Annotated in this window: 35 protein-coding genes; 10 read left to right on the top strand and 25 right to left on the bottom strand. The window is 62.1% G+C overall.

The features are described 5' to 3' along the window. Positions 1-148 precede the first annotated feature (148 nt). From ispD to rpsB, 23 genes are all read right to left on the bottom strand, one after another. Positions 149-856 carry a 2-C-methyl-D-erythritol 4-phosphate cytidylyltransferase gene (ispD, locus tag ACF8RA_RS17285; protein WP_176682770.1) on the bottom strand — a complete coding sequence of 236 codons (708 nt, stop codon included), beginning with the start codon at positions 854-856 and terminating at the stop codon, positions 149-151. Next, complete coding sequence (ftsB, locus tag ACF8RA_RS17280) at positions 853-1,134, bottom strand: cell division protein FtsB (RefSeq protein ID WP_004576849.1); 282 nt, start codon at positions 1,132-1,134, stop codon at positions 853-855. Before ftsB ends, ispD begins: the two co-directional genes overlap by 4 nt. 168 nt (positions 1,135-1,302) lie before the next feature. After that, complete coding sequence (eno, locus tag ACF8RA_RS17275) at positions 1,303-2,592, bottom strand: phosphopyruvate hydratase (RefSeq protein ID WP_176682769.1); 1,290 nt, start codon at positions 2,590-2,592, stop codon at positions 1,303-1,305. Positions 2,593-2,746: 154 nt separating this feature from the next. Then, complete coding sequence (kdsA, locus tag ACF8RA_RS17270; protein ID WP_176682768.1) at positions 2,747-3,592, bottom strand: 3-deoxy-8-phosphooctulonate synthase; 846 nt, start codon at positions 3,590-3,592, stop codon at positions 2,747-2,749. Positions 3,593-3,595: 3 nt separating this feature from the next. Further along, positions 3,596-5,224, bottom strand: a complete 1,629-nt coding sequence (locus ACF8RA_RS17265) for a CTP synthase (RefSeq protein ID WP_003252329.1) — start codon at positions 5,222-5,224, stop codon at positions 3,596-3,598. A 267-nt stretch (positions 5,225-5,491) separates the two neighbouring features. After that, the gene (gene tilS, locus ACF8RA_RS17260; RefSeq protein WP_392519383.1) at positions 5,492-6,775 is read right to left on the bottom strand and encodes a tRNA lysidine(34) synthetase TilS; all 1,284 of its coding nucleotides are present in this window, start codon (positions 6,773-6,775) and stop codon (positions 5,492-5,494) included. Positions 6,776-6,947: 172 nt separating this feature from the next. Continuing rightward, positions 6,948-7,895 carry an acetyl-CoA carboxylase carboxyltransferase subunit alpha gene (locus tag ACF8RA_RS17255; RefSeq protein ID WP_014754274.1) on the bottom strand — a complete coding sequence of 316 codons (948 nt, stop codon included), beginning with the start codon at positions 7,893-7,895 and terminating at the stop codon, positions 6,948-6,950. A 106-nt stretch (positions 7,896-8,001) separates the two neighbouring features. Next, positions 8,002-11,526, bottom strand: coding sequence for a DNA polymerase III subunit alpha (gene dnaE / locus ACF8RA_RS17250; RefSeq protein WP_392519382.1), 3,525 nt, complete (start codon positions 11,524-11,526; stop codon positions 8,002-8,004). Between the two features lie 186 nt (positions 11,527-11,712). Continuing rightward, entirely contained in the window at positions 11,713-12,336 is a 624-nt protein-coding gene (gene rnhB, locus ACF8RA_RS17245) for a ribonuclease HII (protein ID WP_176682765.1), read from the bottom strand. A 1-nt stretch (position 12,337) separates the two neighbouring features. Next, the gene (lpxB, locus tag ACF8RA_RS17240) at positions 12,338-13,465 is read right to left on the bottom strand and encodes a lipid-A-disaccharide synthase (RefSeq protein ID WP_176682764.1); all 1,128 of its coding nucleotides are present in this window, start codon (positions 13,463-13,465) and stop codon (positions 12,338-12,340) included. A gap of 1 nt (position 13,466) precedes the next feature. Beyond that, on the bottom strand, positions 13,467-14,243 hold the full coding sequence (gene lpxA, locus ACF8RA_RS17235) for an acyl-ACP--UDP-N-acetylglucosamine O-acyltransferase (RefSeq protein WP_176682763.1): 777 nt from the start codon (positions 14,241-14,243) through the stop codon (positions 13,467-13,469). Beyond that, positions 14,240-14,680, bottom strand: coding sequence for a 3-hydroxyacyl-ACP dehydratase FabZ (gene fabZ, locus ACF8RA_RS17230; protein WP_003252314.1), 441 nt, complete (start codon positions 14,678-14,680; stop codon positions 14,240-14,242). The genes lpxA and fabZ overlap by 4 nt, the downstream gene beginning before the upstream one ends. A 114-nt stretch (positions 14,681-14,794) precedes the next feature. Further along, positions 14,795-15,850 (bottom strand): UDP-3-O-(3-hydroxymyristoyl)glucosamine N-acyltransferase, encoded by a 1,056-nt coding sequence (gene lpxD / locus ACF8RA_RS17225; RefSeq protein WP_176682762.1) that lies wholly within the window; start codon positions 15,848-15,850, stop codon positions 14,795-14,797. A 1-nt stretch (position 15,851) separates the two neighbouring features. Continuing rightward, positions 15,852-16,337, bottom strand: coding sequence for an OmpH family outer membrane protein (locus ACF8RA_RS17220; RefSeq protein ID WP_218115276.1), 486 nt, complete (start codon positions 16,335-16,337; stop codon positions 15,852-15,854). Between the two features lie 62 nt (positions 16,338-16,399). Further along, positions 16,400-18,760 carry an outer membrane protein assembly factor BamA gene (gene bamA / locus ACF8RA_RS17215; protein WP_176682760.1) on the bottom strand — a complete coding sequence of 787 codons (2,361 nt, stop codon included), beginning with the start codon at positions 18,758-18,760 and terminating at the stop codon, positions 16,400-16,402. A gap of 72 nt (positions 18,761-18,832) precedes the next feature. Next, a complete protein-coding gene (gene rseP / locus ACF8RA_RS17210) occupies positions 18,833-20,185 on the bottom strand; it encodes an RIP metalloprotease RseP (protein ID WP_392519381.1) in 1,353 nt (450 codons plus the stop codon). 68 nt (positions 20,186-20,253) lie between these two features. After that, positions 20,254-21,444, bottom strand: coding sequence for a 1-deoxy-D-xylulose-5-phosphate reductoisomerase (gene ispC, locus ACF8RA_RS17205; protein WP_176682758.1), 1,191 nt, complete (start codon positions 21,442-21,444; stop codon positions 20,254-20,256). Then, the gene (locus ACF8RA_RS17200) at positions 21,441-22,256 is read right to left on the bottom strand and encodes a phosphatidate cytidylyltransferase (RefSeq protein WP_176682757.1); all 816 of its coding nucleotides are present in this window, start codon (positions 22,254-22,256) and stop codon (positions 21,441-21,443) included. The genes ispC and ACF8RA_RS17200 overlap by 4 nt, the downstream gene beginning before the upstream one ends. Next, entirely contained in the window at positions 22,256-23,011 is a 756-nt protein-coding gene (uppS, locus tag ACF8RA_RS17195; RefSeq protein ID WP_003252299.1) for a polyprenyl diphosphate synthase, read from the bottom strand. Before uppS ends, ACF8RA_RS17200 begins: the two co-directional genes overlap by 1 nt. A gap of 15 nt (positions 23,012-23,026) precedes the next feature. Next, on the bottom strand, positions 23,027-23,584 hold the full coding sequence (gene frr, locus ACF8RA_RS17190) for a ribosome recycling factor (protein WP_003252296.1): 558 nt from the start codon (positions 23,582-23,584) through the stop codon (positions 23,027-23,029). Further along, complete coding sequence (pyrH, locus tag ACF8RA_RS17185; protein WP_003252294.1) at positions 23,581-24,324, bottom strand: UMP kinase; 744 nt, start codon at positions 24,322-24,324, stop codon at positions 23,581-23,583. Before pyrH ends, frr begins: the two co-directional genes overlap by 4 nt. Before the next feature lie 181 nt (positions 24,325-24,505). Next, positions 24,506-25,369 (bottom strand): translation elongation factor Ts, encoded by an 864-nt coding sequence (gene tsf, locus ACF8RA_RS17180; protein WP_003252290.1) that lies wholly within the window; start codon positions 25,367-25,369, stop codon positions 24,506-24,508. A gap of 185 nt (positions 25,370-25,554) precedes the next feature. Beyond that, positions 25,555-26,292 carry a 30S ribosomal protein S2 gene (rpsB, locus tag ACF8RA_RS17175; RefSeq protein WP_003252287.1) on the bottom strand — a complete coding sequence of 246 codons (738 nt, stop codon included), beginning with the start codon at positions 26,290-26,292 and terminating at the stop codon, positions 25,555-25,557. Positions 26,293-26,638: 346 nt separating this feature from the next. Between rpsB and map the strand changes: the two genes are divergently transcribed. The 3 genes from map to dapC are packed head-to-tail and all read left to right on the top strand — an operon-like array spanning position 26,639 to position 31,392. After that, entirely contained in the window at positions 26,639-27,421 is a 783-nt protein-coding gene (gene map, locus ACF8RA_RS17170) for a type I methionyl aminopeptidase (RefSeq protein ID WP_003252286.1), read from the top strand. Between the two features lie 41 nt (positions 27,422-27,462). After that, a complete protein-coding gene (locus tag ACF8RA_RS17165) occupies positions 27,463-30,165 on the top strand; it encodes a [protein-PII] uridylyltransferase (RefSeq protein ID WP_392513987.1) in 2,703 nt (900 codons plus the stop codon). Positions 30,166-30,195: 30 nt separating this feature from the next. Beyond that, positions 30,196-31,392, top strand: a complete 1,197-nt coding sequence (gene dapC / locus ACF8RA_RS17160) for a succinyldiaminopimelate transaminase (protein ID WP_392488425.1) — start codon at positions 30,196-30,198, stop codon at positions 31,390-31,392. 105 nt (positions 31,393-31,497) lie between these two features. Here the strand turns inward: dapC and ACF8RA_RS17155 are convergent, their stop codons facing one another. Beyond that, entirely contained in the window at positions 31,498-33,144 is a 1,647-nt protein-coding gene (locus ACF8RA_RS17155) for a Na+/H+ antiporter (RefSeq protein ID WP_176682754.1), read from the bottom strand. A 252-nt stretch (positions 33,145-33,396) separates the two neighbouring features. Between ACF8RA_RS17155 and graT the strand changes: the two genes are divergently transcribed. The 6 genes from graT to ACF8RA_RS17125 all read left to right on the top strand — a co-directional run bounded on the left by graT (position 33,397) and on the right by ACF8RA_RS17125 (position 37,215). Then, a complete protein-coding gene (graT, locus tag ACF8RA_RS17150) occupies positions 33,397-33,675 on the top strand; it encodes a type II toxin-antitoxin system toxin GraT (protein WP_176682753.1) in 279 nt (92 codons plus the stop codon). A gap of 8 nt (positions 33,676-33,683) precedes the next feature. Further along, positions 33,684-33,983, top strand: a complete 300-nt coding sequence (graA, locus tag ACF8RA_RS17145; protein ID WP_003252274.1) for a type II toxin-antitoxin system antitoxin GraA — start codon at positions 33,684-33,686, stop codon at positions 33,981-33,983. 124 nt (positions 33,984-34,107) lie between these two features. Further along, the gene (locus tag ACF8RA_RS17140) at positions 34,108-34,455 is read left to right on the top strand and encodes an ArsC family reductase (RefSeq protein WP_003252272.1); all 348 of its coding nucleotides are present in this window, start codon (positions 34,108-34,110) and stop codon (positions 34,453-34,455) included. Positions 34,456-34,486: 31 nt separating this feature from the next. Beyond that, a complete protein-coding gene (gene dapD / locus ACF8RA_RS17135) occupies positions 34,487-35,521 on the top strand; it encodes a 2,3,4,5-tetrahydropyridine-2,6-dicarboxylate N-succinyltransferase (RefSeq protein ID WP_019437665.1) in 1,035 nt (344 codons plus the stop codon). Positions 35,522-35,602: 81 nt separating this feature from the next. Further along, positions 35,603-36,808 carry a cysteine desulfurase gene (locus ACF8RA_RS17130; protein ID WP_176682751.1) on the top strand — a complete coding sequence of 402 codons (1,206 nt, stop codon included), beginning with the start codon at positions 35,603-35,605 and terminating at the stop codon, positions 36,806-36,808. Next, entirely contained in the window at positions 36,805-37,215 is a 411-nt protein-coding gene (locus ACF8RA_RS17125) for a SufE family protein (protein WP_176682750.1), read from the top strand. The genes ACF8RA_RS17130 and ACF8RA_RS17125 overlap by 4 nt, the downstream gene beginning before the upstream one ends. Positions 37,216-37,322: 107 nt before the next feature. On the opposite strand, the gene tcdA is transcribed toward ACF8RA_RS17125, so the two are convergent. Next, complete coding sequence (gene tcdA, locus ACF8RA_RS17120) at positions 37,323-38,132, bottom strand: tRNA cyclic N6-threonylcarbamoyladenosine(37) synthase TcdA (RefSeq protein WP_176682749.1); 810 nt, start codon at positions 38,130-38,132, stop codon at positions 37,323-37,325. A gap of 119 nt (positions 38,133-38,251) precedes the next feature. Here tcdA and ACF8RA_RS17115 point away from each other — a divergent pair, with 119 nt between their 5' ends. Further along, positions 38,252-40,843, top strand: a complete 2,592-nt coding sequence (locus tag ACF8RA_RS17115) for a glycosyltransferase (protein WP_392519380.1) — start codon at positions 38,252-38,254, stop codon at positions 40,841-40,843. Positions 40,844-40,909 lie beyond the last annotated feature (66 nt).

The following is a 40,909-nucleotide window of genomic DNA, read 5'->3' as shown; positions in this document are numbered from 1 at the left end:
GGTGAACGGCGGGTGGAGATTGGCCAGCAGACCCGGCCCTTTCGCGGGTAAACCCGCTCCTACGGCGGCCTGTGTCCAACCCCCGATGTGTGTCCACCACCGTGGTAGGAGCGGGTTCACCCGCGAAGAGACCGGCACAGGCGAACGCTCAGCGTTTACCCGCCCAGCGCTGGCGCAACCATTCGAGATCTTCGGGCCGGGTCACCTTTATGTTGTCACTGCGCCCTTCCACCAGCCGCGGCGCCTGACCGGACCATTCGATGGCAGAAGCCTCGTCGGTCACCACCACATCCGACACCAGGCACTCGGCCAGCGCCCGGTGCAACGCCCCAAGGCGAAACATCTGTGGTGTGTACGCCTGCCAGATCGTGCTGCGGTCCACGGTAGCACTCACCCGGCCATGGCTGTCGGCGCGCTTGAGGGTATCGCGCGCCGGCACCGCCAGCAGTCCACCCACCGGGTCGTCCGCCAGCTCCGACAACAGCTTGTCCAGGTCGCCGCGCGCCAGGTTCGGCCGCGCGGCATCATGCACCAGTACCCAGTCGCTTTCAGCCGCCCCCTGGGCATGCAGCATCAGCAAGGCGTTAAGCACCGAGTCAGCTCGTTCACGCCCACCCGCCGCACACTGGATGCGTGGGTCGCTGGCGTAGCGCAAGCCAGGCCAGTAAGGGTCATCTTCGGCAATGCTGACCACTACGCCTTTAAGCGCCGGGTGGCCAAGAAAACAGTCGAGGCTGTGCTCGAGAAGGGTCTGCCCAGCCAGCTCCAGGTATTGCTTGGGGCGGTCGGCAGCCATGCGGGCACCTACACCCGCCGCAGGAATCACGGCCCAGAAGGCCGGCAAGGTATCGATCATTTCTGTGGCAACTGGAAGAGGGTTTCGCCCTCTTTGACCATCCCCAATTCATGGCGGGCCCGTTCTTCAACGGTCTCCATGCCTTTTTTCAGCTCTAGCACTTCAGCATCGAGCACACGATTACGCTCGAGCAAACGCTCGTTTTCGGCATGCTGATCGGCAATCTGCTGCTTCAGTTCGGTCACTTGCGCCAGGCTGCCGTTACCCACCCACAGGCGGTACTGCAGGCCACCCAACAGCAAGAGCAGAACGAGGAACAACCAATAGGGACTGCGCATCACGTTATCCAGGTTAAAAAGGCTGCCGCGTACTTTTCACTTCGGGGCCTCGAATAGCACGAAGCCTGGCCGAGGCCAGGCTTCGTCGACAGAAACCCGTTAGTACGTAGGAAAGTTCAGTACGAACGTTCCTACAACTTCGGCTGCTGCCTTTTTACCATCTCTTGCTTAGCCGCGAAACTCGGCACGACCGCGGTAAACCGCTTTGGCACCCAGTTGCTCTTCGATGCGCAGCAGTTGGTTGTACTTGGAAACGCGGTCGGAACGGCACAGCGAACCGGTCTTGATCTGGCCAGCAGCAGTACCCACAGCCAGGTCGGCGATGGTCGAGTCCTCGGTTTCACCGGAACGGTGCGAGATCACTGCAGTGTAACCAGCAGCCTTGGCCATCTGGATGGCTTCCAGGGTTTCGGTCAGCGAGCCGATCTGGTTGAACTTGATCAGGATCGAGTTACCAATGCCCTTCTCGATGCCTTCCTTGAGGATCTTGGTGTTCGTCACGAACAGGTCGTCACCGACCAACTGGACTTTTTCACCGATCTTGTCAGTGAGGATTTTCCAGCCAGCCCAGTCGGACTCGTCCAGGCCGTCTTCGATCGAAATGATCGGGAAACGCTCGGTCAGGCCTTTCAGGTAGTCGGCGAAGCCTTCGGCGTCGAACGACTTGCCTTCGCCGGACAGGTTGTACTTGCCGTCTTCGTAGAATTCCGAAGCCGCGCAGTCCAGGGCCAGGGTCACGTCGGTGCCCAGCTTGTAGCCGGCTTTTTCGACAGCTTCGGCGATGGCGCCCAGGGCGTCTTCGTTGGACGCCAGGTTAGGGGCGAAACCACCTTCATCACCTACGGCGGTGTTCAGGCCACGGGCCTTCAGTACGGCCTTGAGGTGGTGGAAGATTTCGGTACCCATGCGCAGGCCGTCAGAGAAGGTCTTGGCGCCAACCGGCTGAACCATGAACTCCTGGATGTCGACGTTGTTGTCGGCGTGCTCACCACCGTTGATGATGTTCATCATCGGAACCGGCATCGAGTACTGGCCCGGGGTGCCGTTCAGGTTGGCGATGTGCGCGTACAGCGGCAGGTCCTGGTCCTGGGCAGCAGCTTTGGCGGCAGCCAGGGAAACAGCCAGGATGGCGTTGGCGCCCAGCTTGGCCTTGTTCTCGGTACCGTCCAGTTCGATCATGGCGCGGTCCAGAGCCTTCTGGTCGGAAGGATCCTTGCCCAGCAGCAGGTCGCGGATCGGGCCGTTGATGTTGGCGACGGCCTTCAGCACGCCCTTGCCCATGTAACGGCTCTTGTCGCCATCACGCAGCTCCAGCGCTTCGCGCGAGCCGGTAGAAGCACCGGACGGCGCGCAAGCGCTGCCGATGATACCGTTGTCGAGCAGTACATCGGCTTCCACAGTGGGGTTGCCACGCGAATCGAGAACTTCACGACCTTTGATGTCGACGATTTTTGCCATTGTTGTAAGCACTCCAGAATTTGACGAAAACAACTTAGCTTAGGAAATTCTTGCCGTTCACCGGGCGAACTTGCTTTAGGCAGGCCTGATGAAGGGAGCCCCTGACCGACTGGTCAGGGGTGGATCGGGCGGTACTTTACCCGAGAAATGAGCTTTACGCGGTTTCTACCGTCGGAAAACTTTTCACCAGGTCGTCCAATTGCTTGAGCTGGACCAGAAACGGCTCCAGTTTATCCAGGCGCAGGGCGCATGGGCCATCGCACTTGGCGTTGTCCGGATCGGGGTGGGCTTCGAGGAAAAGCCCGGCCAGGCCCTGACTCATGCCGGCCTTGGCCAGGTCGGTAACCTGGGCACGACGGCCGCCGGCGGAATCGGCGCGACCACCCGGCATCTGCAGGGCGTGGGTAACGTCGAAGAACACCGGGTATTCGAACTGCTTCATGATGCCGAAGCCCAGCATGTCGACCACCAGGTTGTTGTAGCCGAAGCTCGAACCACGCTCGCAGAGTATCAACTGGTCGTTACCGGCCTCCTCGCACTTGGCCAGGATGTGTTTCATTTCCTGAGGTGCGAGGAACTGAGCCTTCTTGATATTGATCACCACGCCGGTCTTGGCCATGGCCACCACCAGGTCAGTCTGCCGCGACAGGAAAGCCGGCAGCTGGATGATGTCGCATACCTTGGCGACGGGCTCGGCCTGGTAAGGCTCGTGCACGTCGGTGATCACCGGCACGTTGAAGGTGCGCTTGATCTCTTCGAAGATCTTCAGCCCCTCGTCCATGCCAGGGCCACGATAGGACGTCACCGACGAACGGTTGGCCTTGTCGAAGCTGGCCTTGAACACATACGGGATACCGAGCTTCTCGGTAACCCGCACGTACTCTTCGCAGACCTTCATCGCCAGATCACGGGATTCCAGAACGTTCATGCCGCCGAACAGGACGAACGGCTTGTCGTTGGCGATCTCGATGTTACCGACGCGAATGATCTTCTGGGTCATCGATCAGGCCTTGTTCTTCTGAGCCAGGGCTGCCTTGACGAAGCCGCTGAACAGCGGGTGGCCGTCACGCGGGGTGGAGGTGAACTCCGGGTGGAACTGGCAAGCGACGAACCATGGGTGGTCCTTGGACTCGACCACTTCCACCAGCGCGCCGTCTTCGGAACGGCCGGAAACCACCAGACCAGCTTCCACCAGTTGTGGCAGCAGGTTGTTGTTCACTTCGTAGCGGTGACGGTGACGCTCGGTGATCACATCCTTGCCGTAGCAGTCGTGCACCTTGGAACCGGCAGCCAGCTGGCAGTCCTGTGCGCCCAGGCGCATGGTGCCGCCCAGGTCGGAAGCCTCGTCGCGGGTCTCGACGGCACCGGTGGCATCGGCCCACTCGGTGATCAGGCCGACCACTGGGTGGCCGCTGTTACGGTCGAACTCGGTGGAGTTGGCGTCTTTCCAGCCCATCACGTTACGGGCGAATTCGATGACGGCCACCTGCATGCCCAGGCAGATACCCAGGTACGGCACCTTGTTCTCACGGGCGTATTGCACCGCAGTGATCTTGCCTTCCACACCGCGCAGGCCGAAACCGCCCGGTACCAGGATGGCATCGGCGCCTTCGAGCAGGCTGGTGCCCTGGTTCTCGATGTCTTCCGAGTCGATGTAACGCAGGTTGACCTTGGTCCGGTTGGTGATGCCGGCGTGGCTCATCGCTTCGATCAGCGACTTGTACGCATCCAGCAGCTCCATGTACTTGCCGACCATGGCGATGGTCACTTCGTGCTCCGGGTTGAGCTTGGCATCGACCACCTTGTCCCACTCGGACAGGTCGGCGCCATTGCACTGCAGGCCGAAGCGCTCGACGACGAAGTCGTCCAGGCCCTGAGCATGCAGTACGCCCGGGATCTTGTAGATGGTGTCGACGTCTTCCAGCGAAATCACCGCACGCTCTTCAACGTTGGTGAACAGCGCGATCTTGCGACGCGACGAAGCATCGACCGGGTGGTCGGAGCGGCAGATCAGCACGTCAGGCTGCAGGCCGATGGAGCGCAGCTCCTTGACCGAGTGCTGGGTCGGCTTGGTCTTGGTTTCGCCAGCGGTGGCGATGTACGGGACCAGGGTCAGGTGCATCAGCATGGCACGCTTGGAGCCCACTTCGACGCGCAGCTGGCGAATCGCCTCGAGGAACGGCTGCGACTCGATATCACCCACGGTACCGCCGATCTCCACCAGGGCCACGTCGGCATCGCCGGCACCCTTGATGATGCGACGCTTGATTTCGTCGGTGATGTGCGGGATGACCTGGATGGTCGCGCCCAGATAATCACCACGACGCTCTTTGCGCAGCACGTGCTCGTAGATACGGCCGGTGGTGAAGTTGTTGTTCTGGGTCATGGTGGTGCGGATGAACCGCTCGTAGTGCCCCAGGTCGAGGTCGGTCTCGGCGCCATCGTGGGTGACGAACACTTCACCGTGCTGGAACGGGCTCATGGTGCCCGGGTCGACGTTGATGTACGGATCCAGCTTGAGCATGGTGACCTTCAGGCCCCGCGCTTCCAGGATGGCCGCCAGGGAAGCCGAGGCAATGCCTTTCCCCAATGAAGAAACAACACCGCCCGTGACGAATATGTAGCGCGTCATGAAAAACCCTAGAAGTCTGCGTTAAGGCGGCCAGCGCCGCCGGAGAAAGCGAAGGAAGGCCGAAGCCCCCGATCACCTGCGTCAATCACAGTGCATCTCGAAAAACTGCCGCGTCTGTACAGCCAGGGTATACCCGGCATGGCGTTCGCTCGTCATTTCCAGAATCAGCTCGGCAAAAAACTGCTTGGTAATCGGCAACCCCTGTGTTTTCGCGGAACCCACAGAAGTTGTATCAAGAAGGGAGGGTAGTCTACCGGAATGTACCCTTCAGCTCAAACCTTGCGCGTTCGTCGGTAACTGCCAGTGCAGTTGGCAATCCGCCCTCACCAGCCCGGGCAGGTTGGCCACCGCCAGCAGGCAATCGTCGCTATATAGCAAGGGCAGGCGCGAGCGCAGGAAATGCGGCACTTGCTGCTCGTTTAACAGGCGCTTGAGGTCACGCCGGCCTCGGCCGGGAACCTCCAGAATTTCACCACCCTGACGGTAGGCAATGCGCAACCCGCCCGGCACGGCTGCGCCGACAAGACGCACGCAACCATTGCCCGGCAACCGCAGCGGCCCATCAGGGTCGGGCCAGGCCAGCGAGCCAGCGGGTTGCTGTAGCCAATCACCGCTCAACCACCAGATGCGCCCGTGGCTACGCACCAACCGCCCATCGGCAAGCCGCCAGACTGGCCGGGCATCGGCGGCGGCATCGCGCAGGTCTGCCCAGCCGGCCCAGTGCCGGGTATCGGGCAAACGGGTGCGCTGGCTTAGCCAGTACTGCAAGGCATTGCGCTGACGGGCTGGCGATAGCGCTACCAGGGTGGCCAGGTCGAGGGAATCCAGCCCCGGCCAGGCGATGGGCGCCCCCTTACGCGCAAGCGCCAGATCCTCCTGGGCCAGTTCGTCCAGCAAACCCAGCGCCTCACCCAGATGCTCTGCTGCACGGGCGAAGTTCTGGCTGGCCTGAGGCCAACGTTGCTGCAAGTGCGGCATCACTTCGCCGCGCAGGTAGTTGCGGGCGAATTGTGTGTCGGCGTTTGACGGGTCTTCGATCCAGACCAACCCTTGGGCTTTGCCGTAGTCCTGCAACTGCTGCCGCGAACAACCCAGCAACGGCCTGACCAGGCTGCCCTGCCCTAATGCCCGCTGCACCGGCATGGCTGCCAGGCCCCGCAGGCCGGCGCCGCGCAACAGGCGGAACAGCAGAGTCTCGGCCTGGTCGTCGCGGTGCTGGCCGGTGAACAGGATGTCGCCTGGGCCGAGCACTTGCCTGAAGGCGGCATAGCGGGCATCTCGGGCCGCCTGCTCCAGGCTGGCGCCGGGGCTGACCTGGACGTGAATGACGTGGAGTTCGATGCAAAGATTGTCGCAGACGGCTTGGCAATGAGCAGGCCAGGCGTCAGCAGCGGACTGCAGGCCATGGTGGACATGAATGGCACGCAGCGGTGGGGAAACGTGATTGCGGGCGTAATCGGCCAGCAGGTGCAGGAGGACGGTGGAATCGAGGCCGCCGGAGAAGGCGACGTGCCAGGTGGGGGCGTTGAGCCAAGGAGTGAGGTTGATCATCTAGCCCTCGCTCGATTCCAGAAAGCATTCGCGGGCATGCCCGCTCCCACATGTACGGCGCAAGCCTCAAGGACAGCGCAATACCTGTAGGAGCGGGTCTACCCGCGAACACCGGCGAAGCCGGTGCCGTCAATCACAAGGGCCACAAAACGGCCCCCGGGGCAAATCAGAATCAGAGGCCGTAGCTCATCAGGCGCTCGTAGCGACGGGCCAGCAGCGCGTCGTTGTCGAACTTGCCGAGCATGTCCAGCTGCTGCACCAGATCGGCACGGATGCTTTCGGACATCTGGGCCGGATCACGGTGGGCGCCGCCCAGCGGCTCCTGGATGACCTTGTCGACAATGTTCAGGCTCTTCAGGCGCTCGGCGGTGATGCCCATGGCCTCGGCCGCGTCTGCTGCCTTGTCGGCGGTTTTCCACAGAATCGACGCACACCCTTCCGGCGAGATAACCGAGTAGGTGGAGTACTGCAGCATGTTCAGTTGGTCGCACACGCCAATGGCCAGTGCCCCACCGGAACCACCCTCACCAATCACGGTCGCGATGATCGGGGTTTTCAGGCGTGCCATGACCCGCAGGTTCCAGGCAATGGCTTCACTCTGGTTACGTTCTTCGGCGTCGATGCCCGGGTAGGCGCCCGGCGTGTCGATGAAGGTCAGGATCGGCATCTTGAAGCGTTCGGCCATTTCCATCAGGCGACAGGCCTTGCGGTAGCCTTCCGGGCGCGGCATGCCGAAGTTGCGACGCACTTTCTCGCGCACTTCACGGCCCTTCTGGTGGCCAATGACCATGACCGGCTTGCCGTCCAGACGCGCAGTACCACCCACGATGGCGGCGTCGTCAGAGAAGTGACGGTCCCCGTGCAGTTCTTCGAACTCGGTGAAGATGTGCTCCAGGTAGTCCAAGGTGTAAGGACGACGCGGGTGACGGGCCAGGCGGGCGATCTGCCAGCTGGTCAGGTTGCCGAAGATGCTTTCGGTCAGGGTGTTGCTCTTGTCTTGCAGACGGGCAATTTCATCGCTGATGTTCAGCGAGTTGTCGTTACCCACCAGGCGCAGGCCTTCGATCTTGGCTTGCAGGTCGGCAATCGGCTGTTCGAAATCGAGGAAATTCGGGTTCATAGTCATCCGTCTTGGGTCTACGGCCAGGCGGCCGGCCGGTTGATCCGTTTGGCGCCATACCTTAAGGGATCAGGCGCATTCAGGTCGAGATTAAATTTTTGTCGGTTCAACGATATTGCAGGAAGACGTTCTCACGCCCGAACTGGTCACGCAGCGCCTGAATCAGGCCATCGGCCGGGTCGATCGCCCACTGGTCGCCAAACTGCAGCATGGCCTTGGCGTCGCTGCCGGTGTACTCCAGCGTGATCGGGCAAGCACCACGATGGCGGGTGATCAGCTCGCCCAGCCACTTCAGCCGGTCGCCTTTCAGTGCGTCGTGCGCCACCTTCAGGCGCAGGCTCTCGGCCAGCTTGGTGCGCGCGTCTTCCATGGTCATCACCTGCTTCACCCGCAGGCGCAAGCCCCCGGAGAAGTCGTCATTGCTGACCTCGCCTTCCACCACCACCATGGCATCGGTCTGCAGCAAGGACTGTGCCGCCATGAAGGCATCGGCAAACAGCGATGCCTCGATCCGCCCGGAACGGTCATCCAGGGTGACGAAGCCCATCTTGTCGCCCTTCTTGTTCTTCATCACCCGTAGGGCAATGATCATGCCGGCGATGGTCTGGGTTTCGCGCGACGGCTTGAGGTCGACGATGCGCTGGCGGGCGAAGCGGCGAATCTCGGCCTCGTACTCGTCGATCGGGTGGCCGGTCAGGTACAGGCCCAGGGTGTCTTTCTCTCCCTTCAGACGCTCCTTGAGGGTGAGCTCGCGCACCTTGCGATGGTTGGCGTAGACGTCGACATCTGCCGCGTCGAACATGCCGCCGAACAGGTCGACATGGCCACTGTCAGCGGTGTGCGCAGCCTGCTCGGCTGCCTTGATGGCCTCGCCCAGCGCCGACAGCAAGGTTGCCCGGTTGATGTCGATATTGGCGTGGTAGGCCTTGATCTCGTCATGGAAGTGCGGGCCAAGGCGGTCCAGCGCGCCACTGCGCACCAGCGCATCAAGGGTACGCTTGTTGACCCGCTTGAGGTCGATGCGTTCACAGAAATCGAACAGGTCCTTGAACGGACCGCCTTGGGCACGGGCTTCGACAATCGCCTCCACCGGGCCTTCGCCGACACCCTTGATGGCGCCAAGGCCGTAGACGATCCGGCCGTCGTTGTTGACGGTGAACTTGAAGTCCGAGAAGTTCACGTCCGGCGCGTCGAGGCGCAGCTTCATGCTGCGCACCTCCTCCACCAGCACCACCACCTTGTCGGTGTTGTGCATATCCGCCGACAGGACCGCAGCCATGAACGGCGCCGGGTAGTGGGTTTTCAGCCAGGCGGTCTGGTACGACACCAGACCATAGGCGGCGGAGTGGGATTTGTTGAAGCCGTAGCCAGCGAACTTTTCTACCAGGTCGAAGATGTTACCGGCGAGGTCCGCATCGATATTGTTGGCCACGCAACCTTCGATGAAACCACCGCGCTGCTTGGCCATCTCCTCGGGCTTTTTCTTACCCATGGCCCGACGCAGCATGTCGGCGCCACCCAGGGTATAACCTGCCATCACCTGGGCGATCTGCATCACCTGTTCCTGGTACAGGATGATGCCGTAGGTCGGCGCCAGTACTGGCTTGAGGCCTTCGTACTGGTAGTCGGAGTGCGGGTAGGCCAGTTCGGCGCGGCCGTGCTTGCGGTTGATGAAGTCGTCCACCATGCCCGATTGCAGCGGGCCCGGGCGGAACAGCGCAACCAGTGCGATCAGGTCTTCCAGGCAGTCGGGCTTGAGCTTCTTGATCAGCTCCTTCATGCCGCGCGATTCAAGCTGGAACACCGCCGTGGTTTCGGCCTTCTGCAGCAACTCGTAGGTCTTGCGGTCGTCCAGCGGGATGAAGTCGATGTTGAGGTCGGGCAGGTTCTTCTTGGCCTGCTCGCGGTTGATGATCTCCATCGCCCACTTGATGATGGTCAAGGTACGCAGGCCGAGGAAGTCGAACTTCACCAGGCCGGCGGCCTCGACGTCATCCTTGTCGAACTGGGTTACCAGGCCACCACCCTCTTCATCACAGGCGATCGGCGAAAAGTCGGTGAGCTTGGTCGGTGCGATAACCACACCACCGGCGTGCTTGCCGGTGCCCCGGGTCACACCCTCCAGCTTCAGGGCCATGTCCCAGATTTCACGGGCGTCTTCGTCGCCCTTGAGGAAGTCACGCAGGATCTCTTCCTGCTCGTAGGCCTTCTCCAGGGTCATGCCCACTTCGAAGGGGATCATCTTCGACAGGCGGTCGGCCAGGCCATAGGATTTGCCTTGCACCCGCGCCACGTCACGCACCACCGCCTTGGCGGCCATGGTACCGAAGGTGATGATCTGGCTCACCGCATTACGGCCGTAGGCCTCGGCTACGTAGTCGATCACCCGGTCACGGCCGTCCATGCAGAAGTCGACGTCGAAGTCGGGCATGGAAACACGTTCAGGGTTGAGGAAGCGCTCGAACAGCAGGTCGTAGGCCAGCGGGTCGAGGTCGGTGATCTTCAGTACATAGGCCACCAGCGAGCCAGCACCCGAGCCGCGGCCCGGGCCAACCGGTACATCGTTGTTCTTGGCCCACTTGATGAAGTCCATAACAATCAGGAAGTAACCGGGGAAGCCCATCTGGATGATGATGTCCAGTTCAAACTTCAGGCGATCCAGGTAGACCTGACGCTTTTCTTCATAATTGGGCGTGGTCTCTTTCGGCCACAGCACCGCCAGGCGCTCTTCCAGGCCTTCGTGGGACACATGCCGCAGGTAGTCGTCGATGCCCATGCCGTTGGGCGTGGGGAAGTCAGGCAGGAAGTACTTGCCCAGCTGCACCTGGATGTTGCAGCGCTTGGCGATCTCGACGGTGTTGACGATGGCGTCGGGCAGGTCACTGAACAGCTCGGCCATTTCCTCGGCCGACTTCAGGTACTGCTGGTCGCTGTAGCAACGCGGACGGCGCGGGTCGTCGAGGGTCCATCCCTCGCCAATGCATACGCGGGTTTCGTGGGCGTCGAAGTCCGTTTGCTTGATGAAACGCACGTCGTTGGTAGCCACCAGCGGGGCGCCAAGCTTGTCGGCCAACGCCACCGCCGCATGCACGTATTCTTCGTCGCGTGCCCGATTGGTGCGCTGCACTTCAACGTAGAAGCGCTCGGGGAACATGCCCATCCAGTCTTGAAGTAGCGCTTCGGCTTCATCTTGCCGCCCAGCCAGCAAGGCCATGCCGATGTCGCCTTCCTTACCCGCGGACAGGGCAATCAGGCCCTCGCTGGCCGGCGCGATCCATTCACGCTGGAGGATGACCAGGCCATTGCGCTGGCCATCGGTCCAGCCGCGCGAGATCAGTTCGGTAAGGTTGCGATAGCCCTTGGGGTCCATGGCCAGGAAGCAGATGCGCGACAGCGGGGCTTCCGGGTCGGCGCCGGCCAGCCACAGGTCGGCACCGCAGATCGGTTTGATACCGGCGCCCATGGCAGTCTTGTAGAACTTCACCAGCGAGCACATGTTGCTCTGATCGGTGATCGCGACCGCCGGCATGTTCATCCCGGTCAGTGCCTTGGCCAGCGGCTTGATCCGCACCAGGCCGTCAACCAGCGAGAATTCAGAGTGGACGCGCAGGTGAACGAAGGAAACCGACATGGAAGATCCTGTAGCAGTGCTTAACGACAAGGGCGGGATTGTAGCCTAACTAGGGGCTTTTTTTGGGGCTGCTTTGCAGCCCTTCGCGGGCACGCCCGCTCCCACAGGTACGGCCCCGCTGCTCAGACCGATGAATCCTGTGGGAGCGGGCGTGCCCGCGAAGGGCCGCAAAGCGGCCCCAATAGGTCAGATCAGGGAATCGGTGACGCCTTCGCGCGCTTCCCAGGCCGCCCGCACAGGGGCGAAGGATCGCCGATGAATGGGCGTAGGCCCAAGGCGCGCCAAGGCCTCGAGATGCACCGGGGTCGGGTAGCCCTTGTGCCCGCCAATGCCATACCCCGGGTAGATCAGTTCGAAGGCGCTCATCTCCCGATCACGGGTCACCTTGGCCAGGATCGATGCCGCTGCAATGGCCGGCACCTGGCTATCCCCCTTGACCACCGGTGCGGCCGGCACAGCCAGCTTCGGGCAGCGATTGCCATCGATCAGGGCCAGCTTCGGCGTAATGTGCAAGCCCTCCACTGCCCGCTGCATGGCCAGCATGGTGGCCTGCAGGATGTTCAGGCTGTCGATTTCCTCGACCTCGGCGCGGGCGATGCAGAAGCTCAAGGCCTTTTCGCAGATCTCGTCGAACAGCGCCTCACGCTTGGCTTCGGTGAGCTTCTTCGAGTCGTTCAGACCGAGAATCGGCCGCGCAGGATCAAGAATCACCGCCGCCGTGACCACCGCGCCACACAGCGGGCCACGGCCCACTTCGTCAACGCCGGCGACCAGGTCTTCTACCAGGTTGAAGTCCAGTCCAATTTGCATGTCAGCGGTCCTTGAGCAGGGCCAGTACCGCCTCGGCCGCCTGATTGGAGGCGTCACGGCGCAGGGTGCGGTGAATTTCGTCGAAACGTTCGGTCTGATGGCTTCCATCGCGTACCAGCGGCGCCAAGGTGTTGGCCAGCGCTTCGCTGGTAGCGTCGTCTTGCAGCAACTCGGGCACCAGCTCTCGCTGGGCCAGCAGGTTCGGCAATGACACGTAAGGGCTTTTCACCAGACGCTTGAGAATCCAGTAGGTCAAGGGCGCAAGGCGGTACGCCACCACCATCGGCCGCTTGTACAGCAGCGCCTCGAGGGTGGCGGTGCCCGAGGCGATCAGCACCGCATCACAGGCCGCGAGGGCTTGGTGCGACTGGCCATCGAGCAGGGTCAGCGGCAGTTGGCGCCCTTCCAGCATCTGCTCGATCTGGGCACGCCGCGTGGCGTTGGCGCAGGGCAACACGAAGCGCACACCCGGCACTTGTTGGCAGAGGCGCTCGGCGGCGTCGAGGAATAACGCGCCCAGGCGCCCTACTTCGCCACCCCGGCTGCCCGGCATCAGCGCCACCACAGGCCCCTCGCCCAGGCCCAGCGCGGCGCGCGCGGCCGGGCGGTCGGTTTCAAGCGGGATGGTGTCTGCCAGCGGGTGGCCGACAAAACGCACTGGCACACCCTGCTCTTCGTAGAACCGCGCCTCGAACGGCAGCAGCGTCAGCATCAGGTCACAGCCTTCGCGAATCTTCAGCACGCGCTTCTGCCGCCAGGCCCACACTGACGGGCTGACATAGTGGACGGTCTTGATCCCGGCCTGCCGCAGCTTCAGCTCGATATTGAGGGTGAAGTCAGGGGCGTCGATGCCGATGAATACGTCGGGCTTTTCTTCGATCAGGGTCTGGATCAGCAACTTGCGACGCTTGAGCAGCTCGCGCAAGCGCCCCAACACCTCGACCAGCCCCATGACGGCCAGGCGTTCCATGGGGAAATAGGATTGCAGGCCTTCGGCCTCCATCAAAGGGCCGCCAACCCCGATGAAACGTACGTCGGGGTGGCGCGCCTTCAGGGCACGCATCAAGCCTGAACCAAGAATATCGCCACTGGCCTCACCGGCGACCAGCGCTACGCAAAGCTGGGCCATATCAGCGTGTGATGCCGCGAGCGGAGCTCAGGATCGACTGACGGAACAGCTCGACCTCGGGGTGTTGCGCAGCGGGTTCGGCCAGCTCCTTGAGCGCGTCTTCTACGGTCAGGCCCTGACGGTAGACAATCTTGTAGCAACGACGCAGCACATGGATCACCTCGTCGCTGAAACCGCGGCGGCGCATGCCCTCGAAGTTCATGCTGCGGGCTTCGGCCGGGCTGCCGAACACGGTCACGAAGGCCGGAACGTCCTTGCCAATCGCCGTGCCCATACCGGAAAACGCGTGGGCGCCAATGTGGCAGTACTGGTGAACCAGGGTGTAACCGGACAGGATCGCCCAGTCACCCACATGCACATGACCTGCCAGCGCCGTATTGTTGACCAGGATGCAGTGGTTGCCGATGACACTGTCGTGGCCAATGTGGGCATAGGCCATGATCAGGTTGTGGTCACCCACGGTGGTTTCCGCGCGGTCCTGAACAGTACCGCGGTGGATGGTCACCCCTTCGCGAATGACATTGTGATCGCCGATCACCAGGCGCGTCGGCTCACCCTTGTACTTAAGGTCCGGGGTGTCTTCACCGATGGAAGAGAACTGGAATATACGGTTGTGCTTGCCGATGCGGGTCGGGCCTTTAAGCACAACATGCGGGCCGATAACGGTGCCCTCCCCGATTTCTACATCAGGGCCAACGATCGACCAAGGGCCGACCTCGACGCCGTCGGCCAGCTTGGCCGACGGATCGATAATGGCCCGAGGATCAATCGAATTCATAGGGAGCGTTCCGCGCAGGTGATTTCTGCCGAGCAGACCGGCTTGCCGTCGACCAGGGCGCGGCACTCGAACTTCCAGATCATGCTTTTACGACTGAGGAACTTGGCTTCCAGCACAAGCTGGTCACCCGGCAGAACCGGCTGACGGAAACGCAGTTTGTCGGAACCGACAAAGTAGTACAGGGTGCCATCGGCCGGCTTGGCATCGAGCATCTTGAAACCAAGGATGCCGGCCGCCTGGGCCATGGCTTCGATGATCAGGACACCCGGCATGATCGGGTGTGCCGGGAAGTGGCCATTGAAAAACGGCTCGTTGATGCTGACATTCTTGTAGGCACGAATGCTCTGGGCCTCGAAGTCCAGATCCGTCACACGATCTACCAGCAGGAACGGGTAGCGGTGAGGCAGGTATTCGCGAATCTCGTTGATGTCCATCATTTCGGTGGGGAAGCCTGTAATAAGAATAGGGAGCGCAGGTGCTGACCACACGCTCCTTTTGCAATCCAAAGAGGAGCCAGCTAGCGACTGTTCACTCTTGCTCAGGGAATGGTATCAGCCTTCTGATGTCGGCAGGCCACCTGAGGTCACGGTATCGACGCGTTTTTCCAGCTGCTGGAGACGCTTGGCCATGTCGTCCAGGTGGCGGATACGCGCGGCGCTCTTGCGCCAGTCAGCCAGCGGCTGCATGGCAGTGCCGGAAGAATAGGCACCCGGTTCGGTGATCGAACGGGTTACCATGGTCATCCCGGACACGAAAACGTTATCACAGACATCGATATGGCCGACCATGCCGACACCGCCGGCAATGGTGCAGTGCTTGCCAATGCGCGTGCTACCGGAAATCCCGACGCAAGCGGCCATGGCCGTGTGCTCGCCGATCTGCACGTTATGGGCGATCTGGATCTGGTTGTCGAGCTTGACCCCGTCAGCGATCCGCGTGTCCGACAAAGCACCGCGGTCGACAGCAGTGTTGACGCCGATTTCCACGTCATCACCGATGGTCACGCCACCGATCTGGGCGATCTTGCGCCACACACCCTTCTCGCTGGCAAAGCCGAAACCTTCACCGCCAATCACCGCCCCCGACTGAATGACCACGCGCTTGCCGATGGTCACGTCATGGTACAGGGTGACCCGCGGTGCCAGCCAACCACCCTCGCCGATCACGCAACGCGCGCCGACCACGCAGTGTGCACCCACAGTGACATTGGCCGCGATACGCGCACCGCTTTCGATGACCGCGAACGGCCCGATGCTGGCACTGGCATCCACCTGCGCGTCCTCAGCCACCACGGCGCTGGGATGAACACCCGCCACAGCCTTGGGTTTGGGGTCGAACAGGTGGGAAATGCGTGCGTAGGCCAGGTACGGATCGGCGACGATCAGTGCATTGCCGGCAAAGCCTTCGGCATCCGCCGCCTTGAGCAGCACTGCGGCCGCCTGGCTGTCATCCAGGAATTTTCGGTACTGCGGGTTGGCGAGGAAGCTCAACTGACCGGGGCCAGCCTCCTGCAAGGTGGCCAGCCCGGTAATCTGCAGCGTCTCGGGCCCTTTGAGGGTGGCTCCGAGTGCCTCGGCCAGCTGGCCTAACGTCATGGTCACACTCATATCAACGGGCTTGGTTCATGCGCTCGATGACTTGGCGGGTGATGTCATACTGAGGTTTGACATCGATGACCGCACCACGCTCGAGGACCAGGTCGTAGCCGCCCTTCTTGATCACTGCCTCGACAGCACCATCCAGCTTCGGCTTCAGTTGCTTGAGCATGTCGCGATCAGCAACGGCCTTCGCTTCGTTCAATTCCTTGGACTGGAACTGGAAGTCCCGGGCCTTTTGCTTGAACTCGAGCTCCAGGCGCTCACGCTCCTGCTGCTGCATCTTGTCGCCGCCCTTGATCAGGCGGTCCTGGATGCCCTTGGCACTGCTTTCCAGGTTTTTCAGCTTGGTCAGTTGCGGACCGAATTTCTTCTCGGCATCAACCGCATACTTCTTGGCGGCATCCGACTCGAGCAGGGCCATCTGGTAGTTCAGGACGGCAACCTTCATTTCGGCGAAAGCCGGGGTGGCGACCAGCGCCGCGGCCACTACGGCCATTTGAGCCAATTTACGCACGATGCACTCCTGGATAAACCGTTGTCGTTAAGCAAGGGCCGACCTTAGAAGGTCTGGCCCAGAGAGAATTGGAACACCTGGGTATCGGCATCGTCCGGCTTCTTGACCGGCATTGCCAGGCTGAAGCTCAGCGGGCCCAGTGCGGTAATCCAGGTCACGCCCAAGCCGACCGAACTGGCCATGCCCGAGAACCCGACCTTCTCGCAATCAGGTTTGTTGCCGCAATTGGTGTCGAACACGTTACCCACGTCCCAGAACACGGAGGTGCGAAGTGAACGCTGGTCCTTGACGAACGGCAGCGGGAACAGCAGCTCGGCACCGCCTTGCACCAGCACGTTACCACCAAACGGCAACGGATCCTGATCCGGGTCGCGGATAGTGCCCGGCTTGCCGCCATCGGCCTCGCCGCGACTAGGCGTACTGCGTGGGCCCAGGCTGCTGTCCTTGAAGCCACGGACAGAGTTGAAACCGCCCGCGAAATAGTTCTCGTAGAACGGCAGGCCGGAGGTGCTGCCGTAACCATCACCATAGCCCAGCTCGGTATGCAGGCGCAGGGTGTAGTCGTTGGTGATCGGCTTGAACAGCTGGCCACGGTAGTCAAGCTTGAAGAACGACAGGTCGCTGCCCGGAACAGTGGACTCCAGGGTCAGGCTTTGCGAGTGGCCACGGGTGGCCAACACGCCTTTGTTCAGGGTCGACTCGGACCAGCCGATCGAGGCCTTGAAGTTCAGGAAGTTGTCACCTTCCTGCTCGAGGAAGTCGAAGATCTCGTCAACGGTGTACTTGCCGGTCTTGATCTTGTCCTGCTGCACGCTCAGGCCGTAGGTCAGGCGCGAGGTCTCGCTGATCGGATAGCCCAGGCTGACGCCCGCACCGTAGCTGTCCACCGCATAGCTGGCAACGTCGACGTCGAGGTCGTCGTAATCGGTGCTGCGGTAGAAGGCGTTGTAGCCCAGGCTGACGCCATCGGCAGTGAAGTAGGGATCAACGAAGCCGAAGTTGTAGCGGGTCTGGTATTCCGAGCGGGTCAGGCCGACGGACACTTTGTTACCGGTACCGAGGAAGTTGCTCTGGCTGATCGAGCCACCGAGGATCAGGCCGGCGCTCTGGGCGAAACCGACGCTGGCGGTGATCGAACCGGAGGCCTGCTCTTCGACGCTGTAGTTCACGTCCACCTGGTCGTCGGTGCCAGGTACCTGAGGGGTCTCGACGTTGACTTCCTTGAAGTAACCCAGCCGCTCCAGACGGGTCTTGGACTGGTCGATCAGGTAGGTCGAAGCCCAGCCACCTTCCATCTGGCGCATTTCGCGGCGCAGCACTTCGTCTTCGGTCTTGGTGTTGCCGCGGTAGTTGATGCGGTTGACGTAGGCACGCTTGCCCGGGTCGACCACGAACATGATGTCGACCGTGTGGTCCTGGTCGTTCGGCTGTGGCACACCGTTGACGTTGGCAAAGGTGTAGCCTTCGTTACCCAAGCGACGGGTGATCAGCTCGGATGTGCTGGTCATCACCTTGCGCGAGAATACCTGGCCCGGCTGCACCAGCAGCAGCGACTTGACCTGGTCTTCCGGCACCTTGAGGTCGCCGGACAGCTTCACGTCGCGAACGGTGTATTTCTCGCCTTCGTTGATGTTGACGGTGATGTAGACGTGCTTCTTGTCCGGCGTGATGGACACCTGGGTGGAGGCGATGTCCATGTTGATGTAGCCGCGGTCCAGGTAATAGGAACGCAGACGCTCCAGGTCACCGGAGAGTTTTTCACGGGCGTACTTGTCGTCGTTCTTGAAGAACGACAGCCAGTTGGTGGTCTTCAGCTCGAACAGCTGCCCCAGGGTCTCATCATCGAATACGTTGTTGCCAACGACGTTGATGTGCTGGATGGCGGCGACGGTGCCTTCGTTGATCTTGATCTTCAGCGCCACGCGGTTGCGCGGCTGCGGCACCACTTCGGCGTCTACCTCGGCCGAGTAGCGCCCCTGGGCCACGTACTGGCGCTGCAGCTCGTTACGCACGCCTTCGAGGGTGGCACGCTGGAAGATCTCGCCTTCGGCCAGGCCCGATTGCTTCAGGCCCTTCATCAGGTCTTCGGTGCTGATCGCCTTGTTGCCTTCAATCTCGATGCTCGACACCGACGGGCGCTCGACCACGTTGATGATCAGCACATTGCCATCACGGCTCAACTGGATGTCCTGGAAGAACCCGGTCTTGAACAAGGAACGAGTCGAGTCCACCAGGCGGCGGTCGTCGGCCTGGTCACCAACGTTCAGCGGCAAGGCACCGAACACACTGCCGGCGGAAACCCGCTGCAGGCCGTTGACGCGAATATCGGAGATGGTGAAGGACTCGGCGTGAACTTCAGCGATCATCAGTGCGGACATGACCGCAGTTAGCAGCAGACGTTTCATGAAGTCCTTTTATTCCAACTGGCAATAAACAACCTGCCGTCACAAACGGCAGGTTCGCAATTGAGCGAAGCTTTATAGTCGACCCAGATCGTTGATCAGGGCGAGCAACATCACCCCTATGACCAAACTGATACCGATCTGAACCCCCCAACCTTGCACCCGATCCGACAGCGGACGACCGCGCGCCCACTCGACCAGGTAAAACAGCAAATGCCCCCCATCCAGTACGGGTATGGGCAGCAGGTTAAGAACCCCCAGGCTTATGCTCAGGTAGGCCAGGAAATTCAGGAAATCCCCCACGCCGGACTGGGCTGAAGCGCCCGCCACTTTAGCAATGGTTATCGGTCCACTCAAGTTTTTTACCGAGAGCTCCCCGAACAGCATTTTCTTCAGCGATTCAAGGGTCAGGACGCTCATGCTCCAGGTACGCGACAAGCTCTCACCCACCGCATCCAGCGGGCCGTAGCTGACTTCGCGGAGCATGTTGGCAGGCCATTCGCCACCTTTGACGCCAGCACCAAGATAGCCACCGACTGCCTTGCCCTCACCCTTGCGGGCCAGGGTCACCGGCAGCTCCAGGGCAGCTCCATCGCGCTCCACTCGCACCACTACCTTGGCATCAGGGCGGGCGCGCACGCGGTCGACAACCTGCTGCCATTCGGTCACCGCCACATCATCCAGAGCCAGCAGCTTGTCACCGGTTTTCAGGCCAGCAGCGGCAGCCGGCCCCTTCGGGTCGATCTCGGCCAGCACCGGGGTGATCGCCGGGCGCCAGGGGCGCAGCCCCAGGGATTGAATCGGGTCCGGCTCGTCGGCGCCCTTGAGCCAGCTGTCCAGCTTGACCTGCAACTGGCGCTCGGCGCTGGCACCCTCATCGCGCACGCCAATCTGCAAGGTACCGCTCTCACCCAGACGACGAACCAACTGCAGGCTGACCGCCGACCAACCGTTGGTCGGCTTACCGTCGACAGAGACGATTTCCTGACCCGCGGTCAGCCCGGCCGATGCTGCCAGGCTGCCACTGTCGACCGCACCGATAACCGGGCGGATTTGCTGGGTACCCAGCATCGCCAGTACCCAGAAAAACAGGATAGCGAGCAGAAAATTGGCGATCGGGCCTGCCGCGACAATCGCAATACGCTGGCGCACCGACTTGCGGTTGAACGACTGCCCGGCCAGCGCTGGCGGCACATCGCCTTCGCGCTCGTCGAGCATCTTGACGTAGCCACCCAGAGGAATGGCCGCAACAACGAACTCGGTGCCGTGGCGGTCATGCCACCGCAGCAGCGGCGTGCCGAAACCCACCGAAAAACGCAGCACCTTGACGCCGCAGCGGCGCGCCACCCAGAAGTGACCGAATTCGTGGAAAGTGACCAGCACACCCAGAGCCACGAGGGTGCCGATAATCATGTAGAGCGCTGTCATGTCCATCTCCGAATGATGTTCAGCGGGCTGGCATCCCCAGCCCCCTCACGAACCTTGGCGGGCCTGCATCAGCGGCCGTGACGCCTCAGCCACTCTCGGGAAAGCTCCCGGGCACGCTGATCGGCGGCAAATACCGCATCCAGCGACGGCAACGGTACGACGGGTTCCTGGTCGAGTACCTGTTCGATCATACCCGCGATCTCCGGGAAGCGGATGCGCCGTTCAAGAAATGCCTGGACCGCCACTTCGTTGGCTGCATTGAGCACCGCTGGCGCACTGTTGCCAGCCTCGGCAGCCTGCCGCGCAAGGCGCAGGCAAGGGAAGCGTTGTTCGTCGGGCGCCTGGAAATCCAGACGGGCGATGGCGAACAGGTCCAGGGGGGCGACCCCGGAATCGATCCGTTCCGGCCAAGCCAACGCGTTGGCGATCGGCGTACGCATGTCCGGGTTGCCCAACTGCGCGAGCACCGAACCGTCCACGTAGTCGACCAGCGAGTGGATCACGCTTTGCGGGTGCACCACCACCTCAACCTTGGACGGCGCGGCATCGAACAACCAGCAGGCCTCGATCAACTCGAGGCCTTTGTTCATCATGCTGGCCGAATCCACGGAGATCTTGCGCCCCATGGACCAGTTAGGGTGAGCACAAGCTTGCTCCGGGGTCACGTCCAGCAGCGCCTCGACCGGCGTCTCGCGGAACGGCCCACCAGAAGCGGTAAGCAGGATCCGGCGCACACCGACGGCGCTCAGGCCACGGGCGTAGTCGCCTGGCATGCACTGGAAGATAGCGTTGTGTTCGCTGTCGATCGGCAGCAGCACGGCACCCTTTTGCCGCACCGCCTCCATGAACAGCGCGCCCGACATTACCAGTGCTTCCTTGTTGGCCAGCAACACCTTTTTGCCTGCCTCGACGGCCGCCAGCGTGGGGCGCAAGCCGGCAGCACCGACAATGGCTGCCATCACCGCATCCACTTCAGCGGCCGACGCCACCTGGCAAAGCCCTGCCTCGCCCTCCAGCACCTCGGTGGTACAACCAACTGCAGCCAGACTTGCACGCAACCTCACCGCCGCCTCAGTGCTCGGCACCACAGCGAATGCCGGACGATGACGCACACATAGCGCCAACAGTTCGTCGACGCGCGAATAGCCGGTGAGGGCAAACGCTTGATAACGGTCGGGATGGCGCGCGATCACATCCAGCGTGCTCAGGCCGATGGAGCCGGTCGCCCCGAGCACGGTAATACGTTGCGGGCGACTCACATCACACCCCATTCGGCAGCCCACAACAGCACCGCGAAGATCGGAATTGCCGCTGTCAGGCTGTCGATGCGGTCGAGCACACCACCGTGCCCAGGTAGCAGATTGCTGCTGTCCTTGATGCCGGAGCGACGCTTGAACATGCTCTCGGTCAGGTCACCGACCACCGAGGACATCACCAGCAACGCAGCGCCCAGCAGGCCCAGCAGGATCTGACCAAAGCCCCAGTCGCGACTGATGCCGACACCCAAGGTGATAAACAGGCTGACTGCCAGCCCACCATACACACCTTCCCAGCTCTTGCCCGGGCTGACCTGCGGGGCCAGCTTGCGCTTGCCGAACGCCCGGCCAGAGAAGTACGCACCGATGTCGGCGGCCCACACCAGCACCATGACGGACAGGATCAGCCAGTTCCCCAGGGGCCAGTGCTTGAGGAGCACCAGTCCCTGCCAGGCCGGCAACAGCACCAGCAGGCCGATCAACAGCCGACAGGCAGCACTGACCCACAGCTCGCTGCTGCGCGGATAGGTAAGCACCAGCCAGGTAGCCAGCCCCCACCAGATAACCGCAGCGCCCAGCACCCAGGGCGCCAGCTCCGGAAGGATGTACAGCAGCATCAGCGCTCCGGCGACCACCGCTGCATAGGCAATGCGCAGCGGCTGGGCCATCAGCCCGGCAAGGCGCGCCCACTCCCAGGCACCGAGGGTCACTACGAATCCGATGAACAGGGCGAAGTCCCCGCCATTGAGCAGGAAGAAACCACCCAGCGCGACCGGCAACAGGATCAGCGCAGTAATGATGCGTTGTTTAAGCATTAAGCACGAGCTCCAGCCTCGACCTGCTCGCTGGTCTTACCGAAGCGGCGCTGGCGCGAAGCGAAATCGGCCAGGGCATTGCGCATGGCCTCGTGTTTGAAGTCCGGCCAGTAGAGGTCGGAGAAGTACAACTCGGCATAGGCCAGTTGCCACAGCAGGAAATTGCTGATGCGATGCTCGCCACCGGTGCGAATGCAAAGATCCGGCAACGGCAGCTCGCCGGTTGCCAGACAGGTCTGCAGCAGACCCGGGGTGATGTCTTCCGGGCGCAGGTGCCCGGCCTGCACTTCCCGCGCCAACCGCTGGGCAGCCTGGGCAATGTCCCACTGGCCACCGTAGTTGGCTGCTATCTGCAGAATGAAGCGGTTGTTGCCAGCGGTCACTGCCTCGGCCTCGCGCATGGCGGCCTGCAGCTCAGGATGAAAACGCGAACGGTCGCCGATGATGCGCAGGCTGATATTGTTCTCGTCAAGGCGCTTGGCCTCACGGCGCAGCGCCGAGAAGAACAGCTCCATCAGCGCCCCGACCTCTTCGGCAGGGCGCTGCCAGTTCTCGCTGGAGAAGGCGAACAGGGTCAGCACCTCGACCCCGGACTTGGCACAGACTTCGATGACCGCGCGAACGGCATCCACACCCGCCTTGTGCCCGGCCACGCCGGGCAGCAGGCGTTTTTTCGCCCAGCGGTTGTTGCCATCCATGATGATCGCGACATGACGCGGCACCGAGGACGGCGCCGCTGGCTTGGTCTTTTCCATTAAAAAACCCCGGCCTTAAACGGCCATCAGGTCCTTTTCCTTGGCTTTGAAGGCAGCATCCACTTCGGCGACGAACTTGTCGGTCAGCTTCTGGATCTCGTCAGCGGCGCGACGTTCTTCGTCTTCGCTGATTTCCTTGTCCTTGGTCAGTTTTTTCAGGTCAGCCAGGGCGTCGCGGCGCACGTTGCGCACGGCTACCTTGGCATCCTCGGCAACACCGCTGGCCTGCTTGGTGTAGCCCTTGCGGGTTTCCTCGGTCAGGGCCGGCATCGGTACTCGGATGGTGGTACCGGCGCTGGACGGGTTAAGGCCCAGATCGGAGGTGAGGATGGCCTTTTCGATGGCAGCGCTGAGGTTCTTGTCGTGAGCGACGATCTTCAGGGTGCGCGCATCTTCGACGGTGATCGCGGCGACCTGGTTCAGCGGCATTTCGCTACCCCAGGCGGTAACCTTGACGCTGTCCAGGATGCTTGGGTGAGCGCGACCGGTGCGGATTGCAGCCAGGTTGCGGGACAGGGCTTCGATGGACTTGCCCATGCGCTCCTGCGCGTCTTTCTTGATGTCGTTGATCATGCTTGGCCTTCCTCGATCAGTGTGCCTTCAGCGCCACCCACCACGATGTTCAGCAGGGCGCCAGGCTTGTTCATGTTGAATACCCGCAATGGCATCTTGTGGTCACGGCACAGGCAGATTGCGGTCAGGTCCATCACACCCAGCTTGCGATCCAGAACCTCATCGTAGGTCAGGTGATCGAATTTCTCGGCGTGCGGGTCCTTGAATGGATCGGCAGTGTACACGCCATCGACCTTGGTCGCCTTCAGCACCACGTCGGCATCGATTTCGATGGCGCGCAGGCAGGCCGCGGAGTCGGTGGTGAAGAACGGGTTGCCGGTACCGGCGGAGAAAATTACCACATCCCCGGAGTTGAGGTGACGAATAGCTTTGCGGCGATCGTAATGATCGGTGACACCCACCATGGAAATGGCCGACATGACCAGCGCCGGGATGTTCGAGCGCTCCAGCGCATCGCGCATGGCCAGGCCGTTCATCACGGTAGCAAGCATGCCCATGTGGTCACCCGTGACGCGGTCCATGCCGGCTGCGCTGAGCGCGGCGCCGCGGAACAGGTTGCCGCCACCGATGACCAGGCCGACCTGTACACCGATCCCTACCAGCTGGCCAACTTCAAGCGCCATGCGATCCAGCACTTTCGGGTCGATCCCGAAGTCTTCCGAGCCCATCAGGGCCTCGCCGCTAAGTTTGAGCAAAATGCGTTTATAGCGAGGTTGGCGACCACTCACCTGCTGAGCCATTGCGAGTCTCTCCTGCGGCGTACTTTTAGAAAATTCGTGCGGGCTGTTTGCAGCCTGCTAACTGTAGCGTGGCACCGCTTCGGTGCCAGCGAAGAGGGAGTCGTATAAACCCCTCCCCGTTTTGACAAAGAGGCTGCGCGCGTGAGCGGGCAGCCTCTTTGGGGCGACAGACGGGGCTGTCTTACTGCTTGGCAGCAGCTACCTGAGCGGCAACTTCAGCAGCGAAGTCGTCGACTGGCTTCTCGATGCCTTCGCCTACCTTGAAGTAGGTGAAGGAAACGATTTCAGCACCGGCTTTCTTGGCCAGCTCGCCAACCTTGACTTCCGGGTTCATGACGAAAGCTTGCTCTTTCAGCGAGGCTTCTGCCTTGAACTTGGTGATACGACCGTTGATCATGTTCTCAACGATGTTTTCCGGCTTGCCGGCGATCTTGTCGGCGTTCAGCTGCAGGAAGACATTCTTCTCGCGCTCGATGGCCTCGGCGGAGATTTCCGACGAATCCAGGAACTCAGGGTTCGAAGCTGCGACGTGCATGGCGATGTTCTTCGCCAGCTCCACGTCACCGCCTTTCAGAACGACGACAGCGCCGATCTTGTTGCCGTGCAGGTAGGCACCGACAACGTCACCCTCAACGCGCACCAGGCGACGGATGTTGACGTTCTCGCCGCACTTGGCAACCAGGGCTTCACGAGCAGCTTCACGCGAGGCGATCAGCGGAGCGGCGTCGGTCAGCTTCTGGGCGAAGGCTTCTTCGAGGCTTTCGGCCACGAAGTTCTTGAAGTCGTCTTGCAGGGCCAGGAAGTCGGTCTGCGAGTTCACTTCCAGCAGGACGGCGGATGTACCGTCGGTCTTGACGGCGATAGCGCCTTCAGCAGCGACGTTGCCAGCCTTTTTGGCGGCCTTGATGGCGCCCGAGGCACGCATGTCGTCAATGGCTTTCTCGATGTCGCCGCCGGCCTTTTCCAGGGCCTTTTTGCAATCCATCATGCCTTCGCCGGTACGCTCGCGCAGTTCTTTTACCAGCGCTGCAGTAATTGCTGCCATTTCAAAATCCTCTTGGAAAGTTTTTCAACCATTCCACCCGTCAATCACGGGCGTTCAATTCTGCAAATCCGCTGCTTTCATTTCAGCAGGCCCATGATGCGGGGCCGATGCTGACAGCAGGATTTCAAGGTGGCAAAAAGGGGGCAAAGCCCCCTTTTTGCGTGCCAAGTAGACGCTAGCGCCTATTACTCAGCAGCAGGTGCAGCCGCTTCTTCAGCGTAAACTTCGGTGCCGCCGGCAACGTTGTTGCGGCCGCGGATGACTGCGTCAGCCATCGAAGTCATGTACAGCTCGATAGCGCGAATGGCGTCATCGTTACCTGGGATGATGTAGTCAACACCTTCCGGGCTGCTGTTGGTATCGACAACGCCGATAACCGGGATACCCAGCTTGTTGGCTTCGGTGATCGCGATGCGCTCGTGATCAACGTCGATAACGAACAGAGCGTCTGGCAGACCGCCCATGTCCTTGATGCCACCCAGGCTGCGATCCAGTTTTTCCAGGTCGCGGGAGCGCATCAGGGCTTCTTTCTTGGTCAGCTTGGCGAAAGTGCCGTCTTCGGCCTGGGTTTCCAGGTCGCGCAGACGCTTGATCGAAGCGCGGATGGTCTTGTAGTTGGTCAGCATGCCGCCCAACCAACGGTGGTCAACGTACGGCGAACCGCAACGAGCTGCTTGCTCGGCGACGATCTTGCCGGCGGAACGCTTGGTGCCGACGAACAGGATCTTGTTCTTGCCCTGGGCCAGGCGCTCTACGAACGACAGAGCGTCGTTGAACATTGGCAGGGTTTTTTCCAGGTTGACGATGTGGATCTTGTTACGCGCGCCGAAAATGTACTTGCCCATTTTCGGGTTCCAGTAACGGGTCTGGTGGCCGAAGTGCACACCGGCCTTCAGCATATCGCGCATGTTGACTTGGGACATGATAGTTCCTTGATAAGTCGGGTTGGGCCTCCACGTATCCCAATGACCAACCCGCGAATTCTGCAACTCGGGGCACCCAGGTCATCGTGTCGACACGTGTGTGGGTTAAGTGCTGACGGGGTCGTCCCCGAAAGCGGCGCATTTTATACCACAGACCGCGAGCGAACGGAACCCGGATACTGTTGCGTCTGTCAGCACTTTTTGCAGCACCCCGGCTTTCGCGCCAGAATGCCAGCTGTAGACAACAGCATGGCCGCCTTTATCCCGACCGATCGGCGCCCTGCTCTGCTAGAATCCGGCCTTTCCCGTTTGTTCGCGCCGTGCACGGCGCCGTAGAGAGCCTGTAATGACCGTCACCATCAAGACCGCAGAAGACATCGAGAAGATGCGCATCGCTGGCCGCCTGGCCGCCGAAGTGCTGGAAATGATCGAAGAGCACGTCAAGCCCGGTGTCACCACCGAAGAGCTCGACCGCCTGTGCCACGACTATATCGTCAACGTCCAGCAGGCCATTCCGGCACCGCTCAACTACAAGGGCTACCCGAAGTCGATCTGCACCTCGATCAACCATGTGGTCTGCCACGGCATCCCCAACGACAAGCCGCTCAAGGACGGTGACACGCTCAATATCGATGTCACCGTGATCAAGGACGGCTACCACGGCGACACCAGCCGCATGTTCCACGTCGGTAACGTGCCGGTCTGGGCCGAGCGCCTGTCCAAGGTCACTCAGGAATGCATGTACAAGGCCATCGAACTGGTCAAGCCGGGCTGCCGCCTGGGCGACATCGGTGAAGTGATCCAGAAGCACGCGGAAAAGAACGGTTTCTCGGTGGTGCGCGAGTTCTGCGGTCATGGCATTGGCAAGGTGTTCCACGAAGAGCCACAGATCCTCCACTACGGCCGCGCTGGCACGGGCATGGAGCTGAAGGAAGGCATGACCTTCACCATCGAGCCGATGATCAACCAGGGCAAGGCCGACACCAAGGTGCTGGGCGACGGCTGGACCGCCATCACCAAGGACCGCAAGCTCTCGGCCCAGTGGGAACACACCCTGGTGGTGACCGCGACCGGCTACGAAATCTTCACCCTGCGCAAGGACGACACCATCCCGCGCACTTCGGCCTGACCGCACCCCGACAGGCCACCCCACGACAGGAACGTGACGCGATGCCCCAGGTGGACCCCGAGCTGTTCGACCGTGGCCAGTTCCAGGCGGAACTGGCCCTCAAGGCGAGCCCCATCGCCGCCTTCAAGAAAGCCATCCGCCTGGCCGGCGAGGTGCTCGACAAACGTTTTAGCGCCGGCAGCGACATCCGCCCGCTGATCGAGGCCCGCGCCTGGCTCGTCGACAATATCCTGCAACAGGCGTGGAACCAGTTCGACTGGGGCGACCAGAGCGGCATTGCCCTGGTTGCGGTGGGCGGCTACGGGCGCGGTGAACTGCACCCGCACTCGGACATCGACCTGCTGATTCTGCTGGGCGCGGCCGAGCACGAACAGTACCGCGACGCCATTGAGCGCTTTCTGACCTTGCTGTGGGACATTGGCCTGGAAGTCGGCCAGAGCGTGCGCACCGTCGACGAGTGCGCCGAACAGGCCCGCGCCGACCTGACGGTAATCACCAACCTGATGGAAAGCCGCACCATCGCCGGCCCCGAGGCCTTGCGCCAGCGCATGCTGGAAGTCACCAGCACCGCGCAAATGTGGCCGAGCAAGGAATTCTTCCTGGCCAAGCGCGCCGAACTCAAGGCCCGCCACCACAAGTACAACGACACGGAGTACAACCTCGAACCCAACGTCAAGGGTTCGCCAGGCGGCCTGCGTGACATCCAGACGGTCCTTTGGGTGGCCCGCCGCCAGTACGGGACGCTCAACCTGCATGCACTGGCCGGCGAAGGCTTCTTGCTGGAAAGCGAGAATGAACTGCTGGCTTCGTCCCAGGACTTCCTCTGGAAAGTCCGTTATGCCCTGCACATGCTGGCCGGACGCGCCGAAGACCGCCTGCTGTTCGACCACCAGCGCAGCATCGCCACGCTGCTGGGCTACAGCGATGAAAACCCCAAGCGGGCGATCGAACAGTTCATGCAGCAGTACTACCGGGTGGTGATGAGCATCAGCCAGCTGTGCGACCTGATCATCCAGCACTTCGAAGAAGTTATCCTCGCCGACGAGGAGAGTGGCAGCACCCAGCCGCTGAACGCGCGGTTCCGCCTGCATGACGGCTATATAGAGGCCGCCAACCCGAACGTGTTCAAGCGCACGCCGTTCGCCATGCTGGAAATTTTCGTACTGATGGCCCAACACCCCGAGATCAAGGGGGTGCGTGCCGATACCGTGCGCTTGCTGCGCGAACACCGCCACCTGATCGATGACACGTTCCGCACCGATATCCGCAATACCAGCCTGTTCATCGAGCTGTTCAAGTGCGAAATCGGCATCCACCGCAACCTGCGCCGGATGAACCGCTACGGCATTCTTGGCCGCTACCTGCCAGAGTTCGGCCTGATCGTCGGGCAGATGCAGCATGACCTGTTCCACATCTATACGGTCGACGCGCACACCCTCAACCTCATCAAGCACCTGCGCAAGCTGCAATACACGCCGGTGTCCGAGAAATTCCCGCTGGCCAGCAAGCTCATGGGGCGCCTGCCCAAACCCGAGTTGATCTACCTGGCCGGCCTGTACCACGACATCGGCAAGGGTCGCCAGGGCGACCACTCGGAAATCGGTGCGGTGGACGCGCAGAAGTTCTGCGAACGGCACCAGTTGCCGGCCTGGGACAGCCGCCTGATCGTCTGGCTGGTGCAGAACCACCTGGTGATGTCGACTACCGCCCAGCGCAAGGACTTGTCCGACCCACAGGTGATCAACGACTTTGCCCTGCACGTGGGCGACGAGACGCGCCTTGACTACCTGTACGTGCTGACCGTGGCCGACATCAACGCCACCAACCCGAGCCTGTGGAACTCGTGGCGGGCCAGCCTGCTGCGCCAGCTGTACACCGAGACCAAGCGCGCCCTGCGCCGCGGCCTGGAAAACCCGCTGGACCGCGAAGAGCAGATTCGCCAGACCCAGTCGTCAGCGCTGGATATCCTGGTGCGCGAGGGCACCGACCCGGACGACGTCGAGCAGCTATGGGCGCAACTGGGCGATGACTATTTCCTCAAGCACACAGCCGCCGACGTGGCCTGGCACACGGATGCGATCCTGCAGCAACCGGCCGACGGCGGGCCGCTGGTGCTGATCAAGGAAACCACCCAGCGCGAGTTCGAAGGCGGCACGCAGATCTTCATCTATGCCCCCGACCAGCACGATTTCTTCGCCGTGACGGTGGCGGCCATGTCGCAGTTGAACCTGAACATCCACGACGCACGGATCATCACGTCGAGCAGCCAGTTCACCCTCGACACCTACATTGTGCTGGACAACGACGGTGGCTCGATCGGCGACAACCCGAAGAGGGTCAAGCAGATTCGCGACGGCCTGACCGAAGCGCTGCGCAACCCCGAGGACTACCCGACCATCATCCAGCGCCGGGTGCCGCGGCAGCTCAAGCACTTCGACTTCCCGCCGCAAGTGACCATCCTCAACGATGCCCAGCGGCCAGTGACCATCCTCGAAATCACCGCGCCAGACCGCCCGGGCCTGCTGGCCCGACTGGGGCGGATCTTCCTGGAGTTCGACCTGTCGCTGCAAAACGCCAAGATCGCCACCCTCGGCGAGCGGGTTGAAGACGTGTTCTTCATTACCGATGCCGACAACCAGCCGCTGTCAGACCCGCAACTGTGCAGCCGCCTGCAGGAAGCCATCGTGCAGCAACTGCAGGCCGGCCAAGGTAGCGACACCAGCCAGACCCGCGTGACCATTTAACGATTAGACGATTGACGAGACCTCGCGCCGATGAACCATGCCTTGACCCAGCTTCAGCCCTATCCGTTCGAAAAGCTTCGTGCCCTGCTGGGCAGCGTGAAGCCCGCGGCGGACAAACGCGCCATCGCCCTGTCGATCGGTGAGCCGAAGCACGAATCGCCGGCGTTCGTCGCCCAGGCCATGGCCGACAACCTCGACAAGCTGGCGGTTTATCCCAGCACCATCGGCTTGCCAGCCCTGCGCCAGGCCATCGGTCAGTGGTGCGAACGACGTTTTGGCGTGCCGACCGGCTGGCTGGACGCCGACCGCCACATCCTGCCGGTCAACGGCACCCGTGAAGCGCTGTTCGCCTTCACCCAGGCCGTGGTCAACCGCGCCGATGAAGGCCTGGTGGTCAGCCCCAACCCGTTCTACCAGATCTACGAAGGCGCAGCGCTGCTGGCCGGCGCCACCCCGCACTACCTGCCGTGCCTGGAGAACAACGGTTTCAACCCGGACTTCGACGCCGTACCGGCCGAAGTGTGGAAGCGTTGCCAGATCCTGTTCCTGTGCTCGCCGGGCAACCCTACGGGTGCGCTGGTGCCGATGAACACCCTGAAGAAGCTGATTGCCCTGGCTGACGAGCACGACTTCGTGATCGCCGCCGACGAGTGCTACAGCGAGCTGTACTTCGACGAAGACGCGCCACCGCCAGGCCTGCTGACGGCATGCGCCGAGCTAGGCCGTAGCGATTTTGCGCGCTGCGTGGTGTTCCACAGCCTGTCCAAGCGCTCCAACCTGCCAGGGCTGCGCTCGGGCTTCGTCGCCGGCGATGCCCGGATCATCAAGCCGTTTCTGCTGTACCGCACCTACCACGGCTGCGCGATGCCGGTACAAACCCAACTGGCCAGCATCGCCGCCTGGCAGGACGAGGCGCATGTGCGCGACAACCGCGACCAATACCGGGCCAAGTACGATGCCGTGCTGGATATTCTGCAGCCGGTACTGGACGTGCAACGCCCGGACGGCAGTTTCTACCTGTGGGCCAAGGTACCGGGCGACGATGCCGAGTTCACCCGTGACCTGTTCGAAGCCCAGCATGTGACCGTGGTACCGGGGTCGTACCTGTCGCGTGAAGTGGACGGGGTGAACCCGGGTGCCGGGCGCGTGCGCATGGCACTGGTTGCGCCACTGGCCGAATGCATCGAGGCGGCGGAGCGGATTCGCGCCTTCCTGCAAAACCGCTGATCAACCCCTTCGCGGGCACGCCCGCTCCCACAGGTACTGCGCTGATTTCAAGCGCAGCGCAGTACCTGTGGGAGCGGGCGCGCCCGCGAAGGGCCTTGATAGGGTCTACTTGACTGAACCCAGGTTCGCCTCACTCATATCCAGCTCACCCAGTACTTGCCGCACCACCTCATCGCCCACCAGGTGCTGACGATGCAGGTTGTACAGCTCCAGCCGCTGGGCCCTCAGGGCACGCAAGCGTAAACGCCGCTCCAGCAAGTCCATCTGTGCGGCCAGGGCCTTGGCTTCGGCACTGTCGTCGTAGCTTTCCAGCTCATCCCGGTATTCAGCCATCAAGCGCGCCTTCAACTCGGTCGCCAAGGTTGCCTGCGCAGCATCCTGCGGTGCGTTGCTGTCGATCACCTCTTCTGCCTCCAAGGCATGAATCGCCGCCTCGGCTGTGCGCCGCCAGGCTTCCTGCACCTCTTGATGCAAGCGCTCGTCAGGGCTCTTGGTCACCCCTCGCAGTAACAGCGGCAGGGCAAGGCAGGCACTGATCAACGACAGCAGTATTACCCCCGCAGCAATGAAGATAAGCAGGTCACGCTCCGGGAAAGCTGACCCAGCCCCTATCAGCAACGGGATCGACATGACACCCGCCAGGGTGACAGCGCCGCGCACACCACCCAAGGTCAGCAACCAGCAGGAACGCGCCGTAGGCATCAGCACCAGTGCCGGCTTGCCGCGCCAGCGACGGACCACACCGATCGAGCGCCAGATACTCTGGACCCAGATGAACCGCAACAGAATCAGTGCGGCAAAGATCGCCACCACGTCCAGGCAGCGGTAGGCCAATGTCGGCCAGAGGGTCGCTTCGTGGCTGACCACAGCCTTGATGATGTCTGGCAACTGCAAGCCCAACAGCAGGAAGATCAGGCCATTGAAGGCAAACTCCAGCAACGACCACACACTGCGGTTGAGCAGGCGGGTACTGGTCTGACGCGGCAGCAGGTCGAGCCAGCTCTGCATCATGCCGGCCGCCACCGCCGAGAGAATACCCGAAACGCCCAGGCGCTCGGCCAGCACGTAGGCGGCGAACGGCAGCAGCAGCATGAAGACCACATGGGTAGCTGGATCGTCCCAGCCCCGGGTGATCATCCACATGCGCAGGCGACCGATCAACCAGCTCAGTATCACGCCCACCGCAAGGCCGCCCAGTGCGACCAACACGAAGCTGAAGCCGGCGTCAGCCAACGAAAACACCCCGGTGATCGCCGCCGCCAAGGCGAACTTGAAGGTTACCAGGCCCGACGCGTCGTTCATCAGCGCCTCGCCCTGCAGCATGTGCATCAGGGGAGTGGGCAGGCGGTCCTGGGCAATGGCCGAAACGGCCACGGCGTCGGTCGGCGAAAGCACTGCGGCCAGGGCGAAAGCCACCGGCAACGGGATGCTCGGCAGCAACCAGTGGATGAAGTAACCGGCGCCGACCACGGTGAACAACACCAGCCCCACGGCCAGCGCCACTACCGGGCCACGAATGCGCCATAACTCACGCTTGGGGATGCGCCAGCCGTCGGCGAACAGCAGCGGAGGCAGGAACAGGAACAGGAACAATTCGGGGTCAAGGGCTACATGCAGGCCCAGCGTCGGCCACGCCAGCAAGGCACCGGCGGCAATCTGTACCAGCGGCAATGGCAGCGGGATCACACGGCCGACCAGCTTCGACAGGCTGACCAGCGTCAGCAGGATGAGAACGGTGTAGGCGGACTGCATCCGGGAAAGCTTCCTTTGTGAACCAGAAACTATATCAAGGCGAGACATCGCCATTGGAACAATATGTTAGCGGCGACCGACGGTTCGGGGCCGCTGCACGATAGTCGCAGGTGACGGGTGAATATGTAACATGATGATACCCAGCAGATGTGACCGGAGCTTGCGAGTCGCGTGCCCCGTTATTGAAGACTTGAACTACAGCGATCCCGTCGTATAATCGACATTAACGAATAACGTTAAGCATTCAGGCGCATGATTCGAAGCTTTAGCTGTGCCGACACGGAAGCGCTCTTCACAACGGGAAAGACACGGCGTTGGTCAGATATCAAGTCAGTCGCGGAGCGCAAACTGGCCATGCTCGATGCCGCAACAGAGTTGCGAGACCTTAGGTCGCCACCTGGCAACCGCCTCGAGTCACTGAGCGGCAACCGCGCCGGCCAACACAGTATCCGTGTAAATGACCAATGGCGGTTGTGCTTCACCTGGACAGAACACGGGCCAGTTAACGTTGAAATTGTCGATTACCACTGAGGTGCATCATGCTCAAGAACGGTATGCGTCCAATCCATCCGGGTGAAATCCTGCGGGAGGACTTCCAGAAGGAAATGGGCTTCAGCGCCGCGGCTCTGGCCAGGGCGTTGGGTGTAGCAACGCCAACCGTCAACAACATCCTGCGCGAACGGGGCGGTGTATCCGCCGACATGGCACTGCGTCTGTCCATCTGCCTGGACACCACCCCTGAGTTCTGGCTCAACCTGCAGACGGCCTTCGACCTGCGCACAGCCGAACAGCAACACGGCGATGAGATCATCGGGTCGGTCCAGCGCCTGGTCGCTTGAACACATCCTGATCAATAAACAGGGGCGCCACGGGCGTGGCGCCGCGAGGATCGTTCCCGCATAATCCCGCGACTGACATCGAAAAACGGAGAGATTGGGGCGACTTGTAACCCCAATGTACACAATGACCTACACGCTCTACGGCATCAAAGCCTGTGACACCATGAAAAAGGCGCGTACCTGGCTCGAAGACAAAGCCATCGCCTACGAATTCCATGATTACAAAACCCAAGGCATCGACCGTGACAGCCTGAACCGCTGGTGCGACGAACACGGCTGGGAAGTCATCCTCAACCGTGCCGGCACCACCTTCCGCAAGCTGGACGACGCCAGCAAGGCAGACCTCGACCAGGCCAAGGCCGTCGAGCTGATGCTGGCCCAGCCGTCGATGATCAAACGCCCGGTGCTCGACCTTGGCGCGCGTACCCTGGTTGGCTTCAAGCCCGACCTGTACGCCGCTGCCCTGGCCTGAGCCCCCACCCTATTTCGCACGAGGTAATCACATGTCCAATACCCTGTTCAGCCTGGCCTTCGGTGTCGGCTCCCAGAACCGCCAGGGCGCCTGGCTGGAAGTGTTCTACGCACAACCGCTGCTCAACCCGAGCGCCGAACTGGTTGCTGCAGTCGCCCCTGTTCTCGGTTACGAAGGTGGCAACCAGGCCATCGCCTTCAGCAACGCCCAGGCCGCGCAACTGGCCGAAGCCGTAAAAGGCGTGGACGCCGCCCAGGCCGCCCTGCTGACCCGCCTGGCCGAAAGCCACAAGCCGCTGGTCGCCACCCTGCTGGCCGAAGACGCTGCCCTGAGCTCGACTCCAGAGGCCTACCTCAAGCTGCACCTGCTGTCGCACCGACTGGTCAAACCGCATGGCGTAAGCCTGGCCGGCATCTTCCCGCTGCTGCCGAACGTGGCCTGGACCAACCAGGGCGCAGTCGACCTGGGCGAGCTGGCCGAGCTGCAACTGGAAGCACGCCTGAAGGGCGAGCTGCTGGAAGTGTTCTCGGTGGACAAGTTCCCGAAAATGACCGACTACGTGGTACCGGCCGGCGTGCGTATCGCCGACACCGCCCGTGTGCGCCTGGGTGCCTACATCGGCGAAGGCACCACCATCATGCACGAAGGCTTCGTCAACTTTAATGCTGGCACCGAAGGCCCGGGCATGATCGAAGGCCGCGTTTCCGCTGGCGTATTCGTTGGCAAAGGTTCGGACCTGGGCGGCGGCTGCTCGACCATGGGCACCCTGTCCGGTGGCGGCAACATCGTCATCAAGGTTGGCGAGGGTTGCCTGATCGGCGCCAACGCAGGTATCGGTATTCCGCTGGGCGACCGCAACACCGTCGAAGCCGGCCTGTACATCACCGCGGGCACCAAGGTGAACCTGCTGGACGAGAACAACGAGCTGGTCAAAGTGGTCAAGGCCCGCGACCTGGCTGGTCAGACCGACCTGCTGTTCCGTCGCAACTCGCTCAATGGCGCGGTAGAGTGCAAGACCCACAAGTCGGCCATCGAGCTGAACGAAGCGCTGCACGCTCACAACTGAGAACCTTGCCGGGTTTGAGGTGTTAAGATCGGGTCTGGCGCCAATGCACCAGACCCGATTTTCATTCCAGGCCTCGCAAACATGTTTCAGCCCTCTCCCTGGCGTGCCGACTTTCCCGCCATCGCCGCCCTGCAACGGCAGCACCAGACATACCTGGACAGCGCAGCCACCACCCAGAAGCCGCAAGCCCTGCTCGACGCCCTGAGCCATTACTACGGCCATGGCGCGGCCAACGTGCACCGCGCCCAGCATTTGCCCGGCGCGCTGGCGACCCAGGCCTTCGAAACCAGCCGCGACAAGGTCGCCGCCTGGCTCAATGCCGCAGACTCGCGGCAGATCGTGTTCACCCACGGTGCTACCTCGGCGCTGAACCTGCTGGCCTATGGCCTGGAGCACCGCCTCGAAGCCGGTGACGAAATTGCCGTCAGTGCCCTGGAGCACCATGCCAACCTACTGCCCTGGCAACAGCTGGCGCACCGGCGCAACCTGCGCCTGGTGGTGCTGCCGCTGGATGCCCATGGCCGTATCGACCAGGAACAGGCACTGCAACTGATCGGCCCGCGCACCCGGGTGCTCGCCGTCAGCCAGCTGTCCAACGTGCTGGGTACCTGGCAGCCGCTACCAGCGCTACTGGCCCATGCCCGCGCCCAGGGCGCGCTGACTGTGGTCGATGGTGCCCAAGGCGTGGTGCATGGTCGCCATGACATGCAGCAACTGGGCTGCGACTTCTATGTGTTTTCCAGCCACAAGTTGTACGGTCCAGACGGCGTCGGCGTGCTCTATGGTCGCGCCCAGGCCCTGGAGCTGTTGCGCCACTGGCAGTTCGGTGGCGAGATGGTGCAGTTGGCCGAATACCACAGCGCCAGCTTCCGCCCCGCGCCCCTGGGATTCGAGGCGGGTACGCCGCCCATTGCCGGAGTGATAGGCCTGGGCGCGACACTGGACTACCTGGCCAGCCTCGATGCCCATGCGGTCGCAGCGCATGAAGCCAACCTGCACCAGCACCTGCTGCGTGGCCTGGGCGACCGCGAAGGTGTGCGGGTGTTGGGTGCACCGCAGACGGCCCTGGCCAGTTTCGTCATCGAGGGCGTGCACAACGCCGATATCGCTCATCTGCTGACTGAACAGGGCATTGCCGTGCGTGCCGGTCACCACTGTGCCATGCCACTGCTGAAGGGGATGGGGCTGGAGGGCGCGATACGGGTGTCGCTGGGTTTGTACAACGACAGCGATGACTTGCAACATTTCTTCGACGCGCTGGATCAAGGCCTGGAGCTGTTGCGATGAGCCTGCCGGAACAGGCGCATCAAGCGCTGGTAGCTTTTCAACAGGGCAAAGGCTGGGAACAGCGTGCTCGGTTGCTGATGCAGTGGGGTGACCGCCTGGAGCCGCTGGCTGATGCCGAAAGGACCGAGGCCAACCGGGTGCATGGCTGCGAGAGCCTGGTGTGGCTGGTGGCCGAGCAGATCGAGGGAGTATGGCGGTTCAAGGCCAGCAGCGATGCCCGCTTGTTGCGTGGGCTGCTGGCGCTGTTGCTGGTGCGGGTGCAGGGACTGGCCAGTGAGGAGCTGGCCGGGATTGATCTGCGCGAGTGGTTTACCCAGCTCGGGCTGGAACGCCAATTGTCGCCGTCGCGCAGCAATGGGCTGCATGCGGTGTTGCAGCGGATGGCGGAGTTGGCGTCCAACCGCTGAATCGGCGCCGGTTTCTTCGCGGGCCTGCCCGCTCCCACAGGTACGGTGTCATGCTTGAGAGAGATGCAGTGTGGGAGCGGGCGGGCCCGCGAAGACGCCCACGCGGTCTATTCAGGCTTGACCCGTTCCGACGGCCGGCGCGCTCCAGCCACCAGCTTCTCGATCGCCTTGCTCGCCGCTACCATGCCAAAGGTCGCGGTCACCATCATCACTGCACCAAAGCCACCCGAGCAGTCCAGGCGCACGCCCTCACCCACGAAGCTTTTCTGCAAGCAAACGCTGCCATCACCCTTGGGGTAACGCAGCTGTTCGCTGGAGAACACGCACGGCACGCCATAGTTGCGGCTGACGTTACGCGAAAAGTTGTAGTCGCGGCGCAGGGTGGAACGCACCCGTGACGCCAACGGGTCGTTGAAGGTCTTGTTCAGGTCGGCGATCTGGATCTGCGTCGGGTCGATCTGGCCACCCGCGCCACCGGTAGTGACAATGGCAATCTTGCGCCGCCGACACCAGGCGATCAGCGCCGCCTTGGCCATGACGCTGTCGATGCAGTCGATCACGCAGTCGAGGTGCTCGGTGATGTATTCGGCCATGGTCTCGCGGGTGACGAAGTCGGCCACCGCATGCACCGTGCACCCGGGGTTGATCGCCCGCAGGCGCTCGGCCATGACCTCGACCTTGGGCCGCCCCACCTGCCCTTCCAGCGCATGGGCCTGGCGGTTGGTGTTGCTGACACAGACATCGTCCAGGTCGAACAGGGTGATTTCGCCCACGCCGCTGCGGGCCAGCGCTTCGGCCACCCACGAGCCCACCCCGCCGATACCGACCACGCCCACATGGGCCTGGCCCAGCCGCTGCAGCCCTTGGTCGCCATACAACCGGGCAACGCCGGCAAAGCGTGGATCTTCTGTGCTCATGTTCATACCCCAAAAAACCGGCACGCATTATATGCCAGCAGCCCCAAGGCCTGCATCGTTAGGAAAGAGACTACCAACACTGCTTTAATGTCCTACCACTTCGCCACAAATGGACGACGATGCCTTCACGTAAATTCGGCCTGAACCTGGTAGTGGTGCTGGCCATCGCCGCACTGTTCACCGGGTTCTGGGCACTGATCAACCGCCCGGTCTTCGCCCCCGCCTGGCCAGAACAGATTTCTGGCTTTTCGTATTCGCCGTTCCGCCTGGGCGAAAGCCCGCAGAAGGGTCAGTACCCCACTGACGAAGAACTGCGCCAGGACCTGGAGCAACTGAGCAAACTGACCGACAGCATCCGTATCTACACCGTGGAGGGCACTCAGGCCGACATCCCGCGCCTGGCCGAAGAGTTCGGCCTGCGGGTGACGCTGGGGATATGGATCAGCCCGGACCTGGAGCGCAACGAGCGCGAGATCGCCACGGCCATCCAGCTGGCCAATACCTCGCGCAGCGTGGTGCGGGTGGTGGTCGGCAACGAGGCGCTGTTCCGTGAAGAAGTCACACCGGAAAACCTGATCAAATACCTGGACCGGGTACGCGCAGCCGTGAAGGTGCCTGTGACCACCAGTGAACAATGGCACATCTGGAAGGAACACCCTGAGCTGGCCAGGCACGTCGACCTGATTGCCGCGCACATCCTGCCCTACTGGGAGTTCGTGCCAATGAAGGACTCGGTCGAGTTCGTCCTCGACCGCGCCCGTGAACTGAAGCACCAGTTCCCGCGCAAACCCCTGCTGCTGTCGGAAGTCGGCTGGCCGAGCAACGGCCGCATGCGCGGTGGTGCCGATGCCACACAGGCCGACCAGGCCATCTACTTGCGCACCCTGGTCAATACCCTCAACCGCCGTGGCTACAACTACTTTGTCATTGAAGCCTATGACCAACCCTGGAAGGCCAGCGACGAAGGCTCGGTAGGCGCCTACTGGGGCGTCTACAACGCCGAGCGCCAGCAGAAGTTCAACTTCGACGGCCCCGTGGTGGCGATCCCGCAGTGGCGGGCCCTGGCAGTGGCGTCGGTGGTGCTGGCAATGATCGCCCTGATGGTGCTGTTCATCGATGGCTCGGCCCTGCGCCAGCGTGGCCGTACCTTCCTGACGTTCATCACCTTCCTGTGCGGGTCGGTACTGGTGTGGATCGCCTATGACTACAGCCAGCAATACAGCACCTGGTTCAGCCTGACCGTGGGCGTGCTGCTGGCCCTCGGCGCGCTGGGCGTGTTCATCGTGTTGCTCACCGAAGCCCACGAGCTGGCCGAGGCGGTCTGGATACACAAGCGCCGCCGCGAATTCCTGCCCGTGCAGGCCGACAGTGCCTACCGGCCCAAGGTGTCGGTGCACGTGCCGTGCTACAACGAGCCACCTGAGATGGTGAAACAGACCCTCGACGCCCTGGCCGCCCTGGACTACCCCGACTACGAAGTACTGGTGATCGACAACAACACCAAGGACCCGGCCGTGTGGGAGCCGCTCAAGGCCCACTGCGAGAAGCTTGGCGAGCGCTTCAAGTTCTTCCACGTCGCGCCTCTGGCCGGCTTCAAGGGCGGTGCACTGAATTACCTGATCCCGCACACGGCCAAGGACGCCGAAGTGATCGCGGTAATCGACTCGGACTACTGCGTCGACCGCAACTGGCTCAAGCACATGGTGCCGCACTTCGCCGATCCGAAAATTGCCGTGGTGCAGTCACCGCAGGATTACCGCGACCAGCACGAGAGTGCCTTCAAGAAGCTGTGCTACAGCGAATACAAGGGCTTCTTCCACATCGGCATGGTCACCCGCAACGACCGTGACGCGATCATCCAGCACGGCACCATGACCATGACCCGGCGCAGTGTGCTGGAAGAACTGGGCTGGGCCGAATGGTGCATCTGCGAGGATGCCGAGCTGGGGCTGCGCGTGTTCGAGAAAGGCCTGTCCGCCGCCTACGCCCACAACAGCTACGGCAAGGGCCTGATGCCCGACACCTTCATCGACTTCAAGAAGCAACGCTTCCGCTGGGCCTACGGCGCCATCCAGATCATCAAGCACCACGCCGGTGCGCTGCTGCGCGGCAAAGGCAGCCAGCTGACCCGTGGCCAGCGCTACCACTTCCTGGCCGGCTGGCTACCGTGGATCGCCGATGGCATGAACATCTTCTTCACCATCGGCGCGCTGTTGTGGTCGGCGGCGATGATCATCGTGCCGCATCGGGTCGACCCGCCACTGATGATCTTCGCCATCCCGCCGCTGGCGCTGTTCTTCTTCAAAGTCGGCAAGATCGTCTTCCTGTACCGCCGAGCGGTGGGGGTGAACCTCAAGGATGCCTTCGCAGCTGCACTGGCCGGGCTGGCACTGTCGCACACCATCGCCAAGGCGGTTCTGTATGGCTTCTTCACCAGCAGCATGCCGTTCTTCCGCACGCCGAAGAATGCTGACAGCCATGGGTTGCTGGTGGCAATTTCCGAAGCGCGTGAAGAGCTGTTCATCATGGTGCTGCTGTGGGGCGCGGCGCTGGGCATCTACCTAGTGCAGGGGCTGCCGAGCTCGGACATGCGCTTCTGGGTGGCGATGTTGCTGGTGCAGTCGTTGCCTTATGTGGCAGCGCTGGTGATGGCGTTCCTGTCGTCGTTACCCAAGCCGCAGGAAAAGGCTGCCGAACCGCAGCAGGCTTGAGATTGTCAGGGGCGCTTTGCGCCCCTATCGCGACGCAAGGCCGCTCCCACAAGGAACCGCATACCC

Source organism: Pseudomonas sp. FYR_5 (assembly GCF_043106315.1).
Classification (GTDB): domain Bacteria; phylum Pseudomonadota; class Gammaproteobacteria; order Pseudomonadales; family Pseudomonadaceae; genus Aquipseudomonas; species Aquipseudomonas putida_Y.
This window is presented reverse-complemented; position numbering and strand designations above follow the sequence as displayed.

What these genes read in the sequence shown, in the direction of transcription:
- ispD (WP_176682770.1), bottom strand. Translation starts at nt 856, where the DNA reads ATGATCGATACCTTGCCGGCCTTCTGGGCCGTGATTCCTGCGGCGGGT.
- ftsB (WP_004576849.1), bottom strand. Translation starts at nt 1,134, where the DNA reads ATGCGCAGTCCCTATTGGTTGTTCCTCGTTCTGCTCTTGCTGTTGGGT.
- eno (WP_176682769.1), bottom strand. Translation starts at nt 2,592, where the DNA reads ATGGCAAAAATCGTCGACATCAAAGGTCGTGAAGTTCTCGATTCGCGT.
- kdsA (WP_176682768.1), bottom strand. Translation starts at nt 3,592, where the DNA reads ATGACCCAGAAGATCATTCGCGTCGGTAACATCGAGATCGCCAACGAC.
- ACF8RA_RS17265 (WP_003252329.1), bottom strand. Translation starts at nt 5,224, where the DNA reads ATGACGCGCTACATATTCGTCACGGGCGGTGTTGTTTCTTCATTGGGG.
- tilS (WP_392519383.1), bottom strand. Translation starts at nt 6,775, where the DNA reads ATGATCAACCTCACTCCTTGGCTCAACGCCCCCACCTGGCACGTCGCC.
- ACF8RA_RS17255 (WP_014754274.1), bottom strand. Translation starts at nt 7,895, where the DNA reads ATGAACCCGAATTTCCTCGATTTCGAACAGCCGATTGCCGACCTGCAA.
- dnaE (WP_392519382.1), bottom strand. Translation starts at nt 11,526, where the DNA reads ATGTCGGTTTCCTTCGTTCACCTGCGCGTCCACTCTGAATTCTCGCTG.
- rnhB (WP_176682765.1), bottom strand. Translation starts at nt 12,336, where the DNA reads ATGCAAATTGGACTGGACTTCAACCTGGTAGAAGACCTGGTCGCCGGC.
- lpxB (WP_176682764.1), bottom strand. Translation starts at nt 13,465, where the DNA reads ATGGCCCAGCTTTGCGTAGCGCTGGTCGCCGGTGAGGCCAGTGGCGAT.
- lpxA (WP_176682763.1), bottom strand. Translation starts at nt 14,243, where the DNA reads ATGAATTCGATTGATCCTCGGGCCATTATCGATCCGTCGGCCAAGCTG.
- fabZ (WP_003252314.1), bottom strand. Translation starts at nt 14,680, where the DNA reads ATGATGGACATCAACGAGATTCGCGAATACCTGCCTCACCGCTACCCG.
- lpxD (WP_176682762.1), bottom strand. Translation starts at nt 15,850, where the DNA reads ATGAGTGTGACCATGACGTTAGGCCAGCTGGCCGAGGCACTCGGAGCC.
- ACF8RA_RS17220 (WP_218115276.1), bottom strand. Translation starts at nt 16,337, where the DNA reads ATGGCCGTAGTGGCCGCGGCGCTGGTCGCCACCCCGGCTTTCGCCGAA.
- bamA (WP_176682760.1), bottom strand. Translation starts at nt 18,760, where the DNA reads ATGAAACGTCTGCTGCTAACTGCGGTCATGTCCGCACTGATGATCGCT.
- rseP (WP_392519381.1), bottom strand. Translation starts at nt 20,185, where the DNA reads ATGACAGCGCTCTACATGATTATCGGCACCCTCGTGGCTCTGGGTGTG.
- ACF8RA_RS17200 (WP_176682757.1), bottom strand. Translation starts at nt 22,256, where the DNA reads ATGCTTAAACAACGCATCATTACTGCGCTGATCCTGTTGCCGGTCGCG.
- uppS (WP_003252299.1), bottom strand. Translation starts at nt 23,011, where the DNA reads ATGGAAAAGACCAAGCCAGCGGCGCCGTCCTCGGTGCCGCGTCATGTC.
- frr (WP_003252296.1), bottom strand. Translation starts at nt 23,584, where the DNA reads ATGATCAACGACATCAAGAAAGACGCGCAGGAGCGCATGGGCAAGTCC.
- pyrH (WP_003252294.1), bottom strand. Translation starts at nt 24,324, where the DNA reads ATGGCTCAGCAGGTGAGTGGTCGCCAACCTCGCTATAAACGCATTTTG.
- tsf (WP_003252290.1), bottom strand. Translation starts at nt 25,369, where the DNA reads ATGGCAGCAATTACTGCAGCGCTGGTAAAAGAACTGCGCGAGCGTACC.
- rpsB (WP_003252287.1), bottom strand. Translation starts at nt 26,292, where the DNA reads ATGTCCCAAGTCAACATGCGCGATATGCTGAAGGCCGGTGTGCACTTC.
- map (WP_003252286.1), top strand. Translation starts at nt 26,639, where the DNA reads ATGACCGTCACCATCAAGACCGCAGAAGACATCGAGAAGATGCGCATC.
- ACF8RA_RS17165 (WP_392513987.1), top strand. Translation starts at nt 27,463, where the DNA reads ATGCCCCAGGTGGACCCCGAGCTGTTCGACCGTGGCCAGTTCCAGGCG.
- dapC (WP_392488425.1), top strand. Translation starts at nt 30,196, where the DNA reads ATGAACCATGCCTTGACCCAGCTTCAGCCCTATCCGTTCGAAAAGCTT.
- ACF8RA_RS17155 (WP_176682754.1), bottom strand. Translation starts at nt 33,144, where the DNA reads ATGCAGTCCGCCTACACCGTTCTCATCCTGCTGACGCTGGTCAGCCTG.
- graT (WP_176682753.1), top strand. Translation starts at nt 33,397, where the DNA reads ATGATTCGAAGCTTTAGCTGTGCCGACACGGAAGCGCTCTTCACAACG.
- graA (WP_003252274.1), top strand. Translation starts at nt 33,684, where the DNA reads ATGCTCAAGAACGGTATGCGTCCAATCCATCCGGGTGAAATCCTGCGG.
- ACF8RA_RS17140 (WP_003252272.1), top strand. Translation starts at nt 34,108, where the DNA reads ATGACCTACACGCTCTACGGCATCAAAGCCTGTGACACCATGAAAAAG.
- dapD (WP_019437665.1), top strand. Translation starts at nt 34,487, where the DNA reads ATGTCCAATACCCTGTTCAGCCTGGCCTTCGGTGTCGGCTCCCAGAAC.
- ACF8RA_RS17130 (WP_176682751.1), top strand. Translation starts at nt 35,603, where the DNA reads ATGTTTCAGCCCTCTCCCTGGCGTGCCGACTTTCCCGCCATCGCCGCC.
- ACF8RA_RS17125 (WP_176682750.1), top strand. Translation starts at nt 36,805, where the DNA reads ATGAGCCTGCCGGAACAGGCGCATCAAGCGCTGGTAGCTTTTCAACAG.
- tcdA (WP_176682749.1), bottom strand. Translation starts at nt 38,132, where the DNA reads ATGAGCACAGAAGATCCACGCTTTGCCGGCGTTGCCCGGTTGTATGGC.
- ACF8RA_RS17115 (WP_392519380.1), top strand. Translation starts at nt 38,252, where the DNA reads ATGCCTTCACGTAAATTCGGCCTGAACCTGGTAGTGGTGCTGGCCATC.